Consider the following 41,514-nt stretch of genomic DNA (forward strand, 5'->3'; position numbering starts at 1 on the left):
CATCTCGGCTTCGAGCAGCTTGACTTGCCATTCCACCTGCTGGCGACGCCGCACATCATTATTATTGGAAAAACTATGGTTCTCTATCCGCCTGACGATCCGTTTTTGATTAGCTTTACCTTGTTTGGGTTCCCGATCGTGGTGCGCTGGTACGGTGCGATAATCATGACCGGCGCGTTGATTGCGGCCCTGCTAGCGTCGCGGCGGGCGGTCGCGCGCGGCTACCACCCCGATCACGTCTGGAACCAGTTGATGTTAGGGTTGATCCTCGGTATTGCTGGCGCGCGGATCTATTACGTCGCCTTTGAGTGGGAACGGTTCGCGCCTAACCCATGGAGCGCATTCAACCTCACCACCGGCGGGATCGCGATCCACGGTGCAATTATCGGCGCGCTGCTCTCGACCGTGTTCTATACGCGCTACGCGAAACTGCCGTATTGGGATTGGCTCGATGTCTGTGTGCCCGGTTTTTTGCTGGCGCAGAGCATCGGGAGGTGGGGCAATTTCTTTAACCAAGAGGCCTATGGCCGCCCGACCGATTTGCCATTCGGGTTGCGGATCGATCCTGAATACCGCGTACCGCCCTATCACGATCTCGCTACCTATCCCATCACCACGCTCTTTCACCCGACCTTCCTCTACGAGTCGGTGTGGAACCTGGCCGGGGCCGGTTTGCTGCTTTGGCTTGACCACCGGTTTGGCCGGTTGGCGCCACCTGAACGGCGCCGGCTCAATCCGGGTGATCTGCTGTTTTTGTACGGGATCATCTATTCAAGCGGTCGGTTTTGGATTGAAGGGTTGCGGATCGATAGCTTGTGCGCGAGCGGGGTCGGCGGCTCGTGCGAGGGCAGCATCCGGGTGGCGCAGTTGGTGAGCGTGCTTGCGATTGGGCTGTGCGCGATTCTGCTCTTCCTCAACCACCGGCGGCCATTTGCCGGTACGTTGGCTGCTGGGCCGCGATAAGGAAGGCGCGAAGGGGGCAAAGGCGCAGAGGGGTAAACGCAGAGGCGCAGAGGAACGCGAAGGGCGCGAAGGCTTGGTGATGGGGGAGGGACAAGTACGCTTGACGCTAATCTCAACATACCTTTGCGTTCTTTGCGCTTTTCGCGCCTTTGCGTTTAATAGTCTTTGCGCCCTCTGCGCTCTTCGCGTCTTTGCGTTTTATGATCTCTGCGTCTCTGCTCCCTTTGCGCCTTCACGATCCAGCAACCGGGTGTACAGGTGCTTGAACCCCTCGCCAAGCGGGCCGTAGCCGAAATTGGCTACTACCTTCTCTCTCCCATGCTCGCTGAAGCGGCGCCGCAGCGCCGCGTCTTCGCCGAGGATGCGAACCTTTTCGGCGTAGCCAGCCACATCGTCGCGCGCGACCAAAAAACCATTCTGGCCCTCGTCGACCACTTCGGGCAACGCGGCAACGTTGGTCGTCACTACTGGACGACCACAGGCCAACGCTTCGGCGGGGGCAATCCCAAACCCTTCCAGCCGCGAGGGAAAGAGTAAGATGTCGCAGCTCTGGTAAGCGGCCACCAAGCCGGCCCGGTCAGGCGAACCGATCGGGATCATGCGCGGATGGGGCGGGCCGGCGTCGCGCCCTTGAAAACCGCCAGTGTAATAGAGCACATAGTCGTCCGGCAGCCGATCCATAATCTGGGGCAGCAGATCGAACCCTTTACGCCGGGTGCGATTGCCGACAAAGAGCAGACGGATGCGGCCATTGCTCGGCGGCAAGCCATCGTCACGGCGGGCCATGCCCGGCGGCGGCACGAAGACATCCGTGTCGATGCCGTCATAGATCAGTACCGTGTCGCGGCGTCCGTAGGTCATCTCCACCATGCGCTGAGTGTAGCGGCTAACGCAGACCACCGCGTCGGCGTAGGCAATCGACAGGTCATCGTAGCGCGACTCGACCAGCCGGTAGAAGAGACGCTGAGCCAACGAGCTATAGGGTTGCAAGGCCGGGTCGGTGGTGAGATGATGTACCGTCGTCACCACCGGCAGGCCATACCCGCGCAGGCTGAACGCGACCCGCGAGCGGCCTTGCACGATATCGAAGCGGCGAGCTACATCGGCGGGTAACGTCTTGGGAATGAGCACGGGTAAAAAGTTGTACAGCTCCGGCAAGCGCAGCAATTGCGGCGATAAACCGGCGCGCTGCACAGCGCGAGTGATATTCTGAATGCCAAAATCGACGCCGCCGCGGCCAAGCGGCGAGATGTAGAGCGGGCGCAGCATAGCGATGAAACTCCATCCAGCGGCCAACCTTCACACAACTGCTCGATCTTGGCACAGATTGGCGAGGGTGTCAATGGAGGAGAGGGGGTTAGGTTTGATGCTGGACAAAGCGCGCAAACAACGGCACCACAAATTGGTAGTGACCATTTACGATCTTGATCAGTTCACGCTTGCGTAAGCTCTCGGTAGCGGGACTGGCAGGCGGTTGAGAACCACGGGCAAGGGTGACGAGCGCCTGTTGCTCATCGTCGTTACATCTAGACCATGATTCATGCATGAAAGGGTCATTCTCAATTGCGAGGTCAAACACTGCGGCTAGATCGGCAAGTGTTATCCGTTGCCGGCGGCGGCTGTTCAGATGTTCAACCAGCCGTTGGCCGGTTAACTGTACGAGATAGGGGTGGCAATTGGTTTCGGTCAAGATAGCTTCTACTACACCGGGTTCGTATCTGTTAGGGAAGTCAGGGATAGGCTGGCGCAACAAGTGATCAACATCAGCCGGATCGAGGAAGCTGATCCGGATCGGAGTGACATGAATGAGATAATCGCTCCAATATGGTTTTAGTTCGCGAAACGTGCGCGCACCACTCAAGAGTACGATCCATTGCGCACGATGTTGAATGGTGGCGCGTAGGAAATGGAGTATACGGGTGCGACTCTCGTCCGGCAGTTCTTCCAACCGCTCGTATTCATCGAAACACAAGAGCAATCGGCGCCGTCCGGCTATTTTTTCAACCCGATCCATCCAGCGGCTGAGCGCTGGAAAGGGATCGGTTGCTAATTCCTGTAAAAAAGAGTAAAAATTAGAATATACGAAGATACTAACAAGCTAAAAGTTATGATTGTAGTATTCCCAAATACAAAAATAATTAAAAATGAGCAAAGAACAAACTTGATAACTCATTATTTCTAGGTGTATTTAGATTGATAAAACTTATATTTCCAAAGACACTAATAACGGTGCTCATTGGGATGATAATAAAACTAATAATAGATCGATCTCCTAAAAACGAAGAGTTGTTTTAAGAACAATCATTCCTAGCAGCCAACCGGATAAAAATGTTAAAGCATTCCAAGGATTGAAATCATAATCTTTAAGTTTTGATACCAATGTCTCAATTCCAGCGAGAGCCAAACATTGCAGAGGTATTAGTATCGCCAGCCACCACATTTGATTGGCATAGCGGTGCAGTTTTGAATTGGCAGGGTTTCGATGTACTAATCCAAAAAGAACTACAGTTGGATTGTTACGATCGGGATGAATGTCCATAAGGTTTGGGGACTATGAGATACGACTGCTGGTCTTATTATAGCAATTAAGGAGAGTGTGTACCTCATCTGCGCGAAGAATGGGTCGGCGCATATACAACCAGCAGCCATGGTCATTCGCTTACCAATAATCGCCGCAAAACGGCGGCAAGCCGGCCAGCGCCTGTTCGAGCAGGGCCAGTGCGCGCCGATCGCTGACACTGAGCAGGCCGAAGGCGGCGGCGGTGCGTGGGCGGAGGTAGCGGCTGAGGAGTTGGCTGAGGGTGGTGCTGGTGCAGGCTAGATCCGCTTCGCCGGGGTCGAGGCGGGTGACGGTGGTGCGGCCATTGTGCCACGCGAGCTGGTAGCGTCCGGCGTTATCCGGGAGCCAATCATCGGCGATCTGTATCGTGAGCTGGCCGGCAGCCGGGGCGAAGGGGTAAAGACTGAGCAAGTGTTGCACGTCAAGCACGCGCTGCATAAAGAGCGGCACAACTGTGGTTGGCGCCGGCGCGGGCAGCAGTGCATTGAGCGGGGCGTCAATTGGGGTGGGAATCTCGGCGGCGCCGATCTGATCGGCGTGGCGGGCGATGAAGACGAAGAGTTGGGCGCGGGCCAGCGGGTCGAGAGCGACAATATCGCGGCAAACCAGCCGGTCGCCGTTGTTGCTGCGCTCAAGGCGGTAGATCAGGTACGAACGCCCCTTGCCTTGCTCGTCGCGCCAGATGAAGGCGTGGTAGGGTTCACCGCCCCACGTTTGCAAGACATCAACCTGCCACCATTCGGGCGGGCGCACCAGCGGGCCGTAGCGTCCGCGCAACGCACCGCGGTAGATAGTGTCGAGTTCGGCGATGTGGGTGGGGCCGGCGGGGATATGCGCGCCGGGAGCGGGTTGGAAGGCGCGTAGATGGCTTGGGGACGGTTGCACCAAGCGCCGTTCGCCGGCCAGCGCCCAACCCAGCCGGTGGTAGAAGTCGTGGCGGAAGGGGTGGAGGAGGGCTAGCACCGTGCCGCGCTCGCGAAGTTCGTTGCAGGCGTAGCGCAAGAGCTGCTCGGCATAGCCGCGCCGGCGATGCTGCGGCCATGTCGCTACGCTGCCAATCGCGCCAACCGGCAATTCACCGTTGCCCGCCTGCATTTGGAAAGGCATGATCTGCAATTGGGCCACATGCTCGCCATTAACGAACAACCCGCGCAGTTGGGCGATGACGTCCGGCGTGTAGCGGCCACGGTGGTACTGGTGGGCGAAGGCGTAGCGGTCAAGCGCCCAGAATTGCTCGAAATCGGTTGGGGTGAGTTGCCGGTAGGTGATCATCGGATCACTCCGTTGTTTGAATAGCCGCGAAGAGACGCAAAAGACACGAAAAGCATTGTATGTATTTTGGGTCTTTTGGTGGTCATTGCAGCCCCACCCCCGGCCCCTCAACCCCGCTGGGGGAGAGCAGCTAGGGGGTGGAGAATGGTGCCAAGGGAAAGGCTCCTCCCTCCCGGCTTCCCATTCTCCCGCCTTTGCGACCGCTGCGCCCTTGGCGCTGTGGCGTTAAGCAGCTTTGCGCCTTGGTCATCGGCCCCGCCTCCACTGGAGGAGGGTAAATGAATAGCCATGAAGCGACGCAAGAAACACAAAAGGATTCTGGTGTCTTTTGCGTCTTTTTGGGGCTATTCTTCTGAGCCCTCAGCGGTTAACCTCACCCCCGCGGCTTTTCGACCAGAATGAAGTAGCTGCCGCAGCGCATCCAGCCGAACAGCCAGAGGTCAAGCTCCATCAGCAGCGTCACAGCCAGCAGCGCATAGTAGACCGGCCCTTTTTTGCGTAGATAGCCGCGCATGCGCTGACGCGCGCGGATCTCGCGAGCTGCGCCGGCACTTACTCTTGCCGGGAGATTGGTGGCCGCCTTGCGCCCGCGTACCCGCCCGATGATAGCTTCGCCGAGTTTCATAAGCACATGTTCCACAAAGGTCGTAAACAGACTGTTCCAGAAGACAACCTTTACTGGGCGCAGACCGGCCCGCTCGAAGGCGGCCAGCACATCTTCCCACGTCTCCAGCGCTTTAATGTGATCGGATTTGCGCAGCTTTTCGCGCTCAAAGTCGTAGACGCCAGCCTTGACGAACAGACGGCCAATATGCCGGCTAATGTCGATCACCGGTTGGATTGGCGAGCGTTCGCGGGTGTTCGAGAAGGCCAGCATGCGCCCGCCGGGTCGCAGCACGCGAGCCGTTTCGGCCAGATAAGCATCGATCACCGGCAGCGGAAAGTGTTCGAGAATGTCGATCGCGAAGACCTTATCAAAGCTACCATCGGCGAAGGGTAACATGCGCGAGTCGGCTTTGGCCAGCGTCACCGTGAGCACCGCTTCATCGGCAAAGAGCGTCGCCGGGTCGGAACCCACCATCAACCCGACATACTTTGCGTTCCAGACGGCATGCTTGGCGGTGCCGCAGCCGTTATCAAGCACCACATCGCTCTTGCGCCAGCGCATCAAGCGGCGCAGGGTGCGGTCGCGCACGCCGGCGGCCAACAGCGGCGGCGCTAGTTCGCGGTAGTCAAGCTCGGCGGCCAACTGCTCTTCGTCGGTAACGTACTTAGAAACGTAATCAAACTCGGCCTCGCGTGGCATCAGGTCGAGATAGCCATCGCCGGAGGGGTAGAGCGTCTGGCAGCGCGGGCAACGCACGCCGTCAGCTTCGACAATGAGCGGACGTACCCGGCAGGTCGGGCATTGCAACAATGGAAAGATGCGTTGGTTGATCATGGCGATGGCGGAATCCAACGCCGGTTGATTTCAGCGGCGAGGATACTATCAAAGAGCAAGAGAAAGAGACCTTGGACGAGGATGCCGGCTCCTAGGCCGCGCCGGTCGGCGCGATCGCCTGCCGCGCGCAGCAGCCACAGACCGGCGCCGATGTAGAGCAGGTCAAGGCCGGCGTTGACGAGCAAGATGGTGCGCATCCGCTCGGCAGCGGCATGAGTCGCTGATTCGTCAAGATCGCCGGCAGCCAAATCTTCGGCTTTGAGCAAAGCTTGCCGGCGGCCAGCAATGGCCAGTAGCCAATCGATTGCGCCCCAACTGATCGCTTGGAGACCGAAGTGACGCCAGAAGCCGGGCAGCAGCGATAGGACTGCGCCGCCAATCACGCTCCCGGCGCCCCACCGCTCAAGCGGTTTGAGGGCGTGGTATTGGAAGGCAAAGAAGTTATCGTTCATAGCGGTCATCATACCCTCTATCGTAGAACGCCTCGTGTTCATTATACCCGGTTGGGGGGATGGTGATGCGGAAGGTGTCAGCGGCCCGCACCTTGTGCGGTTCAGAGGAGCGCGGGCGGCGTGTTCCGTGAGGGTAGGGGTTGAGGGGCGGACAGAATATTCGGTCGATCACAACCGTTGATCGCTGTGTGATGCCTTAAAGTCTGGTTCTACACTCCTCTCTTCCGCGTCAATGGGCGATGGGATGGGGGTGAGAGGTGCTATGCACAGCCGCAAAGCGCGCAAAGGCGCAGCGGGGTAACACGCAAAGACGCGAAGATTGCAGAGAACGCAAAGGGTTTGATATGATCCCGGCGATTCTGTTCGAGCCTATCATTACGTATGCACCGGCTAAGGTAAGGCGCGAACGTTTGTGTGTGGGGAAGACAGTGATGCTCTTGTATCCCCCACCTCCCTACCTCCCTACTCCCTGTTTTTTTGCTCTTGACCAAGTGCCGGGCTTGTTGTAGAGTGGCAGTACACCGAGTTAATAATTTTCAACTAAACTGCGTTTCCACAACGCAAGCATAGCGAACCGGCATGGAATTAGACATGCCGCGTTACCGATTCAGAGGGCGAGCGTCACGGCCTGCGCAGCTAAGAAACCTGACTTTTTCGCTCGAAAATATAGATTTGACGTAGGGGTCAACGATGAGCAACGGCTTGCCCACTCGCCACGATACGGGGTCTGATCCAATGAAGGAGGTGTCACCGTGGCTATCTGGCGTCCTGATCCGACGTTTTACCCCTCGCCGCGCATGGCGACCAAAGCACCGCCGGAGGCGCTCGCGTATGTGGTGCGGCTCAACCCGCACGGCAATGGCCAGTCTGATGCAATGTGCGTGGTCGATGTCGATCCTAAATCATCCACCTTTGGCAAGGTAGTTGGCGCCACCGAGATGCCATACACTGGCGGCGAGCTGCACCATTTCGGCTGGAATGCGTGCAGTTCGATGCTCTGCCCTAACGCGCCGCACCCGCACGTCGAACGGCGTTATCTGGTAGTGCCGGATATTCGCAGCTCGCATATCACCATTCTCGATATCAAAGAGCAACCGACCAAACCGCAAGTGGTGAAGGTGATTGAATCCGGCGAGTTGTTCGAGCGCACCGGCTATGCGCGCCCGCATACGGTGCATTGCGGTCCGGACGGCATCTATATCTCGGCGCTGGGCAACCCCGAAGGTGAGGGGCCGGGTGGCATCTTCATTCTCGATCACGACACTTTTGAGGTGTTGGGCCGGTGGGAGATTGATCGGGCCGACCAGTACCTCCATTACGATTTTTGGTGGCATCTCGGCTACGATACGCTCATCACCAGCGAGTGGGGCACGCCGCGCATGGTTGAGCATGGCGTGCTCGGTGAAGAGTTGCTGGCCGGCAAGTACGGCCATCGCATTCATATCTGGGATCTCCACCGGCGGCGCCATCTGCAGACGCTCGACCTTGGCGCCGAGCACCAAATGGCGCTTGAGCTGCGCCCAGCGCACGATCCGACCAACGCCTACGGCTTCCTCAACAGCGTGGTCAGCCTCAAAGACCTCTCGGCCTCGATTTGGCTATGGCACCGGCACAACGGTTCGTGGCAGGTGCGCAAGGTGATCGAGATTCCTGCCGAGCCGGCGAGCGAAGATGAGCTTCCCGATATTCTCAAGCCCTTCAAAGCGGTGCCGCCGCTAGTGACCGATATTAACCTGACGGTTGATGATCGCTTCTTGTACGTCTCGTGCTGGGGTACCGGCGAACTACGCCAATACGACGTCTCCGATCCGTTCAATCCGAAACTGACCGGCACCCTCCAGATTGGCGGGATTGTGCGGCGGGTCGGGCATCCGGTTGCGGCGGGATCGCTCAACGGCGGGCCGCAAATGGTTGAGGTGAGTCGCGATGGCCGGCGGGTCTATTTCACCAATTCGCTCTATCTGCCGTGGGACGAGCAGTTCTACCCGGATGGAATCCACGGCTGGATGGTGAAAGTAGACGCCGATCCACAAGGTGGGATGCAGTTTGATCCGAACTTCTTCGTCGATTTTGGCGATCAGCGTGTTCACCAGATCCGGTTGCAAGGCGGCGATGCGTCGAGCGATTCGTACTGCTTCCCGTGATGGCGCAGGGCGCCCGGCCCAGTTATCGTCTGATAGGGAAGGGGAATGGCTCCACGCCGTGCCCCTCCCCCAGCGGGGGAGGGGTGCCGTACACCGACGCCAAGCGAGCAAAGGCGCAGAGGGGTAACACGCAAAGGCGCGACGATCGCAGAGAACGCAAAGGGTTTGATCTGCTCCTAGCGATCAACCGTTTGCCCGCTCCCACCTGACGGCGGGCAAGGGGGAGCCGCGGGATGGCGGGCAAGGGGTTGCAGGCGGGGAAGCGAGCGAATGAGCCAACGAACAAGTGATTGGCACCCATAGACCCTTTGGAGGTAGCAAGTGGATCAGGCAGCATGGCTCTGGGGGTCGTTATTTGGCCTCGGTTTGTTCCACGGTCTCAACCCGGCGATGGGGTGGTTGTTCGCTACCGGCTTAGGTTTGCAGGAGGGCCGGGCGCAGGCGGTGCTCTATGCGCTGTGGCCGATTGCGATCGGCCATGCCGCCGCGATTGCGCTGGCCGCTTTTGTGACAGCACTGATCGGCTATGCCTTGCCAACCAATCTCTTGCTCGTGCTGACCGGCGTGATCTTGTTGGGGTTTAGCGGCTGGCGGCTGCTGGCCCGTTTCCGCCATCCCACCACCCGCTTCCGGGCCAGCGCGGGTGAACTGGCGTGGTGGTCATTCTTGATGGCGAGCGCGCACGGCGCCGGACTGATGGTTGCGCCGCTGCTGGTGGCGATGGGGCCGGCGACGCAGCACGCGCATCACAGTCACATGCATCATACGCCCACAATAGCCGATTCCATGCTCGGCGCGACATTGGCGGTGGTGGTGCATACCGCCGGCATGTTCGCCGCCATGGCCGCGATTGCGCTGATCGTCTATTACGTGGTGGGCCTTGAAATCTTACGCCGGGCGTGGATTAATACCGATCTGGTGTGGGTGACGGTGCTGGCCATGACCGGCGTGATTGCGATTGGGTTGGGGGTGTGGAGTATGGGGTGAGTGATCGATCCTAACTTGTGCTACTATGGATTGCGGCAGTACACTGCCGCATACCCCATTGTATGAGCCGCGCGTTTCCATCGGTACTTACCGCATTGCAAAGCATCTTTGTAAGCCCCTTGCAGCAAGGAGGTTTCTCATGTCTACCAACCCCCACAACGAGTTTGAACGTGATGGAAGTAAGCCTATATTCAGGTTTTGCGATCATTGTTCTGGACTGCCTCCTTATCGAAACGTTGCAATCATTTCGCGAGGGGCGTCCCAATCCTGAAAAGATAGAGAGAAATGCTAAAAAGAGAAAGCAAACAAGCGCAGTTGACATGTTTATCAATTTTCTGTCTGCTTCCCCCTCCCCTCACCGTTGCCATTGCCACCACAGCCGTGCCAACAGCAACGCCAGTTCGCGCCAGCGTTGCCAGCGCCGCTGTGCATTGCGCCACGGCGGGGCGATGCGGCGTTCGAGCTGGTCGAGGTGCAGAGCGAGCAGTGTGCGCAGCAGGCGATGGCCGGCGTGGGCCGACGGCGGGACGTGGCGGGCGGCCCAGTTGAGCAGATCGGCATAGGCGGTGCGGGCGGCGGCGAGCGCTTGCCGTTGGCGGGCCGGCGGTGCGCGGCGGGCTTGCACGACCGCTGCTTCTTGGCGGGCGGCGAAAAAGCGGAGCAATAGCGCGCTCGCTGACCATTCGGCGGCGTCGGCGGTGAGCGCCGCTTGCTCGGCGACGGCGGTGTGTTGCGCGGCAGCCAGCGCCGCTTCCCCGGCGGGCAGCGCATCCAACGCTTCGTGCAGCGCTGTCAGCCGCTGTTCGCAGTGGGGCGGCGGTGCGTCATAGCTGTCGAGGATGTCACGCGGCGGGTGCGTGACCGGATCGTGCCGGTGGCCGTCGTGTTGCCGGCGCAGGTCGGCGGGGGTGATGGCGAGGGTATGCCGCCACGCCGTCTCGAGCGCGGCGTAGGCCGTGTCGAGCAACGCCGCCGTAGCGGGGGCGCGAGTGGCGGCGTATTCGCCGCGCAGCGCCGCTGGTTCGCGCTGCGGTTGCCACGCTAGCGCCGCAAAGCTGTGCGGGTTGGGTCCAACCGCTAACCATGGCCGGTCGCCGGTCAGCAGGACGTGAACGCCGTCAAGCCCCCATTCGTGGTAAGTGCATAGGTCGGCGGCGATAGTTGGGCCGAGTGGTGGCAGGGTCGATTTGAACAAAATCCCGTCGAGGTAGTATTCAAACACACTGGCCCCGGCGGGGAAGGTGGCGCGCAAGGCGGCGATCTGCCCAGCCAGCGGCCCGTTGACCGGGTTGGCGGCGTCACCGATGCCGGTGGCATACGAGCGTTGGCGCGGTGCGATTACCACCTCGACATTGGCTGCCGGAACGATGTGCTGCGGCGGGGCGAAGGTGTCGTGGTAGGCGAGGTAGGCAATGTGGGCGGCGGGGTTGTGTTCGGCCAAGGCTACCGCCATCGTATTGACGAGGATCAGAGACTGGTCAGACGGCGATAAGGCGCGGCAGTGCGGGCAGATGCACCAGCCTCCGCCGAGCCGGTCTTCCGGCCAGAGGTGATACACGCTAGCGTTGGGTTCGGCGGCGAACAATCTGCGCGCCCAATCGCGCACCAAGGCTTGCGTGGCCGGATTGGTCGGGCAAGGGTTGCCATCGGCCACCCTCCGGCGACCGTCGTGGCGGAACAGATCAGGTTGCTGGCGGAAGAGCCGGCGCGGGACGGCGTCGCGCAGATGGTGGCCGCCGATTTCGAGCCGCAAGCCGCGTTCGGCGATCAGCGGCCAGAGCCGGGGGCGGCGTTGCTGCCAGTAGCGCCAGCGGCAGGCGCCGAGCGGCATCCCGCTGGCGCCGATGGTATGGATGAAGATCGTGTTGAGCCGCGCCCGCGCTGCCCACGCGATCCACGCTTCGGCCTGCGCAAGAAAGAGGTCGTGCCCGATTACCAAGCCACGGCGGGCGAATGCTGGCTGCTCGGCGACTGTTGCGGCAGGAAAGCGAAGCTGGGCATAGCGCGGTAGGTACTCATCGGCAGGGCCGGGGCCGGCCCAACGCCATCCCAACGCTTCCAGTAAGCTATAGACCGCATAGAGCAAGCCACGCGACCCTTCACCGATCAGCACCAGACCGCGCTCATCGGCCATGCGCACAAAGCCATCGCCGTCGGGACCGTGGCGCAACGCAATGCGCGGGCCGGCGGCGGCAGCAGTAATTGGCAACACTGGACCTCCCATCCGCTGGAGGGCGCGGCGCAACTCGTGAGCGGCAAACTGGGCCGTAGGCTGGTCGCTCGCTAGCTCGATCGACCAGTGGCTGGTGAGAAAATGGTTCATGCCATGTGCTGAGCCGGTGCAAAGAGCTTGGTGTGTACCGCGGTTATTATAGCAGTAAGAGGGGTAAATGGAACAAGGAGCGGGCAGGGGCAGAGAGCGAATTAGTTGCATAGTGGACAAATTCGCCTTCAGCGGCTACAATGCAGGCAAGCCGCCGTTTGCTACGCTCAAATCCGCATGCGATCATGAGTGGCGGTTGCACGCAAGATTCCTGGTATCATGCCGGTATCGCCGGCGGTTAGCATCAGATGATGATGTGAGGAACCCATGCTACGGTTTGAACACGAGATCCTGTTCACGCCCTGTCCGGAACGGATTGCTCGGCTCCGTGAGCTTGCCTACAATCTCTGGTGGACGTGGCATCCCGAAGCGCAAGACTTGTACCGCTCGATCGACCCGGAATTATGGGAGCTGGTGTATCACAATCCGGTCGAATTTTTGCGTGACGTGCGCCAGCGCAAGCTAGAAGCGGCGGCGAACGATCCGGCCTATTTGAAGCGGTATGACGCGGTGCTCAAGAGTTTTGACAGCTACATGAGCGCCAAGAAGACGTGGTTTAGCAAGCATTATCCCGACGCAAAAAACACCTTAATCGCTTACTTTAGCGCCGAGTTTGGCTTACACGAGAGTTTGCCGATCTATTCGGGCGGTTTGGGCATCTTGTCGGGCGATCACATCAAAGAAGCCAGCGATATGGGAATTCCGCTGGTCGGCGTCGGCTTCATCTACCCGCAGGGGTATTTCCGGCAGCGGCTTGACCAGAGCGGCTGGCAACATGCCGAGTACAACAAGCTCAACTTCGCCGACGTACCGGCGTTGCCCGCGCTTGATCCCGAAGGTCGCGAGGTGGTGGTTGAGGTCGAGCTGCCCGGTCGCACGATTTACGCCAAGGTCTACAAGTTTCAGGTGGGTCGCACCGAGCTGCTCTTGATGGATACCGACATCCATCCGAACAGTCCGCAAGACCGCGAACTGTCAGCGCGGCTGTATGGCGGCGATCAAGAGATGCGCATCTCGCAAGAGCTGGTGTTGGGGGTCGGTGGCGTGCGCGCTTTGCGCCGGCTCGGCTACAAGCCGACCGTCTGGCACATGAATGAAGGCCACTCGGCCTTCCTCGTACTTGAGCTGTGTCGCGAGCTGGTCGCACAGGGCTATAGCTTGGAAGAGGCGATGGAGCAGGTCAAGGCCCACTGCGTCTTTACCACCCACACGCCGGTGCCGGCGGGTAACGATGCCTTCCCGCTGCCGATGATCGAGAAGTTCTTCTGGAGCTTCTGGCCGCAGCTTAACCTCACCCGTGATGAGTTTATGAATCTGGCTTTGCAAGAGCAGCACTGGGGGCCGACCTTTGCCATGACGGCGCTGGCGCTGCGCTTTTCGGCCTACCACAACGGCGTGAGCAAGCTGCACGGCCTCGTGGCGCGCGGGATGTGGCAGTGGCTCTACCCCGGCCGTACCCAAGATGAAGTGCCGATCACGTCGATTACCAATGGCGTGCATACGGCGACGTGGCTAGCGCCGGAAATGCGCACGCTCTACAATTCGTACCTCGGCAAGAATTGGGAAGACAACCTCGACGATCCGCAGCTCTGGCGGAAGGTGTACCAGATTCCGGACGAGACCTTCTGGCGCACTCGCCAAAAGCTTAAGAGCGATCTGATCGCGTTCAGCCGCCAACGCCTGCAACAACACTACATGCGGCTCGGCATTCCGGCGCCGGTCTGGCCTGTGCTCGAAGAGAACATTCTCACCATCGGCTTTGCTCGTCGGTTTGCGACCTACAAGCGGGCGACGCTGCTCTTCAAAGATATTGAACGGCTGAAGGCCATTCTCAACCGGCCGGGCAAGCCGGTGCAGATTATCTTTTCTGGCAAAGCCCACCCCCGCGACGATCCCGGCAAGCAGTTCATTCAAGATGTCTACCGGCTGGCGATGCAACCGGGGTTGGCTGGCCGGATCATCTTCCTCGAAGAGTACGATATGGCAGTCGGGCGGGCGTTGGTGCAAGGGGTCGATGTCTGGCTCAACAATCCGCGCCGGCCTTATGAAGCCAGCGGCACCAGCGGGATGAAGGCGAGTTTGAACGGCGCGCCGAACTGTTCGGTGCTCGATGGCTGGTGGCCGGAAGCGTACAACGGGCGCAATGGGTGGGCGATTGGCGAAGAGCGCGAGTACGCCAATCAGGAAGAGCAGGATTGGAACGATGCTATGTCGCTCTACCACTTGCTGGAGCACGAGATTGTGCCGCGCTATTACGATAACCGCGACGCCAACGGCATTCCGGTGGAGTGGGTGCAGATTTGCAAAGAGGCGATCGCAACGGTAGCGCCAATCTTTAGCACGCGCCGGATGCTGGCTGATTACCTGCGTGACATGTATATGCCGGTAGCGGTGCAGGGCGCAATGCCAGCGGTGTAAGTACGTTCAACGCAAAGACGCGAAGAGATATGAGGGTTCAGTTCGCGTTCTCTTCGCGTCTTCGCGTTTTTGGCGTTATGATGAGCCAAAACAACCCTGACAGTATACCCGTCATTGATATTTACCAGCGGCTGGCGGCTCATTTTGGCCCGTTGCACGGCCCACAGGCGACGTGCCCGTGGTGGCCAATCGTGAGTGATAACCCTCAACTTGAGATGGTCATTGGTGCGGTGCTGGTGCAGCAGACGCGCTGGGAGACGGTGGAAGCGGCGGTGATGCGGATGCACGCTGCCGGTTTGCTTGATCTGGCGGCGCTGGCGGATGCTGAGGCTGAGCAGTTGGCGGCGTTGATTTACCCTTGCGCGTTTTACCGGCAAAAGGCGAGCGGTTTGATCGCGCTGGCCCGTGCCATTCAGGAACGGTATGGCGATCTGGCGATGATGCTGAGCCGCCCGACGACGACGCTGCGGGCCGAGTTGTTGCAGTTGCCGCGGATCGGGCCAGAGACGGCGGATGTGATTTTGCTCTACGCCGGGCAGCATCCGCTGTTTGTGGTTGATGCCTACACCCGCCGGATCTTTGCCCGTGTTGCGCCAGAGCGGTTGGCGTGGGAGCGCGCGAGCTATGCGCAGGTGCAACAGGCGATTGCCAGCGAACTGCTTGCTGATCCGGTGTTGCTGGCCGATTTCCATGCCCAATTGAACGAGTTGGCCGTTCGTTATTGTTTAGTGCGGCCCCGCTGCGATGGCCCGCCGGCGCGGCGGGTCTATTCGCGCCAGCCGGGCCGCAATAGTTTTCTGGATCGCCATGATGGTTGCCCGTTGCGCGTGGTGTGTAATTGGTATCGATATCGGGATGGGTAGGGGCACAGTACGCTGTGACCGTATAGGATGAGATATGATGTCGCCGCTGACGGTCTTTTTGGTGTTTTTGCGCTTGGGATTGACCTCGTTCGGCGGGCCGGTGGCGCATTTGGGTTATTTTCGCACCGAGTTTGTCGAGCGGCGGCAGTGGTTGGATGAAGCAGCCTACGCCGATCTGATCGCGCTCTGCCAGTTTTTGCCCGGCCCGGCCAGCAGCCAAGTGGGGATTGCGATTGGAACGATCCGGGCCGGTTTTCTTGGCGGGTTGACGGCGTGGCTCGGTTTTACGCTCCCGTCAGCGCTGATCATGATCGGCGTGGCGTATGGCGTGACGGTATTGGGTGATCCGGCCAGCGGGTGGTTGCGTGGCCTCAAGGTGGTGGTGGTGGCGGTGGTTGCGCAAGCGGTTTGGCAGATGTCCCAGCGCCTTTGCCCGGATCGGTTGCGGGCCAGTTTTGCGATTGCGGCGGCGATCGTCTTACTGCTCTGGCCGGATGCGCTGGTGCAACTGCTAGTGATCGGGTTGGGCGGTCTAGCCGGGTGGCGGCTACTGAAGGTTGCCAGCACGAACGGAGCGAACTTCCTCTCACCGATCACGCCGCGCGTCGGCATTGGTTTCGCTGCCCTCTTTGCCGTGCTGCTCGGCGGATCGCTGCTGGCAACGTTGAGCGATGACGCGACGTTGACGTTGCTGGCTGGTATGGTTCGTAGCGGGTCGTTGGTCTTCGGCGGCGGGCACGTGGTGCTGCCCTTGCTCGAGACGGTGACAGTCGGTGCAGGGTTAATGAACGCCGATACCTTCATTACCGGCTATGGCGCGGCGCAAGCGGTGCCGGGGCCGTTGTTCACCTTCAGCGCCTACCTTGGCGCGGTGGCGGCAGCGCCTCCCGGCGGATGGCTCGGCGGCGTGCTGGCGCTGATTGCGATCTTTTTGCCGTCGTTTTTGCTGGTGTGGGCCGCCTTGCCGTTCTGGGCCGCGTTGCGCGCACAACCGGCGGCGCAAGCGGCGCTGGCGGGGATCAATGCGGTGGTGGTGGGAATCTTGCTGGCGGCGTTGTACCAGCCGGTTATCACCAACGCCATTCGCGGCCCGGTGGATGTGGCGTTGGCGTTGAGCGCATTTGCGGCGCTGCACGTATGGCGAGCGCCGCCATGGGCGGTGGTGGTGGGGTGGGCCGTGATTGGCGGGTTGGCGGGGTGATGGTGTGGCAATGGCCCACGTGAAGGTTTTCTATGATCAGGCCGGTAATACCCTAACCGTCTGGTTTGACCAGCCACAAGATGAATATACCTGCAAAGAGACTGATAGTGATCTTGATGAAGGATCGCAATGGGCGCGTGATCGGGTTTGAGAAGCTGAATGTGCTGACGCAGCCGTCCAGCCGGTTGCAGGTGGCTTTTGAAACTTCATCCCATTTTGTCATATCGTTTTGTTCTTCCCATGACGCAGCCGTCCAGCCGGTTGCAGGTGGCTTTTGAAACCGTCATTGCGGGATAGTAGGAATCATTCGCGCAGCATTATGGAGCCGCACAGCCGGTCGTTTTTACATAATGTAATGGCCCCAGTAATGACCCCAGTCGCCGCACGCGGTGCGACGTCACATCAGATGTGTTGGTCGACGTAGCACCGCGCGGCCTATTATCACACGCCCTGCGGTTGTACGCGAATCAATCCGCCCACCGCATAACCTCCGCTACCTCGGTCTGCCCCACCGGCTGATGGGCGCGTTTGATCGCGGCGCGCAGGCGTTCGAGCCGGTCAGCGGCAGGAACAATGGTTTGGCGCGTGAGCCAGAGGTTCATCGCTTCGACATACAGTGCAGTCAGGTCGGTAGGTGCGGCTGCCAGCGGGATGAGTTCGGCCAATGTCGTTTGGATGCGGCCACGCGCTGCCGGCCAGTCGATCACGTCGGGCATCGCCTGTATCGCGTCGAGCAGGTGGGTGGCGCGGGCACAGATCGCTTGCCGTTCAGCAGGCGGTTCTGGTGGGGCTGGCGGTGCTGGTGGCGGCGCTGCTGCTGGTTGCGGCGGCGCCGGTGCAGTTTCGCCGCTGAGCAGAGCGACAATGCGAGCAAACCCCTCACGCAGCAACTGTTCCATTTCGCGGCTATAGTGCAGCCACGCGCCGACCTGCATCCCGGCGGGGTCAGGAATATCTCGCGCTCGTCCGGCCAATTCACCGAGCGAAGCGATCGTCGCCTGCGGGTAGCGACTGCGCAATACGCGAGTAATGCCGCTATCGACGGCAATCAGCACGTTGGCTGCCGCCGCTAGCTCATCGGTCAGCGAGCGAGCGATGTGGTCATCGGCGGCGATGCCAAGCAACGCCAGCGCATCGCGCGCCGCCGGTTGCAACGGGTCGTCATCGTGACCGATAACGCCAGCCGAGGCGATCTGCCACGAGTAACCGCGGGCCTGCGCCATCCGGCGTAGCAGAGCCACGGCAATCGGCGCTCGTCCAGTGTCGGCAGCGCCGACAATGAGGATGGATTGGGTGGTGGGCGACATAGGTGCGTAATGCGCGTTTTGCTAGTCGCGATCTTACCCGCATTGTACCATGTCTAGAGTTGGTTTGAAGACGTATCGGACCGCCGCGAGCGGTATCCTCCGCTTTCCTCTGTCATTGCGCGCCACCGTAGGCGGCGAAGCAATCTCCCACGAAGGCGGGTGCTATCCGCTGAAGCGCAAGATGTCTTGCAGCATTGACGAGCGGTTCGCGGCGGGAAGCAATCTCCCACGAGGGCGGGTGCTATCCGCTGAAGGGGAGAGTGTTTCGGTTGGGCGGCGCCCCGCTGCGCTGGGGACCGCCGCTCCCTCGCAATGACAGAAGGGTGCGCCCCTGCGCCATGACCAGAGAGCGCATGCCCCGTCACAATAGCCAAAACCTCGCTTATCTCACGCTTTTTGTGTATTGTTGTGGCTATCCTTCACCCTGTTTGACCATATCGCCGACTTATGGTATCTTGCCGTCGTGCCATATCGAAGGTGATACTGGCAATATATGTCATATACCTTGTTGTATATGACACAGCGCTCCGCGACAGGACCATGTTCGTCCTGTTCCATCGTCACACTGCAGTGTGACGATGTGATTCCGTGTTGAATGGCGTTGGCCCCGCGTGTGACAACGCCCGGAGGAAACATCTGCATGGTGACGCATTCGACGCGCCGCCGTTGCACTCTGTTCGCGCTCGGCTGGCTGTTCGCCGTAATGCTCTCGTTCGTCGCTCGACCCGTGCCTGTCGCTGCCGCTCCTACCCTCGTTCTCCCCACTCCCCCCGGCGAACCATGGCGAATTATTCAGGGATACGCTTGTGGCACCCATGCTGGCTGGGATCGCTACGCGCTCGATTTGGCCCAAGTGAATGGCCCGACCTACAACGCTCCGATTCGGGCGGCTGCCTCCGGTACGCTTTGGCATTGGGAGGCGCGCAGCGGCACGATGATCCTTTCCCACGGCAATAACTTCTTTACGATGTATACCCATCTCAGCTAGCCGGTGACGACCGCGCGCGATTATGCGTTTGCAGCCGGCGATGTGTTGGGGTATGCGGGTGATCGTGGTTCGCCCGGTATTCCCCATCTTCACTTTATGGCCTATACTGCCGGCGCGAATGGCTGGAGCAGTCGCCAGTCGGTGCCGCTGAAGTTTGCCGAGGGCTACGATTTGCCTGAAATCGGCGGCTGCAATCAGCACGGCGGCAAGGTATTGACGGCTATGTCGCTGCAAGATCCGGCGGTGACGTTTACCAGCGCAGCACTGCCGTCCGGATGGTATAACGTCGATCACCAGATCGATTTTAGCGTGGCGTGGGGTGGCGGCGGCCTCAGCCAAGCGTGGAATGCCGAGCCGCCAGCGGATCAACCAATGTTCCCCGGCGCTTACGATGGCTATGCCCGCCTAGCTGATATGGGTGAGGGCTGGCATACGCTCTATGTGCGGGCGTGGGGGCCTGATGGCCGGCAGACGTTGGCCAGCTATGGGCCGGTCGGTTATGACATTTCGCCGCCGGTGTTGGTAGCGATGCCGCAAACGCTGACACTGGCCCGCGAGCAAGCGATCACGCTGGTGTGGCCCGCGGCGAGCGATCTGCTTTCCGGCGTAGCCGGTTACCGGCTCTACCTCGGCCCAGATCCGGCTGGCGAGAGCGAGTGGTTTGTGACCGAGCCAAGCGTGACGGCACCGCCATTGGCTCCCGGTACGTGCTGGTTGCGGGTCAAGCCGCTCGATAATGCCGGTAATGTGGGGGTATGGCAGACGGTGATGGCCATCGTGGTGGAGTAGCTCTCAACCCCGCGCACACGGCAGGTTTAAGGGTGGACAGAGCGTATGAGCGCAGATGCGGTTGATGGCTTTGCGCTGCGCCACTTCACCCTCATCCCCGGCCCCTCTCCCGTCACGCGGGAGAGGGGCGATCATCGTGTTCGATCGCGCGATTGGCTGAGCTAGCCACGCAGCGGCTCCCCTCGCCCGCCGTGAGGTGGGAGAGGGGGCTGAGGGGTGAAGGGCCATCAGCGATATGGTTGATCGCGTTGCGATGTGTTGGTGTACCCTAACCCCTCTCCCGCACGGCGGGAGAGGGGTGATGCTTTTCTACCGCCGCACCACTACCGGCGTCCCTACCGGGGCCCATTCGTAGAGCCATGCCGCCGCTTTGAGCGGCAGGTTGATGCAGCCGTGGCTGCGGCGCACGCCGGTGCCAAATTGGTTGTGCCAGTAGGTTCCGTGCAGTGCAACGCCGCCGACGATGTACATCGCGTGGGGGACGCGGGGAACGACCCAACATTCGCCGCCAGCGCATCCGCGCATCGTCTGTTCGCGCACTTTGGCGTAGATGCTAAACGAGCCGACCGGCGTGTTAAAGCCATCCCGTCCGGTTGAGACCGGCGCGTCGAAGATGATACGATCGCCGTCGAGCGCGTAGAGCCATTGGTCGCTCAGATCGACGATGATCAGCTTGTCGCCGGTCAAGCGGATGACCGGTTGGGCAGGCTTGGGAGCCGGTGGTTTCGCTGCCGGCGCCGGGGTAGGCGCGGCAGTTGGGGGTGGCGCAGGCGGCGTCGCTTGGAGTTGGCCGTTGGCATCAACCGGCAGCGCATTGCTGGCGACGACTGGGCTCAGATCGACTCCGCGCAGGCGGGCCAGATCGCGGCCAAGGTCGCTGATCCGCACCGCGTTAGCCGGATCAACAGGACGGGGATCGACTTCGAGTCGGGCCCGTTCAAAGTATTGCACTTGCCGCAACGCGCCGCCAACGTATTCCCAGCGTGGTTCGCTAATCGGCAGACCAAAGATATCGATCGCGCCATGCGCTTCCCAGAAGGCGAGAAAGGGCGGTCCAAGGGTGTAGCCGGTCTCGGCGAAGAAGCGGCGCACGGGGGACTCGCGCACGGATGGGGCGGGGAGCGGGAACGACCGGCCCAATGCAGCGGCATACTCGGCTCCAACCCTTCCGCGCAGCACAGTATTGTTATAGGCCGGATGCAGTTCCAGCCTGCCGCGCTCGAAATATTGCACCGTCAACTCGCCGTCGCGGAAGGGGGCGCTGATCGGCTGGCCTAGCGTTAGCGGCCCTTCACTCTCCCGCCAGACGCTGAGAAACCCGTAGGTGTCATCGAGCCGCTGGCCGGTGGCGACAAAGTAGAGCGCGTTGCTCTGCGCGTGCAGCGGCGCGCCCCACAGCGCCAGCAGCACTCCGGCTATCAATGCGAGATACCGCATCGTTGCGCCGCTTTCTTCAGTGCGAATCCTACGCTTATTATACAGTAGGCGAAGCTGTGGTACCATAGGGAAAGCAGGAGGGGCAAAGCAGCGCTGTGCCCCATAGGCATAGCGCTGCTTTGCCCGCACGTGATGCGAATCATCCGTCTAAGGAGCGATCATGCTAGCCGAATTGCACGACGAACTCGAAACAGTCCGCGAACGGTTTGCCAATCTGCGGGGGCATCTTTGACTTAGCGGCCAAGCAAGCCGAGATCGAGCAACTCGAAGCCCGTGCTGCCGATCCCGATCTGTGGAATGTGCCGCGCACCGCGCAAGAGATTATGCAGCGGTTGACCCGGGTGAAAGAAGAGGTCACGCTGTGGAACGATCTCGAGCGCCGGATCACGAGTCTCGCCGAGCTGATCGAGCTGACCGAGCTAGAAGGTGACGAGTCGCTGGTTGGCGATCTGGCCGCCGAATTGCGCGCCATTCAGCACGAGGTTGAACAGCGCGAGCTAGAGGTGCTGCTCAGCGGCCCTTACGACGATCGTGACGCCTTTCTCTCGATCCAGGCCGGGATGGGTGGCACCGATGCCCAAGATTGGGCCGCGATGCTCTTGCGCATGTACACCCGTTGGGCCGAGCGGCATGATTATACCGTCAATCTGATTGATCTGAGCGAAGGCGAAGAGGCGGGGATCAAGAGCGCGACGATTGAGATCCGTGGCCCGTATGCCTACGGCTATGCCCGCGCCGAAGCCGGCGTGCATCGCCTTATCCGGCTTTCGCCCTTTAACGCGGCTCATACCCGCCAAACTAGCTTTGCCCGCGTTGAGGTGATGCCGGAAGTGGACGACGCGCCGGAGGTAGAGATCAAGCCGGAAGATCTGCGGATCGATGTCTTTCGCAGTGGCGGCCATGGCGGGCAGGGGGTTAATACGACCGACTCGGCGGTGCGCATTACCCACCTGCCGACCGGGATTATGGTGACGTGCCAAAACGAACGCTCGCAGATTCAGAACCGCGAAACGGCGCTGCGCGTCTTGCGCGCCCGTTTGCTCGAACGTGAATTGCAGCGGCAAGCCGAAGAGCGGGCCCGGCTGCGCGGCGAGTATCGCGAGGCGGCGTTCGGCAACCAGATGCGCACCTATTACCTCCACCCCTCGACGCTGGTCAAAGACCATCGCACCGATTATGAAACGAGCAACGTCCAAGCCGTGCTCGATGGCGATATTGATCCGTTTATCGAAGCCTTTTTGCGTGCAAACGTGCAGGAGTCGTGATGGAGATTAAGTATACGCCGTGGCGCATGCGGTATATCAAGCGTGGTGACGTTGATGAGGGATGCGTGTTCTGCGCGATGACCGCTGCCGAAAGTGCAAGTGATGCCGAACGGTTGGTGCTCTACCGCGGGCGGCATTGTTTCGTGGTGATGAACCTCTACCCCTACAATACGGCCCACTTGATGGTGGTGCCGTATCTGCACGTTGCCGATCTTACGACGCTTGATAGTAATATTGCTGGGGAATTGTTCACTTTGACGCAACAGTGCGTTGCGATCATTCAGGATGAGTATGCGCCCCACGGCTTCAACGTTGGCATGAATTTGGGGCGAGTGGCCGGCGCTGGGATCGCCGATCATCTGCACATGCACATCGTGCCGCGCTGGAACGGCGACAACAATTTTATGCCAGTGATTGGCGGCACGAAGCTGATCCCTGAAGCGCTGGAAGAAACGTATGTGCGGCTGCACCCGCATTTTGCCGCGCTTAACTCAACGTCCGCTTAATAAGATCGACGAGATGCGATATCTCGAACGGCTTCTGAATAATCACGGCGCCTTCAGCCTCAAGATCGGCAAACCACGGCTTGCGGCTGAGCGCCGTCATCAGAATGATGGGAATGCCATCGTCTTGCAGGCGCTCTTTGATGCGTTGGAACGTCTCGACACCATCCATGTTGGGCATCATAATATCGCTCAAGACGAGGCTAGGCGAGAGGTTTTCGAGCATGCGCAACCCTTCGAGGCCGTCGCGAGCCAACACCACCTCGTAGCCGGCGTTGCGCAGGGCGAATGACAAAATACTTTGTAGGCCGAGATCATCGTCGATGATGAAGATGGTGCCTTTATTTGCTGACATATCTGTTTCCTTGTCAGTCATAGTTTTGGAATGGGTTGGGATGGACACGAGCAGGTTGGCGTTTGTTGTGCGCCATTATACCAGAGAGTAACCGGGTAGATGTTGGCGAATGAAGAGTGATACGAGGAGTAAGAGCATGACTCGTCCGGTGCCGGCAGTGCTTGCCGAATATCCGTTTCATTACCCGATTGAAGTGCGCTTTCGCGATCTCGATGCGCTTGGCCACGTCAATAATTCAGTCTATGCGACATACCTCGAATCGGCCCGGATCGCTTATTACCAGCGGCTGCTGGGCGGCTCGCTCGACCGGTTGGGGATCATTCTGGCCGAACTAACGATTCGCTACAAAGCGCCGGCCCATTTTGGCGATGAGTTGCTGGTTGGCGTGCGAGTTAGCCGGATCGGCGGCAAAAGTTTTACCATGGAGTACGCGATTGCCCGGCTTGGCGATGGCGCGCTGATCGCGACGGCGCAGTCGGTGTTGGTGGCCTACGATTACGCTGCCGGGCGCAGTGTGCCGGTGAGCGATGAGTTTCGCGCTCGCGTCGCCGAGCTACAGGGTGGGCTAGGCGGATCGTAGCGGCGACGCAGCTTTTCATAGTTCTATTCCGCTAATTCGTGGTAGAGTTGCACGACCGGATCGTCGCGTTTGCGGCGCGGGTTGATGCTGGCGGCGGCGAGGTAGCGCTGGTAGACGCGCTGCATCTCTACCGGCAAGCCGAGCCGGTGGCTGGCGCGCAAGTGCCAGTTCACTACGGCGACTGCTCGCGGTTCGAGGGCTAAGACTCGCTGGCAGTAGTGCAAGCATTGCTGGTCATTGCCGGCGGCATAGGCGTGGGCGGCGAGCCGCTCGCCGGCCAGTACCGTTTTGCTGAGCAGGCTTGCTCGCCGTTCGGCGGCCCACTGCTGCGCGCCGGCAATTCCCTCCATGTACGGCCCGTTGTGCAGATCAAGCACGTATTGGTAGAATGAGAGCGCTGCATCAAGGCCTTGTTCTTCTGCGGTCTTGGCGGCGAGATCGAATGTCTGTTCGAGCAGATTGGCGTCGCTGCGGTAGAGGTCAGTGTTGAGCGCGCATCGCTGCCGGTTGGTATGCAGCAGGTGCGTAGCGAGATCACTGCTGCCGCAGCGGTGCAGCACTTGTCGTAAGGCGGTCAGGGTGCGGGCAATGCTGCTGGTGCTGGCCGCGCCGCCCCAAATCGCCGCCGCAATCTCGCTGCGTGTCGCTCCGCTGGCGCCGCAATGCACTAGATAGGCAACGATGCCTTGCACCTTGCGCCCGCCGGCCTTCCCGCCATCGCTTTGCCCCCATTCGTCCGGTTCGATCGGGCGGCTGTTGATAAAGACTTGGAAATCGCCCAGACAGCGCACGTAGACGCCACGGAATGGGCTGAGCTCGACTCGCAGGCCGGTGATTTCACCGATGTTGGTTAAGGCTGCCCGCGCTTGTTCACTCAGTGCCGGATCGTCGAGCAGACGGCGCAGGTAGGTGAGAGCGCGGTTGCCATAGTGGGTGAGCAGAATGGTGGTGGCTTGCCGGCGCACCAGCGGGTCGGTATGGCTCAAAAGTGGCAGGTAAAGCGTGACAGGATTGGACATAGCTGCTACTCATCGTGATCAGGCTCCTCTGGCGGGAGACGGCGGACGATGTTGACCGAGGGATCAATGCGGAGTTCACCGTGCTCATCAAACTCAACCAAGAGGATTTCGCGATCGCCGCTGAACATGCTGAAGCGGACTTTCCCGGCTCCATACGGCATACAGATGATCCGGTCGCCGGGCTGGAAGCGCGGTTCGGGCGGCGGAGTGCTGGCGGCTGGTTGCGGTGTAGCCGGTGCGGCGGGTTCGTCGCGAGCACGGCGTTGGCGTAGACGGGCTAGTATCGCTTCGGCGTCGGGCATAGGTGGCTCTTCGGCTGGCGGCGGAGTGGCCGGCTGCGCTGGCGGCGAGCGATCAGGTTGATTGCGCACCGGCGTCCGTTCGGGTGGCCGGCCGTACCGATTGCGGGCATTGCCGCTGGCGCGGGCGGCGCGAGCGGGCGGCTCAGGCGCGCGGGCAGGCGGCTCAGGCGCGCGGGCAGGCGGCTCAGGTGCGCGGGCAGGCGGCTCGGTGCGGCTGGCCTTAGCCGGCGGCAATGACGGTATCGGAATCGCTACTTCCGCCTCGCCGCCCAATACCGCCAGCAGCCAATCCATATCGGTGCGGGCCAGCGACTCAAATAGCGGATCGGTGCGTTGATCGAGGGCAATATCATAAGCCAGTGGCAGAATACTCTCGATCTGCTCGTATAGCCATTCAGCCAAGCCGTTGCCGTTCGGTTGGGCATCAACAAAGTACAGATGCTGCGTGGCCGGATCGTAAACGGTCACGCAATCCTCCAGCCGGGCCAACGTGCGCAGTGCAATCGCGGCGACACACGACCATCCTGCCAATTGGCCGGTCACATGCAGCGGCTGGGTGAGGCGCACCCAGATCGCCGGACTATTCCATTGTTGGGTGAGGGGTTCCGCCAGCGCACGTTCTTGGGCCGGGTTCCGCCCAACCTGCTCGCGGTAGGCGTACGTCGTCTCTTCAATCGTGACCCGACCCCATCCCACCTGCGGCCCTCTGCCGCCGCGCGCGCGGCGCAGTTCGCGCTGCGCCCATTCATCCCGAAGCCGTACCTGACAACGGCGCAGCGGCAGGGTGCGCCGGCTAGCGCGGACGGCCAGCGTCACTGTGCCGTGCTCGTCGTTGCGCGCGATAACCTGTTGCCCGCCGCGCAATGGCGGCAGCGCAGCAGCCGGGTGCGCCCAACGACCGGCAATCGACGGATCGACCATCCCGGTCTCGCGCCCTTGTTCATCAAGCAGATGGATCGGTTCCATGCCGGCAGCGTGCAGTGCGAGGGGAATATACGGGTCGCTTTGGGTTCCCGGCAACCAGATCGGCGTCCGATCAGGCAGGCGATAGAGATGCTGCTGCGCTGCGAGCCGTTCGACAATCGCCGTGAGTTGCCACTGCTGGATCTCCTCGTCGCGTAGCGGTTGCTCGCTGGCAGCGCAGACCAGATGGAGCGCGGCGACAAACGGGTTCAGCGGCGCTGGCGGCCATACCGGTGGTTGCAGCAACGGCCACGTGGCCATATCGGTCACCGCCAGCCGTTGTAGAGCTGGTTCGCTGACACCGCGCCCCAACAGCAGAATCACGAGTGCGGCCCCGCTGTCAAGCGCAGCCTGCAGCGCAGCGCCGGTCTGAGCGCCGGTCACGATCTGCACGTGGGACGGGAGCGGGCTGGTGCTGGCGCTGTACCGCTCAGCGGCGACGGCTGTCCGCACGTGGCCGATTTCATAAGGGGAAGCGACCACATGCACACTGGCGCCAGCCGCAAGGAAGGCTTCCACCAGCCGCGTAATCTCGCTGTGGCGGTCGCCGTCGGTCTGCCAGAGAGCTAGCGTAGTGGCCGGATGGGGCAAATCACTCGCTGGCGTGACCCGCCATTCGCGCCCGCTGAGCAGATGCAGCGCCGCTTCAGCGCCGCTGACCGGCGCGACAGAGCCGCCGAGCGCGAGGGGGTGTGGCGTGAGCCGGCTGGCGCGGAGCAGGATCATACTGAGGTGGCTGGCGGCAATGCCGTAATAGGTGTGGAGATCGGCGATCGCCACCAAACGCAACTGGCGCCAGAAATAGCGCCATGCGCGGTCGTGAAAGCGGAGCAGCGAGCCGTGCAATTCGGGCAGCGTCGTGACGACCAGCCGGGCCGCCGGCGCAGCGCGGCGCTTCGCGCCATTGGTCGCTGCGATGGCAATTGCCGGCTGGCAAAAGCGTGCGAGCGCCGTCGCTTCACGCTCGTGCAGCAATGCTTGATCGGCGTCGGGCGTAATCAACAGCGCGGTAGCGTTCGCTTCGTTACGCAGCAGATCAAGCGCCAACAGATGTAAACTAGCCCGGCTGAGTAAGCCGCTACCGGTGATAGCAAATGGCGCGCCGCGCCGAAGGGCGGCCAGCGCGATCGATTGCGCTTGAAAAAATGGGGTGCCAATGGCGCGTACCCATGCCTCATTCAGCGCTTGATCGACCGGCAAATGGCTAATGCGCGCGCCGTCAGCGGCGGGAATCCGGCGCAGCGCGATGAGCGGCGATGGCGATCGCCCGGATCGTTCGGCCAGCGTTTGCAAGATGTCGATCAGGTCACTCATAACGTTGCTGGTATAACCTCGTTCCCGCCACCCGAATGGATCACCGGGCGTATCCCGTTCGCAAGGCTTTATCGAGCTTTCATCACTCCCAACCTTGACCTGTCCTCGTTTTCTCACCCTCGCGTTAGCTCGGAGGCGGCTGTAAGGTATGATAATGTACTTTACCGGTTACTTGATGGTCTGTAAACTCCATGTTTGGGTGTTTTACCAAACATATCATGCGTTCCTGTTTCACAGCGGCGCGTGGAGGCGCACCCCGTTGTCAGTGCGAGGGGGCGCCGCCCCCGAAGCAATCTCCCGCTTGAGCGAACCTCACCAATTTAGGCATCTCTCCCGCACTCGCGGGGGATTGCGTCGCCTTCGCTCCGCTCGGCGCGCAATGACAGCGGGAAGTGCCGGCTCGCAATGACAGGTGGAGAGCGTGGTATACTCCTGCCGGTTCCATCGATCATTGAGGTGAGGCAATGCGTTCACGCTGGTTGCGAGTCAACGGATACCAGTTGCACTGGATCGAGGCCGGGTATGGGTCAGCAGTCCTCCTCTTGCACGGGTTTGCCGGCTCGTGCGCCGATTGGGCGCCGACCGTGGCGTGGTTGGCCGAGCACGGCTACCGGGCGCTGGCGGTTGATGCGTTGGGCTTTGGCCGCTCTGAGAAGCCAGCTAACGCGCCGTACGGTTTGGTGTTGCAGAGCGATCTCTACGCTGGGCTGCTGGCGGCGCTCGGTATCGAACGGGCCACCTTCGTCGCCCATTCTATGGGCGGCAAATACGCGCTGGCGACGGCTATCCGCCATCCCGATCGGGTGGCGCGGCTGACGATAGTCGCGACTGATGGCTTTGTTGATCCATCGCCGCTGACGATTATTGGCGGTTGGCCGGTGATCGGCGAGACGATCCTCTGGCTGTCGGCGCACCCGGCGGTAGTGCGTGCGTTCTTGTCGGCTGCTTTCCATAACCCGGCGCCGCACGTGAACGCCGAACTGATCGAACGCGGGCGCGAGGCGATTAGCGGTGCGGCTAACCGGCGTGCGCTGACGGCGTTGAGCCGGCGGTATGCGGCGACCGATCTCACCTTGACCGGCCTGCGCGCGCGGTTGCATGAGATTCGCGTGCCTACTCTGCTCATCTGGGGGGCGCAGGATCGGGTCTTTTCGCTCAACAACGCCGAAACTGCCCGCCGTGAAATTCCCGGTGCGCAATTAGTTGTAATCCCGCAGTGTGGCCACTTTCCCCATATCGAAGCAGTGCGTCCCTTCCGGGGCTTGCTCAGCGGCTTTTTGGCGCAGTATGGATAGTGCGCCGGCGCTAATCGACCCGGTACCAACACGCCGGCAGGGGGACACTCCCTCTGCCGATGTTGTCACTGTCGAGCGGGTGCGGAAAGTCGTGCCGAAACTGCGCGCCGCGCAGCCGGTCGCGGCGCAGAAAGGTGAACTCCATAGTTGGCGGGATAGTAATATCGCCTAGCTGCACTATCCCGCGCCGGTTATTCGGGTGAATATGAATGCAGGCATGGGTTTGGAGCAGCTTCTCGATCGCGCGGCTAGCGGTGTGGAAGAACCACTTGTTGAACAACTGGTCAAGATGGTGAAACTCGGCGACAATGATCCGGAAGCGGTTGATCAGGGCCGGCGGCGTCGCCAACAGCACCTCGTATTCTGATCCCTCGATGTCCATTTGCAAGAGCAGATCGGCGGCTGGCTCGTCAGGCAACGATCGGTGAACCCACTCCTCCAATGTGATGAACTGATCAGTGTTGAGCGCACCAACAAACAGCTTACTAAACTGAAATGCCGGATGCGGGGTAGCCGGACCATCAACCGAGGCGTCAGCCATAAAGACACGCATGCCGCGTTCGGCGCATGCGCGTTCAAATTCAGAAATGGGGCCGACGCCGGGAGAGAAACAGGCGACAATACCGGCAAGATCGTCGGGTACAAGGTAGCCGCCGTCGCCGTGCGGGCCAATTCGGATAAGGGGGGTGGGCGGCGCCAGCGGATGAAGCTGTCGGATCAACCCGCGTAACTGTTCAAGTGGGGTAAGATTTGTCGGAAACATCCGCATCAGCGCAGCAAGCTGGATCGATTGCCGCAGGATCGCTTGTTTCATAATAGTGCCGGGTTTTGTGGGATAAATCACAGCGTGATTGTATCATTACGCATCACCCGAGTCAATGACAAAACAGTCATTGTGTTGATTAGACTTCAACTTTTGATAGGGCATTGAGAATCACCACCCCAATAATGATGAAACCAATGCCGATAATTGCCCATAGATCGAGTTCTTGACCGTACAACATCCACGCAATGGCTGTGATTAAGATGATCCCAATCCCTGACCAGATCGCATAGGCGATGCCGACCGGGATCGCTTCCAACGCCAGCGACATCATATAAAACGAGATGCCATAGCCGACGACCACAATCACCGATGGCCAGAGGCGGGTAAAGCCGGCGCTCGCTTTTAATGCTGAGGTTGCTATCACCTCGGATACGATTGCGATCATCAAGAAAAGCCAGTAGTTCATACCCTTACTCCATCCTACAGCAGCGTGTCAGAACCCGGCGATAAAACGGACGGCATCTTGCATCCAGTGGAAGGCAATGGCAGCCTCAAGCCCATAGCGGCGGGCCAGCAGCAATGCCGGTACGCCCCATACGAGCGCGAGCGCGCCTCCCATGACAAACCCTATCAGCGGTGCGCTTAGCCAAAGATCATCAACATGGGCATAAGCGTGGGCCAACGTTGCGAGGAGACCGGCCAACCAGACGGCTTGCGCCGGCGGTTGTGCGCTCAGTCGCTGCCAGAGCCAGCCCCACAGTGCAAACCGGTAAAGCGTCTCTTCGACGATGGCTGGCTGGAGCGCGTCAATGATCGCGGCAATTGGCGATTGCCACTGGATTGGTTGATGCTGGGTTAATTGTAACCCAACTATATTCACCGCCGCGAACGGCAACCCGATTGCGAGCCCCAGCCAGATGCTCTGGCTGGTTTGGTGCCAATCGTTGGCGGCGAGGCGGCACGGTACCGGCCCGCCTTGGCGCGTCACCGCTAGCCCGCCGAGCAGAGCGATCGCCGTGAAGAGGCCGCGCAACAGGCCTTGCGCCGCTGTGCCGTCGATCAGGTCGAAGAATGGGTACGGTGAAAAGAGCGTGGTCAACGGCATTGTCCCGCCCACGAGTAGCCCCGCTCCGATCGCAAGCGCCCAATCGCGCCGTTGGAGCGTCTGGACGTTGCGATAGATCGTCCACAGCGAAACCATCACGATCACGGTGTTGAGCAGATCAAACGTGCGCGGGACGGGAAATGCGGTTGCGAGCAGCGCGCGCCCACCAATGAGCGCGAATAGGGCGGCAAGTAGGATGCGAGGGGTCATTAGCTGGCGCATACGATACCTTGTCACAAAACATACTGGCAGCCATTGCGCCAATCGTACCACTGCAATGGTTGCCGGCTGACAGGTGTTCGTTGCGCTGCTTGGTCAACCAAACAGCAGGAAGAGACTGATGCCGGTGGTGACGATCACACCATTGAGGAGATTATGGGCGAGGATTGGCCCCAGCAGGCTGCCGGTGCGCGTGAACAGCCAAGCGTAGCAGGCGCCAAAGATCAGGCAGGTGAGTTGTTGCAAGAGGTTGAAATGCGTGATTCGCAGCGGGTCGAATGCGATATTGATGTGCGCCAGCATAAAGATCGCGGTCGCTATCCCGCCGGCGAGCAGTCGCGTGATGCGGGTGCTGAGACCGCTGTAGCTGCCGTACCAAAGGAATGGCCGCATCACCAGTGCGCGAAAGAGGATTTCTTCGCTGGAGCCTGACAGCAAGAGTTGGAAGGCGAGGTGTCTGACTATATTGCGTGTCGTGAATGGAAAGGGCAAGGCCGTGGACAGATCGCTCACAACGATGAACGTCACGCCGATGCTGGCTTGGATCACGAACCAACCGAGACAGAACAGCGCCACCAGACGCAGCGTATCTTGCCAGCCGTTCGTATTGAAGCCGAAGGTGCTCAAGTTGACGCGGTAGCTGCGCGCTATAACGATAATCACCAGTAGCGCGATGCTCCCTTGCCAGAGATGATGCAACGTGATCATGAGAAAGCTGTTGTCCGGGTCAAGTCGGCGCCATTGGTGATATAGCGGTTCCGCCAGCCAGAACGCTAGTTCGCTGATCAGGCGGGTAAGGATCGGCAAGCCCAGCGCGAGGCCGCTGATCACGCTGCTTGTGCGCCAGTATGATGCTTGCATGGCTTACTCTTTCACGTGTTTGAATAAGATGGCGTTCATACTCATCCCTGCTAGCGTCAACGCCGGGAAGATGACGAGTTCGACCGGACTGATGGCCACTCCCACGCGGGCCATGTTCCATGCCATCACGCTCACTGCGGTGCCGAGGGTGAGAAACTTGGTCAACCCAATCGCGGCTAACAGGTATCCTGCCGCGTGCCGGCGCAAGAGCAAGCTGCCGCCAAGCACGCCCAACGGGACGATGATAGCCAGATCGAGCGCTTGGATGAACATGCTGGTGGTGTTTTCTAAGGCGGGAACGGCGTCCGGCCCGAAACTGGCCACGATCCGGCCTAGCCATGCGACGGTCAAAAAAGCGGCGGTGAGAAAGAGCAGACCGGCGATTGGGCCATGGGGCAGGTTGTTTGCGAAGTGATTGGGGAGCGTGGTGAGGTCAAACCAGCTCATCACGATGATCAAGGCGAAGAGACTAAGGCTGAAGAGAGCGGTGTAAACGAGGAAAAGCGGGTTGTACTGCGCGCCGACGCACATGGTGAGGTACGTGTAGAGGATGAAGCCGAGCGTGCCGGCCAATAGCAAGCGAGCGCGCAACCAACCGCGCCGGCTGAGCGCATGCGCGACGGCCAACAACGGCACACCCAATGCCAGCATCACCGCATCGTTGGCTTGCATCTGCGCTGCCGAGCTAACTGTGTCCCAGTAGTAGAGGCCACGGGCGTTGATCATCACCTGCTCGCCACGGAAGGTTGTCAGCGGGTACGGTGTGCCGCTGGCGGGCCAGAGGCCGGCCAGCGCAGCAACTGCCGCTAACCCGCCAATGATCGGCACGAGCCAGTGCAAGATGCGTTGTGCCGGCATGATGGTCTCCTCTGATCACAATCCTGCCGGCAACCAGCCGCGGATCTGGTTCCAATCGCGTTCATCGGTCTCGACCGCGCCAACCATCTTGGCGATCATCCGGTCAAGCCACGACAGACGGCTGAAGTCCATCTTGCCGCTGAAATAGACCGTTTCGGCGTGTGGCACGAGCGGTTGCACGGCATTAAGATAGGCGACGCGGGCGGTTTGGCTGGCTGCATTATTGCCGGTGTTGCGCAGGTGAACGGTGAAGAGCGCGACCGACAGCCCGCTCAGGGTGGCCTGATGTCTCTTCACGAACTCAATCGCTTCAGGCAACCAGTTGCCAATGCGAATCGCGCTGCCGATAATCACCGCCGTGTAGCCTGCCAACGCCGGTTGCTCGTTCACTGGCTTGACATCGACAGCATAGCCGCGCGCAGCAAGGCTTTCACCGATCGCGGCGGCGATTTCGGCAGTTGAACCGGCGCGGGTGGCATACGTCACGAGAATGCGTTTACTCATCGGAGTTGCTCCTTCCAAGGTGACGGTAGGGTGGTCAATCACTGGCGTTTGGGTTGCGGCAACTGTTAATCCGGCGCCGGCCAGCGTCGCGCCGGCAACGCTCAGACCGGTGACTTTGAGGAAGCGGCGGCGGGTGATGGGTTTGGCCGGCATGATGATGCTCCTTCTTCGTGCGTGAATGCTAGTATCACGTATCCCAGATTGTGCAGGCGGCGCAAGAGACCGAGGAGGCCGGCCTGATCGGTCCGGATCCGCGATGTGGCTGGTATCGCCGGTGTAGCTCAGAACAGCTCCCGGTGGGCAACAGGCGATCACAAACTCTTCGTCAACCCGTCCGCGCAGGATGAGGCAGTATGGTTGTTGATCTGCGATGGTGGGGTGGCTGTTCATTGCGCCCTTCCTTTCGTGTTGGCTCCAGTGTATCTCTGGGCTAAACAAAGCGGACTACACGAAGATGTAGTCCGCCGGGCGACAATGATGTAGTTGTTGCGCTACAGCCAGCCAAGCTCACGCGCGCGCGCCACGGCGTGGGTGCGGTTGTTGGCCGCCAGTTTGCCGTAGATGGTCTTGACATAGAAGCGCACGGTGTTGACGCTTATGACCAAGTGCTCGGCGATCGCGGCATAGGTCAGACCTTGCGCCAGTAAGCGCAGCACGGTCGCTTCGCGTTCGCTCAGCGGTTCAAAGTCAGTTGCGGTTATCTGGCGGGGCGCTGTTAGCGCCGGTGGCGGCAGATGAATCGCCAGCCATGGCGGGCAACCGATCTTGGCCCAGCAGATCGCTGATCACCTCGCCGGCTTCGAGGAAGATGCGGACATAGCCTTCCGCTTCGGCAATTGCGAGCGCGCGGTTCAGTAGGTACGTCGCGGTTGGCTGGTCGTGCTGGTGGCATTGTGCGCTCAGGATAAGGGTGCGCAGTAAGGTATCGCGCCGTCCGGTCGTCTCGGCCACCGCGATCAGGTGCTGGGCCAAATCAGCGGCGCGCGGATCGTGTTGCGCCAGTAGCAAACGTAACCAGCTCAGATGGACGAGCAGGGTGCGATGGGTGGCCGGTTCATCAGGCGTGATGCTGCTGCGTCGGAGGTGCGCCGTCGCGGTGGCGAGGTCGCCGGCGGCCAGCGCCAGTGCAACCTGTTGCGTAAGCAGTTCGGGCCGCACCCACGCTGGCGCACCTTGTCCAAGCAATGTTTCAGCAGTGGCTAGGATGTGGGCAGCTCCAGCCAGATCTCCTTCAGCTTGCAAGAGGCGGGCAAGCGTGCATTGGCTGTAGATCACCGAAGCGTTGTGTGCCGCTAACGTCCCCAAATGAATGCTCCGCTCAAGGTATTCGCGGCTGCGGGGAAGATCGTTCCATTCGTAAAATACCAGCCCCAATGCGCCGTAGACCGCGCCAAAGATCGGCGGCGGTGCAGTTTGGATATGCTCTAGATGCTGGATCGCTGCGGTGGCGGTGGCTGCCGCGAGGCGTAAATGCCCGTATTGCGTTGCGAGTAGCGTGAGGTGCGCCACCGCCAGCAGCGCGGTGACAGGATCGCCGGCGGCGCGCGCCGATTGCGCTGCGCGTTGCAATGCGGCGACGGCGTTGGTAAAGTCGGACAACTGGCGGTATGCCCCACCTAATGCTAGTGCCGCCAATCCGGCGACTCGTTCGTTGCTGGTTGGGTTGGCTGCCAGACTCGCCTCTGCCGCCGTAATGGCTTCTGCGATTCGCTCAACCGTTTGGTTCAGATTGGCGCGTAAGGCCAAGCTCTCTGCCCGTAGTGCCGCGTCATTGGCAGGCGGTTGGGCAGCGAAAGCGGTTTCTACCTGCATGAGCAGCGGCTCCACCTGTTCAAGCTGGCCGCGCAAGAGCCGCATCCAGCCGAAGTCGAGGCAGAGGCGCGGGCTGGTTTGAAGGCAGCCGTCCGGCAAAGCGTGCCACCAACGTGCCAGGGCGTGAGTATAACGGCATTCAACAATGCCCAGCCATGGCGTTCGAGCAGCGCAATGACCCCTTCTTGCTCGTTGGCGGCTAGCGCGTGTTCGATCGCCTCAACCGGCCTGCCCTGCGCTTCGTGCTAGTGGCTGGCGTGTTGATGCAGTCGAGCAATGAGCGAGGGATAGCGGCGCCGCAGTTGTGTCTGCAAGAGTTCGGCGAACAGGCGGTGGTAGCGGTACCACGTGCCGGTATGGTCTTGCGGCACAAGGAACAAGTTGGCGGCTATGAGATAGTCGATCAGCGCGGCGCTGTCTGCCCGGCCAGTGACGGCATCGCACAACTCGCTGGTGAATCGGTCAAGGATGGAGGTTTTCAGGAGGAACTCTTGCACAGCGGGCGGCTGGCGGGCCAGCACCTCTTCGGTGAGATAATCGAGAATGAAGCGATGTGACCCGCTCATTTCTACCACCAACCGGGCCGGATCGGGCGACCCTTGCAATGATAATCCGGCGAGTTGCACCCCTGCCGGCCATCACTCAGTGCGTTCGAGCACCTGATTGAGAGCGGCGTCATCTAACGCCAACCGCATTCGTCCGCAGAGGAGGGCGATCGTTTCGGCGCGGTCAAAGCACAAATCGACTGCGCGCACCTCGGTGAGCTGGTTGCGCGCGCAAGCGGGCTAACGGCATAGCCGGATCTTCGCGGGTGACGAGCATCAGGTGGAACGATGGCATCGCGTGGGCTAACAACTGCTCGGCCAGCGTCAAGATCGCCGGATCGTGGATCAGGTGGAAGTCGTCGAGCACGCAGACCAGAACCTCGTTGTGAGCGGCAAGCTCATTGAGGATCGTGGCCGCGAAAATTGCGGGGGGGCGGGAATTGGCCGGCGTGCAAGATGGGCAACAAGCCTGTCCCAAGCTGCGGTTGGATTCGTTGCAGCGCCGCTACGAAATAGAGGCCAAACCGGATCGGGTCATCATCAGTTTCGTCGAGCGCCAGCCACGCGATGGGGCAGGAACATTGCGCGGCCCACGTTGCGGTGAGTGTCGTCTTGCCATAGCCGGCGGGGGCGGCGATCAGGCTCAGCCGGCGCTGTTCCGCCAGTTCCTCGTTCAGGCGCGCCACCAAGTGCGGGCGCGCGATCGCGGAAGGCGTGGGCCGCGGCGGGGTGATCTTGCTGATCAAAAGGGTAGGTGTCATAGTTGCCATCTATTCCGGCGCTGCCGGTTTCGGCAACACAAGGCTTAACAACGGGTTGGGAAAGCGCCGGACAAGGGTAATCGCGCAAAAGGTCTCGGCGAGATCGGGCAAATCGGCATACTCGACCAGCATCCCGTGTTCGAGTTCATCTTTGACCACGATCGGCGGCATCACCGACAAGCCGCTGTGTTCGCGCGCCATCAGCCGCAGCATGGCCATGTCGTCAGCTTCGGCCACGATCCACGGTTCGATGCCTAAACGGTGCATCAGAGCGTCGAAGCCGGCGCGCACCGTCGATTCGGGTGAAGGCACGACGAGCGGCTCAGTGCGTAACAATACGTCAATTGGTTTCTGATACCGGTCAGAGCGGGGATGGCCGATCAAGCCCACCGGCTGCGTGTTGATCACGTGAATGATCCACGGCGAGGACTGATCGCGGGGAGGGGCCACATCCGACAGCACCACATCGAGATCGTACAGCTTGAGGCTGTTGAGCAGGTCGTCGAGGGTGCCAGAGCGAATGATGACCTTGATATCAAGATCGATCAGCAGCGGGCGCAGAAAACGAACCTGAAAATTGCGCGAGATGGTAGATAGCGCACCGACGCGCAACACCTTTTGCTGGGTTTCGGCCAAGCGGCCAAAGGTGCCGAGCAGTTCGTCGCCTTTGGCGAAGATCGCATCAGCAAAGTCGAGCGCAATGTGGCCGGCTTCGGTCAGCACCAACCGGCGACCTACCCGCTCGAACAGCGGTTGACCAAGGTAATCTTCGAGCGCGCTGATCTGCATCGACAGCGCCGATTGGGCGATGTTGTGCTTGCGCGCGGCCCGGGTGAGGTTGCCTTCGTGGGCCACGATCCAGAAATACCGCAAATGATGATAATTCAACATCATTTTTGACATACCCACCGTAACGCCGCACGGTTCCTGCCCTGCGTTAGGACAGATGCCGCGTCCCGTAACGCCGCACGGCCGTGCGGCGCCCCATCCACCACCAGTATGCCAGATTGCATACGCTGCCGCAATGACATCTCATTAAATATTCTATCAAAACGAACGTATTTTGCAAAAACATATATTTTACTGATTGATAGCTGCATGATACTATCCAACCATCGACCATTGATACACAGGGAGGTAACGACGGTATGGATGGGATGTTGGCGCTTCTGGGATATCTTGCGCCGCTATTGTTGGCGTTTGTGGCGCTGTTGGCGGCGCTCAACCTGTTGCGTTCGGTTGAGCTGGTGTTTCAGGTTGGGCGGGTGGTGAGCATTGGCGCGTTTGGCTTGATGCTCACATTGGGGATTGTGGTCTTGACCACCGGCCCGCAGGTGAGCCCGTTGATCGGGATTGGCGAGGTGGGGCTGTCGCTGCGCCTCGATGCGCTCAGTGTGATGATGTCGTGGTTGGTGACGCTGTTGGGCGCGTTGTTGATCCAGTTTAGCCGCAACTATCTCGATGGTGATCCGCGCCAGAAGCTCTTTTTCATCCGTTTGTACCTGACGGTCAGCGCCGTGCTGTTGATGGTGATGGCCGGCAATCTTTGGCAGTTGGTGGCAGCGTGGATTGCGATGAGCCTTGCCTTGCACGAGCTGCTGGTGTTTTACCCCGACCGGCCCCGCGCGATCCGGGCGGCGGGCAAGAAGTTTATCATTGCCCGTGTCGGTGATGTGGCGCTGATCAGCGCAGCGGTGTTGCTGGCTCAAACCTTCGGTACCACCGATCTCGGCCAGATCCATGCTGCGACTAGCGCGGCGTTGGCGTCCGGCGCGATCCCGGCTGGTGCTGCAACCGCCGCTATCTTGATTGTGATCGCGGCGGCGCTTAAGTCGGCGATGTTCCCCTGCCACGGTTGGTTGCTCGAGGTGATGGAGACGCCGACGCCGGTGTCAGCTCTGCTGCACGCCGGTCTGCTCAATGCCGGTATCTTCTTGGTGGTGCGGTTTGGCGAGCTGGTCTTCTTGTCAATCCCGGCGGTGATCCTGCTGATCGTGCTCGGCGGCTTTACCGCCATCTTCGCCTCGTCGTCAATGATTACCCAGAGCAGCGTCAAGGTGTCGCTGGCCTACTCCAGCGCGGCGCACATGGGCTTTATGTTGATGCTGTGCGGCTTTGGCGCCCATACGGTGGCGATTATGCACCTGATTGCCCACTCGTGCTACAAGGCCCACGCCTTCCTCTCGTCGGGCAGCATTATTGAGTACGTGCGCAATACCGGCGCGCAGAAGTTGGATAAGGCGCCGAATCCGCTGGTGTTGCTGGCGAATATGGCGGTGGCGGTGGCGATGTTTGTCGCGGTGGCGACTGCGATCGGGATCGATATTACCAAGCGGCCCGGTGAGACGGCGATGATCACCATCTTTATGGCGGCGGTCGCCTATCTGCTGGTTAAGGGTAACACCGGCAAGGCTCCGCTTTACGTCATCACGCGCACGATGGGGATGGCGGCGTTGGTGACGATTGCCTTCTTCATCCTCGAAGTGATCGCTGAGGCGTTGCTCGGCGGGGCAGTGGCGGTCTATCCGGTGCTGAGCATGCCGGTAATGATTGCGATGGTTGCGGCGGTGGTCATCTTCGTTGCGGTGATGGCGTTCAGCGCCTTCTTGCCGGCGCTGGTCAATCTGCCGGCGTGGCGCGCGTTCTATGTCCATCTCAAGCACGGCTTCTACGCTAATGCGCTGTTTGATCGGGTGCTTGATACGCTCCGGTTGGCGCGGTGATGGAATGGGACCTGGATATATACGGATAAACACTGACTCGTAAGAGATGCAATACAACGTATGGAGGATGCGCCAATGACTCTGGTTGAGACCAATATCCAATCGCTGCCAGTTATCGCTGCGCCGAGCCGGGAGCTGACCGCTGAAACGATTATCGCGGTGGCCAAGCGGGCCGAGCACCAGATTGCGCCGTTGTGGCCGTTGCGCACGTTCGTCGCAGTGAATCCCTACTTGGGCCTGATCGATCACTCGTTTGCGCAGGCGGCGCAACTGCTGGCGCGGCGGGCCGGCGCCAAGATGACTGCGCCGCGCACGTTCTACGCCGAGGCGATCCAAAGCGGGCGCATCACCGATGACGATCTGGCGGCGGCGATTGCAGCGGGGGTGCCGTTCCCCGGCTCACCAGCGACGGTGGCGGCGCTGAAGGCGTTTGCCCTCAGCCACACGCCAGAGCCGGTGATCAAGACGCTGCCTACCGTGGCTGATGTGGCCGCCAAGCTGACCGGCACGCCGTGGGCCGATATTGTCACCGATGCGATCTCAAACTGGGCCGGCGCATACTTCGATCTAGGCCAGTCATATTGGCGCTCGCCGTGGGCCAATCTGCCGGCCTTCGCGGCGTGGCGGGCCGAAGCCGCCTTTGACCGCACGCCGCAGGTGCGTGGTGCGCGCGCCTTCCAGCGTGTGTTGCAGGAAATGCCCAAGACCGCGCCAGAGGCGATCGTGGCCGCTGTTGAGCTGTTGCAGATCCCGGCCAACGGTCTTGAGGCCTACTTCCACCGCCTCTTGCTGTCGATCCAAGGTTGGGCCGGTTATGCCCGCTACCTGCGCTGGAATGCCGAACTCTACGGCGGTCAAGACCAAACCTTGACCGATCTGCTGGCGATCCGGTTGGTGTGGGAAGTGGCGTTGTGGCGCAGCTTTGCTCGCACCGGCTTGGCCGAAGCGTGGCAGCAGTGCGAGGGAGCATTGGGCAATGATCAGGTGGACGAAGCGGCCAAGCGGGCGCTCGGCGGCGATCTCTTGCTGCAACGTGCCTTCGAGAAGGCCTACCAGCGCCAGTTGTTCGCCAGTGTTGGCGCGCCGGCGCCGGCGGCTGCCGTAACCCGCAAGCGCGCGCAAGCCGCATTCTGCATCGACGTGCGCTCAGAGATCTTCCGCCGCGCGCTCGAAACTGTGACCGGCGAGATCGAGACGATTGGCTTTGCCGGGTTCTTCGGCTTCCCGATCGAGTACATCCCGCTGGCCGAGGCGCAAGGTGGCGCGCAGTGCCCGGTCTTGTTGACGCCGCAGTTCGTGATCGCCGAGTCGATTGATGGCAAGGCTAGCGCCGAGGTCGAAGCCGCTATCGCCAAGCGGGCCATGAACCAGCGTGTGACCAAGGCGTGGCGGATGTTCAAATTTGGCCCGGTCTCGTGCTTCGGCTTCGTCGGGCCGGTCGGCTTGGCCTATCTGCGCAAGCTGCTGCTCGACACGCTCGGCATCACCCGTCCGGTGCCGCATCCGGCGACATTCGGCCTCGATGCCGATACCCGCGCGCGGGTCAAGCCGAGCCTCGAACCGCGCCCGATCAATGGTCGCGTGACCGGTATGGCGCTTGAGCAGCGGATCGCCGCCGCCGAGGGTGCGCTCAAGGCGATGTCAATGACCAGCAACTTTGCCCGCATTGTGTTGCTGGCCGGCCACGGCTCAACCACCGTCAACAATCCGCACGCCACCGGCCTTGACTGTGGCGCGTGCGGCGGCCACATCGGCGAAGCGAACGTGCGGGTGGCGGTGCAGATCCTCAACGATCCGGCGGTGCGGGCCGGTCTGCGCCAGCGCGGGATCGACATTCCGGCGGATACAGTGTTCGTCGCTGGTTTGCACGACACCACTACCGACGACGTGACTATCTTCGACAAAGGCGATGTGCCGGCCAGCCACGCCGATGACCTCAAGCAGTTGGAAGCCGATCTGGCTGCTGCCGGACGGTTGGCGCGGGCCGAGCGGGCGGCATTGCTGAAGATTGGGGCGGATGACAACATCGATCAGGCGGTGCGCCAGCGCAGCAAAGACTGGTCACAGGTGCGGCCAGAGTGGGGCTTAGCCGGCTGCGCCGCGTTCATTGCCGCTCCCCGCGAGCGCACCGCTGGGGTGAAGCTGGACGGGCGCTCGTTCCTGCACAACTACGACTGGCGGCAGGATGATGGTTTCGGCGTGCTGGAGCTGATCATCACCGCGCCGATGATCGTGGCGAGCTGGATCAACCTGCAATATTATGGCTCGACGGTTGATAATCGGGTCTTCGGCAGCGGCAACAAGACGTTGCACAACGTGGTCGGCACGCTCGGCGTGCTTGAGGGCAACGCTGGCGATCTGCGGGTCGGGTTGCCGTGGCAGTCGGTTCACGACGGCGAGAAGTACGTCCACGAACCGATGCGCTTGCACGTGCTGATTGAAGCGCCGATCGATGCAATGACCGCGATCATCGCCAAGCACGAACAGGTGCGCCAATTGCTCGACAACGGCTGGCTCTACCTGTTTGCGATCGGCGAAAACGGCAAGGTGACGCACCAATACGCCGGCGGGTTGCGCTGGCAGGCGGTATAGGATTACCAGTGGCGCCGCACGGCCGTG

39 protein-coding genes are annotated in these 41,514 nt (G+C 60.8%); 15 read left to right on the top strand and 24 right to left on the bottom strand.

Annotated elements, in window-relative coordinates; all coding sequences use genetic code 11:
- Positions 1 to 963, top strand: a 963-nt coding sequence (gene lgt / locus U9R61_RS09780) for a prolipoprotein diacylglyceryl transferase (RefSeq protein ID WP_322488626.1), incomplete at its 5' end; no start/stop codon positions are given.
- A gap of 198 nt (positions 964 to 1,161) precedes the next feature.
- Here the strand turns inward: lgt and U9R61_RS09785 are convergent.
- The 6 genes from U9R61_RS09785 to U9R61_RS09810 form a co-directional block, all read right to left on the bottom strand.
- Positions 1,162 to 2,232, bottom strand: a complete 1,071-nt coding sequence (locus U9R61_RS09785; RefSeq protein WP_322488627.1) for a glycosyltransferase family 4 protein — start codon at positions 2,230 to 2,232, stop codon at positions 1,162 to 1,164.
- 88 nt (positions 2,233 to 2,320) lie between these two features.
- Positions 2,321 to 2,977: a hypothetical protein gene (locus U9R61_RS09790; RefSeq protein ID WP_322488628.1), complete on the bottom strand. Its 657-nt coding sequence runs from the start codon at positions 2,975 to 2,977 to the stop codon at positions 2,321 to 2,323.
- Between the two features lie 258 nt (positions 2,978 to 3,235).
- Positions 3,236 to 3,502: a hypothetical protein gene (locus tag U9R61_RS09795; protein WP_322488629.1), complete on the bottom strand. Its 267-nt coding sequence runs from the start codon at positions 3,500 to 3,502 to the stop codon at positions 3,236 to 3,238.
- Positions 3,503 to 3,622: 120 nt separating this feature from the next.
- Positions 3,623 to 4,795, bottom strand: coding sequence for a GNAT family N-acetyltransferase (gene eis, locus U9R61_RS09800; protein WP_322488630.1), 1,173 nt, complete (start codon positions 4,793 to 4,795; stop codon positions 3,623 to 3,625).
- A 373-nt stretch (positions 4,796 to 5,168) separates the two neighbouring features.
- Positions 5,169 to 6,236, bottom strand: a complete 1,068-nt coding sequence (locus U9R61_RS09805; protein WP_322488631.1) for a class I SAM-dependent methyltransferase — start codon at positions 6,234 to 6,236, stop codon at positions 5,169 to 5,171.
- On the bottom strand, positions 6,233 to 6,688 hold the full coding sequence (locus U9R61_RS09810) for a DUF6992 family protein (protein WP_322488632.1): 456 nt from the start codon (positions 6,686 to 6,688) through the stop codon (positions 6,233 to 6,235). The genes U9R61_RS09805 and U9R61_RS09810 overlap by 4 nt, the downstream gene beginning before the upstream one ends.
- Positions 6,689 to 7,440: 752 nt before the next feature.
- Between U9R61_RS09810 and U9R61_RS09815 the strand changes: the two genes are divergently transcribed.
- Both U9R61_RS09815 and U9R61_RS09820 read left to right on the top strand, forming a co-directional pair.
- A complete protein-coding gene (locus U9R61_RS09815) occupies positions 7,441 to 8,832 on the top strand; it encodes a selenium-binding protein SBP56-related protein (RefSeq protein WP_322488633.1) in 1,392 nt (463 codons plus the stop codon).
- A gap of 321 nt (positions 8,833 to 9,153) precedes the next feature.
- Positions 9,154 to 9,819 (top strand): hypothetical protein, encoded by a 666-nt coding sequence (locus U9R61_RS09820; RefSeq protein WP_322488634.1) that lies wholly within the window; start codon positions 9,154 to 9,156, stop codon positions 9,817 to 9,819.
- 355 nt (positions 9,820 to 10,174) lie between these two features.
- On the opposite strand, the gene U9R61_RS09825 is transcribed toward U9R61_RS09820, so the two are convergent.
- Positions 10,175 to 12,142 (bottom strand): DUF4838 domain-containing protein, encoded by a 1,968-nt coding sequence (locus U9R61_RS09825; RefSeq protein WP_322488635.1) that lies wholly within the window; start codon positions 12,140 to 12,142, stop codon positions 10,175 to 10,177.
- A 267-nt stretch (positions 12,143 to 12,409) separates the two neighbouring features.
- On the opposite strand from U9R61_RS09825, the gene glgP reads away from it, so the two are divergent.
- The 4 genes from glgP to U9R61_RS09845 all read left to right on the top strand — a co-directional run bounded on the left by glgP (position 12,410) and on the right by U9R61_RS09845 (position 16,775).
- Positions 12,410 to 14,560 (top strand): alpha-glucan family phosphorylase, encoded by a 2,151-nt coding sequence (gene glgP, locus U9R61_RS09830; protein ID WP_322488636.1) that lies wholly within the window; start codon positions 12,410 to 12,412, stop codon positions 14,558 to 14,560.
- 80 nt (positions 14,561 to 14,640) lie between these two features.
- Entirely contained in the window at positions 14,641 to 15,423 is a 783-nt protein-coding gene (locus U9R61_RS09835) for a Fe-S cluster assembly protein HesB (RefSeq protein WP_322488637.1), read from the top strand.
- Between the two features lie 34 nt (positions 15,424 to 15,457).
- Positions 15,458 to 16,624, top strand: coding sequence for a chromate efflux transporter (gene chrA, locus U9R61_RS09840; protein WP_322488638.1), 1,167 nt, complete (start codon positions 15,458 to 15,460; stop codon positions 16,622 to 16,624).
- Between the two features lie 10 nt (positions 16,625 to 16,634).
- The gene (locus U9R61_RS09845; RefSeq protein WP_322488639.1) at positions 16,635 to 16,775 is read left to right on the top strand and encodes a hypothetical protein; all 141 of its coding nucleotides are present in this window, start codon (positions 16,635 to 16,637) and stop codon (positions 16,773 to 16,775) included.
- 316 nt (positions 16,776 to 17,091) lie between these two features.
- Here U9R61_RS09845 and U9R61_RS09850 read toward each other — a convergent pair whose 3' ends face one another.
- A complete protein-coding gene (locus U9R61_RS09850) occupies positions 17,092 to 17,931 on the bottom strand; it encodes a low molecular weight phosphatase family protein (RefSeq protein ID WP_322488640.1) in 840 nt (279 codons plus the stop codon).
- Positions 17,932 to 18,571: 640 nt separating this feature from the next.
- Between U9R61_RS09850 and U9R61_RS09855 the strand changes: the two genes are divergently transcribed.
- Complete coding sequence (locus U9R61_RS09855) at positions 18,572 to 18,919, top strand: hypothetical protein (RefSeq protein ID WP_322488641.1); 348 nt, start codon at positions 18,572 to 18,574, stop codon at positions 18,917 to 18,919.
- A 3-nt stretch (positions 18,920 to 18,922) separates the two neighbouring features.
- Positions 18,923 to 19,708: a peptidase M23 gene (locus U9R61_RS09860; RefSeq protein WP_322488642.1), complete on the top strand. Its 786-nt coding sequence runs from the start codon at positions 18,923 to 18,925 to the stop codon at positions 19,706 to 19,708.
- A gap of 309 nt (positions 19,709 to 20,017) precedes the next feature.
- On the opposite strand, the gene U9R61_RS09865 is transcribed toward U9R61_RS09860, so the two are convergent.
- Positions 20,018 to 21,145 carry a L,D-transpeptidase gene (locus U9R61_RS09865; protein ID WP_322488643.1) on the bottom strand — a complete coding sequence of 376 codons (1,128 nt, stop codon included), beginning with the start codon at positions 21,143 to 21,145 and terminating at the stop codon, positions 20,018 to 20,020.
- A gap of 160 nt (positions 21,146 to 21,305) precedes the next feature.
- Here U9R61_RS09865 and prfB point away from each other — a divergent pair.
- Both prfB and U9R61_RS09875 read left to right on the top strand, forming a co-directional pair.
- Positions 21,306 to 22,410, top strand: a protein-coding gene (prfB, locus tag U9R61_RS09870) for a peptide chain release factor 2 (RefSeq protein WP_322488644.1) whose coding sequence is annotated in 2 segments (ribosomal slippage) — positions 21,306 to 21,374 and positions 21,376 to 22,410 — 1,104 coding nt in all. Because the reading frame shifts where the segments join, the coding sequence is not laid out codon by codon here.
- Positions 22,410 to 22,916, top strand: coding sequence for an HIT domain-containing protein (locus tag U9R61_RS09875; protein ID WP_322488645.1), 507 nt, complete (start codon positions 22,410 to 22,412; stop codon positions 22,914 to 22,916). Before prfB ends, U9R61_RS09875 begins: the two co-directional genes overlap by 1 nt.
- On the opposite strand, the gene U9R61_RS09880 is transcribed toward U9R61_RS09875, so the two are convergent.
- Positions 22,897 to 23,268 (bottom strand): response regulator, encoded by a 372-nt coding sequence (locus U9R61_RS09880; protein WP_322488646.1) that lies wholly within the window; start codon positions 23,266 to 23,268, stop codon positions 22,897 to 22,899. The two genes, U9R61_RS09875 and U9R61_RS09880, sit on opposite strands and share 20 nt — an antisense overlap.
- 136 nt (positions 23,269 to 23,404) lie before the next feature.
- Here U9R61_RS09880 and U9R61_RS09885 point away from each other — a divergent pair, with 136 nt between their 5' ends.
- Positions 23,405 to 23,848 (top strand): thioesterase family protein, encoded by a 444-nt coding sequence (locus U9R61_RS09885; RefSeq protein ID WP_322488647.1) that lies wholly within the window; start codon positions 23,405 to 23,407, stop codon positions 23,846 to 23,848.
- A gap of 23 nt (positions 23,849 to 23,871) precedes the next feature.
- On the opposite strand, the gene U9R61_RS09890 is transcribed toward U9R61_RS09885, so the two are convergent.
- Together U9R61_RS09890 and U9R61_RS09895 are read right to left on the bottom strand one after the other, a co-directional pair.
- The gene (locus U9R61_RS09890) at positions 23,872 to 24,867 is read right to left on the bottom strand and encodes a bacterial transcriptional activator domain-containing protein (protein WP_322488648.1); all 996 of its coding nucleotides are present in this window, start codon (positions 24,865 to 24,867) and stop codon (positions 23,872 to 23,874) included.
- Between the two features lie 5 nt (positions 24,868 to 24,872).
- Positions 24,873 to 27,446, bottom strand: coding sequence for a helicase (locus U9R61_RS09895; RefSeq protein ID WP_322488649.1), 2,574 nt, complete (start codon positions 27,444 to 27,446; stop codon positions 24,873 to 24,875).
- 464 nt (positions 27,447 to 27,910) lie between these two features.
- Between U9R61_RS09895 and U9R61_RS09900 the strand changes: the two genes are divergently transcribed.
- Complete coding sequence (locus U9R61_RS09900) at positions 27,911 to 28,741, top strand: alpha/beta fold hydrolase (protein WP_322488650.1); 831 nt, start codon at positions 27,911 to 27,913, stop codon at positions 28,739 to 28,741.
- Positions 28,742 to 28,751: 10 nt separating this feature from the next.
- On the opposite strand, the gene U9R61_RS09905 is transcribed toward U9R61_RS09900, so the two are convergent.
- The 12 genes from U9R61_RS09905 to U9R61_RS09960 all read right to left on the bottom strand — a co-directional run bounded on the left by U9R61_RS09905 (position 28,752) and on the right by U9R61_RS09960 (position 37,063).
- Positions 28,752 to 29,555 carry an FkbM family methyltransferase gene (locus U9R61_RS09905; protein WP_322488651.1) on the bottom strand — a complete coding sequence of 268 codons (804 nt, stop codon included), beginning with the start codon at positions 29,553 to 29,555 and terminating at the stop codon, positions 28,752 to 28,754.
- Between the two features lie 88 nt (positions 29,556 to 29,643).
- Positions 29,644 to 29,973 carry a multidrug efflux SMR transporter gene (locus U9R61_RS09910; RefSeq protein WP_322488652.1) on the bottom strand — a complete coding sequence of 110 codons (330 nt, stop codon included), beginning with the start codon at positions 29,971 to 29,973 and terminating at the stop codon, positions 29,644 to 29,646.
- A 27-nt stretch (positions 29,974 to 30,000) separates the two neighbouring features.
- On the bottom strand, positions 30,001 to 30,834 hold the full coding sequence (locus U9R61_RS09915) for a CPBP family intramembrane glutamic endopeptidase (RefSeq protein ID WP_322488653.1): 834 nt from the start codon (positions 30,832 to 30,834) through the stop codon (positions 30,001 to 30,003).
- Between the two features lie 93 nt (positions 30,835 to 30,927).
- Positions 30,928 to 31,692: a CPBP family intramembrane glutamic endopeptidase gene (locus U9R61_RS09920; RefSeq protein ID WP_322488654.1), complete on the bottom strand. Its 765-nt coding sequence runs from the start codon at positions 31,690 to 31,692 to the stop codon at positions 30,928 to 30,930.
- A 3-nt stretch (positions 31,693 to 31,695) separates the two neighbouring features.
- Positions 31,696 to 32,550: a hypothetical protein gene (locus tag U9R61_RS09925; RefSeq protein WP_322488655.1), complete on the bottom strand. Its 855-nt coding sequence runs from the start codon at positions 32,548 to 32,550 to the stop codon at positions 31,696 to 31,698.
- Positions 32,551 to 32,565: 15 nt separating this feature from the next.
- On the bottom strand, positions 32,566 to 33,207 hold the full coding sequence (locus U9R61_RS09930; RefSeq protein WP_322488656.1) for a flavodoxin domain-containing protein: 642 nt from the start codon (positions 33,205 to 33,207) through the stop codon (positions 32,566 to 32,568).
- Between the two features lie 338 nt (positions 33,208 to 33,545).
- Positions 33,546 to 33,833, bottom strand: a complete 288-nt coding sequence (locus U9R61_RS09935; protein ID WP_322488664.1) for a response regulator transcription factor — start codon at positions 33,831 to 33,833, stop codon at positions 33,546 to 33,548.
- A complete protein-coding gene (locus U9R61_RS09940; RefSeq protein ID WP_322488657.1) occupies positions 33,742 to 34,965 on the bottom strand; it encodes a hypothetical protein in 1,224 nt (407 codons plus the stop codon). The genes U9R61_RS09935 and U9R61_RS09940 overlap by 92 nt, the downstream gene beginning before the upstream one ends.
- A gap of 146 nt (positions 34,966 to 35,111) precedes the next feature.
- Positions 35,112 to 35,471 (bottom strand): hypothetical protein, encoded by a 360-nt coding sequence (locus U9R61_RS09945; RefSeq protein ID WP_322488658.1) that lies wholly within the window; start codon positions 35,469 to 35,471, stop codon positions 35,112 to 35,114.
- 124 nt (positions 35,472 to 35,595) lie between these two features.
- Positions 35,596 to 35,778 (bottom strand): hypothetical protein, encoded by a 183-nt coding sequence (locus U9R61_RS09950; protein ID WP_322488659.1) that lies wholly within the window; start codon positions 35,776 to 35,778, stop codon positions 35,596 to 35,598.
- A gap of 31 nt (positions 35,779 to 35,809) precedes the next feature.
- Positions 35,810 to 36,172, bottom strand: a complete 363-nt coding sequence (locus U9R61_RS09955) for a hypothetical protein (protein WP_322488660.1) — start codon at positions 36,170 to 36,172, stop codon at positions 35,810 to 35,812.
- Positions 36,173 to 36,181: 9 nt separating this feature from the next.
- Entirely contained in the window at positions 36,182 to 37,063 is an 882-nt protein-coding gene (locus tag U9R61_RS09960; RefSeq protein ID WP_416208841.1) for a LysR family transcriptional regulator, read from the bottom strand.
- A gap of 257 nt (positions 37,064 to 37,320) precedes the next feature.
- Here U9R61_RS09960 and U9R61_RS09965 point away from each other — a divergent pair, with 257 nt between their 5' ends.
- Positions 37,321 to 38,895, top strand: a complete 1,575-nt coding sequence (locus U9R61_RS09965) for a proton-conducting transporter membrane subunit (RefSeq protein WP_322488662.1) — start codon at positions 37,321 to 37,323, stop codon at positions 38,893 to 38,895.
- A gap of 75 nt (positions 38,896 to 38,970) precedes the next feature.
- Positions 38,971 to 41,487 carry a DUF2309 domain-containing protein gene (locus U9R61_RS09970; RefSeq protein WP_322488663.1) on the top strand — a complete coding sequence of 839 codons (2,517 nt, stop codon included), beginning with the start codon at positions 38,971 to 38,973 and terminating at the stop codon, positions 41,485 to 41,487.
- Positions 41,488 to 41,514 lie beyond the last annotated feature (27 nt).

It is taken from the genome of Chloroflexus sp., assembly GCF_034431535.1.
Lineage (GTDB): Bacteria > Chloroflexota > Chloroflexia > Chloroflexales > Chloroflexaceae > Chloroflexus.

Excerpts from the sequence above, each read along its gene's own strand:
- U9R61_RS09970 (WP_322488663.1), top strand. The coding sequence starts at position 38,971 with ATGACTCTGGTTGAGACCAATATCCAATCGCTGCCAGTTATCGCTGCG.
- U9R61_RS09930 (WP_322488656.1), bottom strand. The coding sequence starts at position 33,207 with ATGCCGGCCAAACCCATCACCCGCCGCCGCTTCCTCAAAGTCACCGGT.
- U9R61_RS09905 (WP_322488651.1), bottom strand. The coding sequence starts at position 29,555 with ATGAAACAAGCGATCCTGCGGCAATCGATCCAGCTTGCTGCGCTGATG.
- U9R61_RS09880 (WP_322488646.1), bottom strand. The coding sequence starts at position 23,268 with ATGTCAGCAAATAAAGGCACCATCTTCATCATCGACGATGATCTCGGC.
- U9R61_RS09965 (WP_322488662.1), top strand. The coding sequence starts at position 37,321 with ATGGATGGGATGTTGGCGCTTCTGGGATATCTTGCGCCGCTATTGTTG.
- U9R61_RS09795 (WP_322488629.1), bottom strand. The coding sequence starts at position 3,502 with ATGGACATTCATCCCGATCGTAACAATCCAACTGTAGTTCTTTTTGGA.
- chrA (WP_322488638.1), top strand. The coding sequence starts at position 15,458 with ATGATGTCGCCGCTGACGGTCTTTTTGGTGTTTTTGCGCTTGGGATTG.
- U9R61_RS09785 (WP_322488627.1), bottom strand. The coding sequence starts at position 2,232 with ATGCTGCGCCCGCTCTACATCTCGCCGCTTGGCCGCGGCGGCGTCGAT.
- U9R61_RS09825 (WP_322488635.1), bottom strand. The coding sequence starts at position 12,142 with ATGAACCATTTTCTCACCAGCCACTGGTCGATCGAGCTAGCGAGCGAC.
- U9R61_RS09855 (WP_322488641.1), top strand. The coding sequence starts at position 18,572 with ATGGTGACGCATTCGACGCGCCGCCGTTGCACTCTGTTCGCGCTCGGC.
- U9R61_RS09955 (WP_322488660.1), bottom strand. The coding sequence starts at position 36,172 with ATGACACCTACCCTTTTGATCAGCAAGATCACCCCGCCGCGGCCCACG.
- U9R61_RS09925 (WP_322488655.1), bottom strand. The coding sequence starts at position 32,550 with ATGCCGGCACAACGCATCTTGCACTGGCTCGTGCCGATCATTGGCGGG.
- U9R61_RS09865 (WP_322488643.1), bottom strand. The coding sequence starts at position 21,145 with ATGCGGTATCTCGCATTGATAGCCGGAGTGCTGCTGGCGCTGTGGGGC.
- U9R61_RS09845 (WP_322488639.1), top strand. The coding sequence starts at position 16,635 with ATGGCCCACGTGAAGGTTTTCTATGATCAGGCCGGTAATACCCTAACC.
- U9R61_RS09900 (WP_322488650.1), top strand. The coding sequence starts at position 27,911 with ATGCGTTCACGCTGGTTGCGAGTCAACGGATACCAGTTGCACTGGATC.
- U9R61_RS09910 (WP_322488652.1), bottom strand. The coding sequence starts at position 29,973 with ATGAACTACTGGCTTTTCTTGATGATCGCAATCGTATCCGAGGTGATA.
- U9R61_RS09885 (WP_322488647.1), top strand. The coding sequence starts at position 23,405 with ATGACTCGTCCGGTGCCGGCAGTGCTTGCCGAATATCCGTTTCATTAC.
- U9R61_RS09850 (WP_322488640.1), bottom strand. The coding sequence starts at position 17,931 with ATGTCGCCCACCACCCAATCCATCCTCATTGTCGGCGCTGCCGACACT.
- glgP (WP_322488636.1), top strand. The coding sequence starts at position 12,410 with ATGCTACGGTTTGAACACGAGATCCTGTTCACGCCCTGTCCGGAACGG.
- eis (WP_322488630.1), bottom strand. The coding sequence starts at position 4,795 with ATGATCACCTACCGGCAACTCACCCCAACCGATTTCGAGCAATTCTGG.
- U9R61_RS09915 (WP_322488653.1), bottom strand. The coding sequence starts at position 30,834 with ATGCGCCAGCTAATGACCCCTCGCATCCTACTTGCCGCCCTATTCGCG.
- U9R61_RS09920 (WP_322488654.1), bottom strand. The coding sequence starts at position 31,692 with ATGCAAGCATCATACTGGCGCACAAGCAGCGTGATCAGCGGCCTCGCG.
- U9R61_RS09890 (WP_322488648.1), bottom strand. The coding sequence starts at position 24,867 with ATGTCCAATCCTGTCACGCTTTACCTGCCACTTTTGAGCCATACCGAC.
- U9R61_RS09895 (WP_322488649.1), bottom strand. The coding sequence starts at position 27,446 with ATGAGTGACCTGATCGACATCTTGCAAACGCTGGCCGAACGATCCGGG.
- U9R61_RS09790 (WP_322488628.1), bottom strand. The coding sequence starts at position 2,977 with ATGGATCGGGTTGAAAAAATAGCCGGACGGCGCCGATTGCTCTTGTGT.
- U9R61_RS09835 (WP_322488637.1), top strand. The coding sequence starts at position 14,641 with ATGAGCCAAAACAACCCTGACAGTATACCCGTCATTGATATTTACCAG.
- U9R61_RS09960 (WP_416208841.1), bottom strand. The coding sequence starts at position 37,063 with ATGTTGAATTATCATCATTTGCGGTATTTCTGGATCGTGGCCCACGAA.
- U9R61_RS09810 (WP_322488632.1), bottom strand. The coding sequence starts at position 6,688 with ATGAACGATAACTTCTTTGCCTTCCAATACCACGCCCTCAAACCGCTT.
- U9R61_RS09875 (WP_322488645.1), top strand. The coding sequence starts at position 22,410 with ATGGAGATTAAGTATACGCCGTGGCGCATGCGGTATATCAAGCGTGGT.
- U9R61_RS09805 (WP_322488631.1), bottom strand. The coding sequence starts at position 6,236 with ATGATCAACCAACGCATCTTTCCATTGTTGCAATGCCCGACCTGCCGG.